This is a genomic window from Natronomonas sp. CBA1123 (assembly GCF_009741925.1).
Lineage (GTDB): Archaea > Halobacteriota > Halobacteria > Halobacteriales > Haloarculaceae > Natronomonas.
Genome location: NZ_WPCC01000017.1, coordinates 1 through 56,542, shown reverse-complemented (window position 1 = coordinate 56,542; position 56,542 = coordinate 1). Strand labels below are relative to the sequence as shown.

The following is a 56,542-nucleotide window of genomic DNA, read 5'->3' as shown; positions in this document are numbered from 1 at the left end:
ACTCGTTGCCGGCCGTCACGACGAAGGTGTCGCCGAAGGCGGAGGACCGCTCGTCGAGGCTGTCGTCGTTGAAGCCGTCGTACTCGACGCTCGTCGGGCCGGCGTCGAGCTCGCCGCCCTTATCGCAGTCGTGGTCGGTCACCGCACCGGTACAGACGACGCTCCCGTCGCCGCCCTCGCCGTCTGCGTCAACGCCGATGTTCACGTCAATCGTCGTTTCCTCGGTCGGGTCCTCCGCGGCGGCGCCGACGCCGACGAAGGCGACGGCTGCGAGACACAACACCGCGGTCAAAAGCAGTACTCGTGTCCGGTTCGGTCGCATGGGATGCCATGGCTTTTCCCCACAGATTTGCGTTCTGCCGCCGATGTACGGTTGTATAAATATTCAACCGAGTTCTCGTTGAACGATGACCGAACACGTATGCCGCTCCCGCCGGTTCGACCAGTATGTCGAACTGGACGCGCGAGGATATGCCGGAGTTGTCCGGTCGAACCGTCGTCGTAACGGGAGCCAACAGCGGCCTCGGCCTCGAAGCCACCCGCGCCTTCGCCCGAAAAGGTGCTCACGTCGTGATGGCCTGTCGGAACGTCGAATCGGCTGAGGACGCACGCGAGGAGATTCGCGAGGAGGTCCCTGGTGCGTCGCTGACCGTCGAGGCACTCGACCTCGCGGACCTCGATTCGGTTCGGGCATTCGCCGAGACGGCCATCGACCTCGGGCGCATCGACGTCCTCTGCAACAACGCGGGCGTGATGGCGATTCCGCGTAGCGAGACGGCCGACGGTTTCGAGACACAGTTCGGCGTCAACCACCTCGGCCACTTCGCGCTGACCGGCCTGTTGCTCGATTCCCTCCGGGCGGCGCCCGACCCACGGGTCGTCACCCAGTCCAGCGGCATCCACACCAACGGCCGCATCGACTTCGAGGACCTCCACGGCACCGACGACTACGATAAGTGGGGCGCCTACGCCCAGAGCAAACTCGCGAACCTGCTCTTCGCCTACGAACTCGACCGCCGCTACGACGAACTGACGAGCGTCGGTTGTCACCCCGGCTACGCGGCGACGAACCTCCAGCGCCGCGGCCCCGAACAGGAGGGGTCCCGTCTCAAGCTCGCGGCGATGGCAGTCGCAAACCGCATCTTCGCCCAATCCGCCGAAGCGGGCGCCCTGCCCATGCTGTATGCCGCGACCGCCGAGGATGTCGAGGGCGGCGACTACGTCGGTCCCGGTGGCCTCATGAACATGCGCGGTGCCCCCGAGACCCAACGCTCCAGCAAGCGTTCCTACGACGAGGACACCGCCGAACGGCTGTGGTCGGTCTCCGAGGAACTGACTGGTGTCAGTTACGACTGACTCGGGGCGTTTCGCTCCTGAAGCGCCTCGATGACGCCGCCCAGCGAATCCGCGTCGAACTCGAGCCCCTCCGGCGGCCAGGCCTCCAGCGCCGCCAGGTAGAACAGGCTCTGCTCCCAGACGTGGGGCTGTGAGACGGCGGAGACGATTTCCCGTTCGCCGTCGTCGTTCTCCTCGGCCATCCACACCTCACCGAGGACGTGTGTCCCCTCGGTGGCGTGTTCGGTCGCGACCCACCGGAGCCCATCCCGAACGTCGTCGATACTGCCCGGTCCCTCGGTCCGTCGGGCCTTCGCCAACGCGAGCAGCCCCTTCGACTCGTAGAGCCCTCCGTCGCGTTCGCCCGCTTCGGGCTCGGCGAAGGTGGTCTCCAGTTCCGCCCATTCCCGGTCGAGGGTGTTCTCGATACGCGGATGGTCGAGCGTTCCGTCTCCCGACCCGACCTCCGGACGGTAGCCGACGGGCCACACCGTCTCGGCGAAGGTGAATCCGGCTTTCGCGCCGTAGCCGGTGGCCTCGTCGTAACACTCCGCCTCGATGCCCTCGGCGAGTTCGTTCCGGCGGACCGTCCACCGGGTCCGGTCTTCGCCTCGACCGAGCGCATCGGCGGCCTTCCGCGCGCTGTCGAGGCCCAGCCAGACGGTGAGGGCGCCGACGGCGGTCTGTTGTGGCATCGGCCGGTCGTCCTCCCAGGCCGGACAGTGGAGGCCGGTTTCGGGGTCCGCACAGTCGACGAGGTAGTCGGCGGCCCGCTTGATGGCCGGGTACACCTCCCGGAGGTATTCCTCGTCGCCGGTGGCGTCGTAGTGGTCCCACAGCGTCCAGATGCCGTAGCCGGTCTCGTCGATTTCGTACGGTATCGGCCCGCCGGGGACGCCGTCGGCGTAGTAGTTCATCGCCCAGTTCCCGGGCGGCACCAAATCGGGGAGTTCGGGGTCGGTTGCCGACTGCTGGTTTTCCACGTAGAAGCGATTGTGCTTCTCGACCCAGTCGTGGCGGCCGATGGCCTCCAAGACGTGATTGAAGTACGCGCCGTCGCGGGGCCAGTCCTCGCCGTACGGCGATTGCGTGGCGATGGAGGCGACGATGGTGCCCGACTCGGGGTCGTACGTCGTCGCCAGCGTCACGAGCGCCCGCCGACACAGCGCGAGGACGTCCTCGTCGTCGGTGTCGGGCAACGGCGCCTCCGCCAACACGGTTTCGAGCCACTCCCGTTTGCGCTCTCGAATCGCCGCCGGGTCGCGCTCTCTGGCCGACCCGAGGCGTTCGCCGACGGCCGCGGCGTCGTCGCCGGCGGCGAAGTACAGCGTCGCCGTCGCTTCCCCGTCCTCGAACGAGAGGAGGCGGGAGAGCGCGCCCGTCGTCTGTCCGAAATAGCTGTCGTTGCCGGCCAACTCGACGGATTCGTTCGCGTCGAGGTAGGCGTCTCGCGCGACGACGTTGCCGTACGTCGCTTCCCGGAGGCTACCGACGGCGCCGGTCAGCGGGCCGCTTTCGGGCACCTCCTCTAGCCCCTCGAACACCGCGCTCCCGGCATCGAGGGCGACCTCGTCGGGCGTCGAGGCGGATTCGAAGGCATCGCCGCCGACCTGGTGGTCGGTGCTCGGTTCCCGAAAGCCCATGCCGATGGCGACGCTTGCTTGCTCGCCCGTCGAGACGTCGACGCCCGATTTGGCGTGGACGATGGCGTCGATAGCGCGGTCGTAGGCCGCGAAGTCGGCGTTGCCCTCCTCCAGACACGCATCGGTCACCGGGAAAAACGGGAGTTTCGAGACGTTCAACGAGAGGTTCTCGAAGGCGACGAGTCGCGCCTTCTCGACCGGTGAGTCGTCGTCACGTTCGACGGTCACGTCCCGAACCAACACGTCATCGTCGGCGTCGACGACATCCTCGACGGTGACTGTCAATCCGAGACGGTCCGAGCGGTGTTCGGTCACGACGACGTCGGTCAGGCTCTCGGGGTGGCGTTGGGTGGTCTCCCACTCACGGAGCCACGTCGTCTCGGTTTCGTCGTCGGTCTCGACCGCGAGGCCGAGAAACGCACCTTCGTTCGGTGCGACCCCGTAGTGGTCGGCGCTTCGGTCCTTGGCGAAGTACTTCGCGTGGTCGTAGTAGGAGGGGTTCGGCCACTTACAGACCGTCATCGTCCCGCGGTCGTTGAACGCGACGGCCAATCCGCCGTTTGCGGTCTGGGCGTTCACGTCCGTCGGGCCGTAGATTTCGCGGTCGGCGTTCGGGTAGACGCACTGCTCGATTCCGGGGAACGTCTCGACGTTCCGTCGGAGGTCCTCGCTGAACTCGTCCTGATAATCGAGGACGTACCGCGGCCCCCGTGCTGCTTGTGTGTCCGCTCGCCGTAGCGCGTCGCTCGTCGACCCGCTCGTCCCTACCACGGTTCCGGCGCCAGTCAGACCCACACCGGCCCCCGCTGCCGCCGCCCGTAGAAGCGCCCGTCGGTGGATGCTCGTTCGTTCGTCGTCTCCCATACCGTCTCACGCGTACTGTTCGACCAATGTGTTACGCCGTCTATGTGTGGAGAGTTATATGGGAGAAGTCGAACTGGGTTCATAGTTTCTTTCTTGGCGGGACGAGATGCCGCGTCCGCGACCCGAACGCGTTTACCGACGGCCCTCGAACGGCCGCTATGCTCGACCCCGGCGATTCGGCACCGGCAGTCAGCGCACCGAACCAACGCGGCGAGTCGGTCTCTCCCGACTTCGAGGAGCCGACGGTGGTGTACTTCTACCCGAAGGACTTCACCGGCGGCTGTACCATCGAAGCCAACGACTTTCAGGACGCCCTCCCGGAGTTCCGCGACTCCGGCATCGCCGTCTACGGCGTCTCGATGGACGACGTCGATACCCACGCCGACTTCGCCGACGAGGAGGGCATCGACTTCGAGTTGCTCGCCGACACCGACGGCGCGGTCGCCGAGGCGTTCGGCCTCGACACTTCCGAGGGCTATACGGACCGACTGACGTTCGTCCTCGCCGGCGGCGAGGTCGTCGCCGTCTACGACCCCGAGATGGCCGACCCCTCCGGGCACGCCCGCGAAGTGCTGACCGAGACGCGCGAGAAATACGTCAGTTAGGCGCCTTCGACGAGTCGCTTCAGTTGCTCCGGCGGCACTGCACCGCGGGCCGCGTGGCCGCCTGCGACGAACGTCGGCACGCCCGTGATGCCGCGCTGTTGGGCGGCCTCGAAGGCGGATTCCAGTTCTTCGGCGCTGGCCTCGTCGTCGAGGACCGATTCGACGTAGTCGGCCGGCAGTCCCGCTTCGGTGGCGATGTCTTCGAGCACATTGTCATCGCCGATGTCACGGCCCTCTTCCCACAGTGCATCGAAGACGCCGCGGTGGAACGCCTCGAAGGCCTCGGGGTGGGCCTCGCGGGCGCGGAGGGCGACCCGCTGGGCGTCGTAGGAGTCGACGTCCTTGACGAGCTCCTGTGTCATCTCGGCGCCGTAGCGGTCGGCGAGTCGACGGACGTTCTTTTTGGCCTCCTCGAAGTACGAATCGTCCTTTCCGTCGTCGACGGAGTGGTCGATGGTGCCGTCGGGGCGGCGCTTGCTGGCGCGCAAATCGAAGGGGTGCCAGTCGGTTTCGAGTGGTTCCTCGCGTTCCTCAAGGTACTGGTCGAAGGAGGTGTAGCCGAGATAGCAGAACGGACAGACGTAGTCGGCGTACACTGTGACGGCTTCCGTGGGCTGGGTTTCGCTCATGGGAGGACTGGGCGTTCCACGGACAAAAGCCCGGGCCTCGCGGCGGGAGCGGCCGCGGCTACAGCACTGCCTGCCCGACGAGAACGAACAGCGCGGTTGCGATGACGGCGAAGATGAACGCGACGAAGCGCTTCAGCGTGTCCGTATCGAGGGCGGCGGCGACGTAGGGCGCGATTTGGCCGCCGAGCACCGTCGCCGGAACAGTGAAGACGACCATGTTCCACGGCGTCAACGCGAGGTTCATGTTGTGGCCGCCGACCAACCCACCGCCGAAGACGTGGGTCAGCGACGCGATGATTGCCGTCGTCGCGACAACGATGTGGTTGGTGCCGATGGCGACGCGGACCGGAATCGACGACCGAAGCATCGAGACGATACCGATTTCGCCGATACCGAAGCCGGCCAACCCCTGAAAGACGCCACCGAAGCCGTAGACCCCGAACCGTTCGAGGTAGCCGCCGCGGTCGTAGCGGTAGTCGTTGCCGTCGCGGTCGACGCGGGTGACGTGGCCCTCGTCGCTGGTGGTGACGCCCGCGGGGCCGAGTTTCGCCGCGTCGTTCGGGAGCGTGCCGGTTGTGCCGCCGTCGGCGGCCGTCTCGTGGCCGGCGTCAGCGCCCGGCTCCTCGTGGCCGACGTCGGCCTTGAACAGGATGTACGACGACAGTATCAGAAGCACTGCCAGAAGGAACTGGAACAGCGCTTCGGGGATGAAAAACGACAGGAAGGCACCGCCGACGACGAGCGGCAGCGCGCCGGCGACGAGTGAGGCGGCGAGTCGTCGGTCGACCAATCCGTACGAAATGAACGCTAGGGCGGAACTGGAGAGCCCGAACGACTCGCTGATGAGGCCGACCTTGACGATGGTTTCGGCGTCCAACGGGTAGGCGAACACCGGGAAGATGAAGATGAGAAACGGCACGAACAGCGCCGCACCGCTGATGCCGACGGTGTTGACGATGGTAGCACCCAGAAGGAAAAACGGGAACAGCCACCAGTACTCGAGCCAGTAGTCGGCCCCCGGATTCGCGGTTTCTGTCGGCGCCATCGTGAAGACGAACGCGACGAACACGACCGGCGCGAGGAACACGAGGACGTGTTGATACTTCAGAAATCGCTTGACAACTGAATCTTGGGACAACGAGCGGGTCACTGGAGTTGGCGACGGTGGGGGACATGAGTATAAAAAAGCGGCGTTATAATTCGACTCCCGTGTTGCGGTTTGACGTACGAACTCTCCTGAAAAATTAGGAGGAATACGCTCGCCGCGAACTCAGACGTAGCCGCGCTCGCGGAACGCCCACACCATCACGAGGCCGACCAGCGCCATGCCGAGCATCACCGCGGGATAGCCGAACGTCCAGCCCAACTCCGGCATGTTGTAGGGGCCGCCACTGAAGTTCATCCCGTAGACACCGGCGATGAACGTCAGCGGGAGGAAGACCGTCGCGATGACCGTCAGCACCTTCATCACCTCGTTGCTGGACTGTGAGAGAGTGTTAAGGTAGATATCGCGGGCGCCGGAGACGAGGTCGCGGTAGGTCTCGACGAGGTCGACGACGTGGACGAGGTGGTCGTAGACGTCCCGAAAGTACTTCTCAGTCGCCTCGTCGACGTAGTCGGGGTCGCCGCGGGCCAGCACCGACAGCGCCTCCCGGGTCGGCCACGCCAGTTTCCGAAACGACAGCAGGTCCCGTCGGACCGTGTTGATTGCCTCCAGTACCTCGATATCCGTCGTCGTAAGCACCTCCTCCTCGATGGCCTCGATGCCGTCGCCGATGCGGTCCAAGAGCGTGAAGTACTCGTCGATGACGACGTCGATGATTCGGTAGGCGGTGAAGTCGGGGCCGCGCTGGAGGAGGCGTTCGTCGCCTCGGACGACGGCGTTCCACACCCGACCGATGGGGTCGTCGTCACGGGGCGCCAGCGTGAGTACCCAGTCGGTGCCGAAGAACACCCCGACGGGGTCCTCGCGAATCTCCTCTTCGAACGTCGTCTCCCCGCGGGTCAACTCCGCGGTTTTGACGAGGACGAACGTGTACGCCGCGAACTCCTCGGTTTTCGGCCGCACCTCGTTGACCACGTCGCCGATGGCGAGGCGATGGATGTCGAAGGCGTCGGCGACGGCCGAAATTTCGTCGTCGTCGGCCTCGTGGACTCGCACCCACGTCGTCCCCTCGGCGGCTTTCGCCGCCGCGAGGTCGTCGTACTCCTCGATGCCCGCCTCGCTGTAGACGACGGCGCTGACGGTCACTGCGTCCCTCCCGCTGCCGAGGGGGGTCGGACTACCAGCAGCGTAACTCCAACCATCAGCGCCGTCAGCGCGAACGACCGACCCGGATAGGGGGTGGCGATACCGACGACGTACCCCGCCACCCCGACGACCACGAGCAGCGGTCCGAGGGTCGCGAGTGAATCCATATCACGCCCCTCTCGGCGGCCGACCAAAAGCGTTCCTCAGCCTCTCACAGGAAGGGAATCGCGGTCGTCACGGCCCACTGCGCGCCGTTGGAACTCTTCTTGGCGGCGGTTTTGGCTCCCCACGCGGTTTTTCGCCCGGCCGCCTTGGCGTAGTGGCCGGTAGAACGTTTCAGCGACGCTCGTTGCCCTTGGATGGCGGTGTCGCCCGACCGGATGGCCGCGACCACGTCGTCGCTCTCGATGTCGGGGATGGGCTGGTCGACGCGGATTTCGGTGTAGGCGCGCCCGACGGTCAGCAGCGAGTGGGCGTCGCTGCCGCCGACCGACGGGTAGCCGTAGCGGCGGGCGTACCGCCGGGCACGGCGGTTCCGGTAGCCGGTGAACAGCCACGCGTTGAACGTCTCGATAGCGTCGGGGTCGAGCCGTTTCAGTCGGCGCTTGCGGATGCCGTGGCGGGTGCGCTGGAAGGGGTGTGGAACGACGGCGACGCCGCCCAACTCGCGGACCTCCTCGATGGTTTCGCCCATCGGCCGGCCACGTTCGGGGAGTTCCTCGATGCCGATGCCCAGCAGGTGGCCGTGGGCCGTCGAGATTTCGGCGCCGGGAATGCCGACGAGGCCGTACTCGCGGGCGCGCTCGGCCGCTTCGAGCGAGGCACCGATGACGTCGTGGTCGGTGATGACCACGGCGTCGAGGTCGATGTCGGCGGCGTGTTCCAGTATCAGCTCCACCGGCTCGTGGCCGTCGTATGAGGCCTCGCTGTGGACGTGCAGGTCCACCTCGAGGTTCGTTGGCCCACTCATCACTGTCCGTTCGTGCTCGACGGGTAAAAACGCGCTGACGGCGCAACAACCCTTTTGTCGCCCCGTCCGTATTGCGCCGTATGGCAGGTTTCGAGGGGTCGTCGCCGAAGACCGTCGCGTACGAGCCGGTCAGCGTCAAGGAGCTGTTGGTCGAGATGAAAGACACCTCGGAACTCCTCATCGACCTCGCGTACTCGGCAGTGTTACACGGCAGCGAGGACATCGCTCGCGAGGTGTTGGCCCTCGAAGAGAAGATGGACGTACTGCAGTTGCGTGCCCGGATGAGCCTCATGATGGCGGCCCGCAACCCCGACGAAGTGGAGGCACTCGCGCCGGTTCTGGGCCTCGCCGCGGGCGCCGACCGAATCAGCGACGCCGCCGGCGATATCGCCAAAATCGTCCTCGAAGACATCGGCCTGCCGGAGGCGATGCGGGCGGCGCTGCCGGAGGCCATCGAGACGCTCGTTCGCGGCACCCTCGTCGCGGACTCGCCGTACGCCGACCGGACACTTCTGGACATCAACCTCGAAAGCGAGACGGGCGTCCGCGTCATCGCCATCCACCGCGGCGACGACTGGATACTCAACCCCGGCCCGGAGACGACCATCACCGCCGAGGACCGCCTCATCCTGCGCGGGCCGGAACGAACCGTCGGCGAGGTGTACGAGGCGGTGACCGGCGAGGAGTACGACGCCCCCGAACCGCCCGACTCGGAGGTCGACGACCTCGAACGCGCCGTCGACTCCATCGTCCTGATGAAGAACCTCTCGGAGTTGGCAGTCGACCTCGCCTACGGCAGCATCCTCTTCGACAACGAGGACCTCGCCACCGAAGTCCGCAACCTCGAAGTCGAGGTCGACGCCCTCCGCTCGCGGTTCGAGGCGTGGCTGTTGCGCGCGGCGGCCGACGCCGACGACCCCGTCGCCTTGCGCGGCCTCATCCACCTCGGCGTCTCGACGGAAGTCATCAGCGACGCCGCCCTCGACATCAGCGAGGGCGTCCTCCGGGGGCTGTCGGTCCACCCCGTCGTCGAACTCGCAGTCCAGGAATCCGACGAGATACTCACCCGCGTCGTCGTCGGAGAGGACAGCGCTCTCGACGGCGAACGGGTCGCCGACGGTGTCCCGGCGGCGGAACTCGGGATGAACGTCCTCGCCATCCGGCGCGGGGAGGACTGGATGCTCGCTCCCGACGCGGACGCGACGCTCCGAGCCGGCGACGTCATCATCGCCAAAGGGACCCGGACGTCGTCGGGTGAGTTCGAGGAACTGGCGGCCTGAGGGCGGTCAGGAGCGAACTCCCGTCACTTCGAACCGAGCGCCGCCCTCGGCGGACTCCTCGACCGTTATCTCCCAGCCGTGGCCCTCGACGATGGTTTCGACGATGGCGAGTCCGAGGCCGGACCCACCCTCCCCGGAGACACCCCACTCGAAGATTTGCTCGCGGAGTTCCGGTGGGATTCCGGGCCCGTCGTCTTCGACGTAGAAGCCCTGTCCGTCGTCGAGACCCCCAACCGTGATTACCACGTCCGCACCGCCGTGGTCCGTACTGTTCCGAAAGATGTTCTCCAGTGCTTGCCGGAGTCGCTCGGGGTCGGCTTCGACCGTCACGTCGTTCTCGATTCGGAGGTCGCCGCCATCGGCGTCGACAGTTTCCCACGCTCGCTCGGCCATCGACGACAGCGACACTGGTTGGCGTTCGTCGATGTCGTCGCCGGCCCGTGCCAGCGCCAACACGTCCTCGATGAGCCGCTCCATTCGGTCTAAGGCGTCGGCGGCCGCAGTGAGGTTCTCGCTTCTGTTGGCCCGCGCTTCGCGCTCCAACTCGATGCGGCCACGGGCGACCGACAGGGGGTTCCGGAGGTCGTGGGAGACGACGCTCGCAAACCGCCCGAGGCGTTCGTTCTGCCGTTCGACTTCCCGACGGTACCGCTCGGTCTGGGTCACGTCGGTGAACAACAACACCCGACCGACGCGGGTGTTGCCGAACGTGAACGGGTTCGTCGCCACCATGAAGTATCGCAACTCGCCGTCACCTGCCAACTCGAGGACGCTCTCGTCGGAGACCAACAGGTCGCCGACGGCCGGAAGCGTCGACTTGAGTGACTCCCCCTTCGCGTCTTCGAGTTCCGGGAACAGCCGCCGGGCGGGGGCGTTGCTGTCGCGTATCTCGTCGTCCTCATCGAGGAAGATTACCGGGTCGTCGATGTTGCCGGCCAACCGGATGGTCTGGAATCGCTCGAAGAAGAGAAACAGCGTCCCAACCGCAAACAGAGCGACGCCAATCGGTTCGTACGTCATGTCGATGAACTGCGGGCTGGCCGTACCGGCGATATCGAGGACCAACGGCACTCCCGTGAGGCCGACAAGCGCCGTCAGCGGTCGCGTGTCCTGGCCGACCTGCGTGAACAGCTCGAACAGCATGAAGAAGCCGACCGCGCTGAGCGCGTAGGCCAACCCCATCGCTAGCCAGTGCAGAAGCGAGTGTTCGACGGCCAGATGGGGAAACGGCGACGCCGTCGGCGTGGCGGTGAAGTAGAGACCGTGTATCGGGTTGGTGACTTTCAGGCCGACGACGAGGAGGAAGACGACGATGGCGGCCCGTCTGTACGTCGCGTCCTGATGGAGGCTCCGGCCAGTGTAGGCCGAACAGAAGTACAGCCACGCGCCGACGGCAGCGAAGCCGACCACGAGGCCGACGAGATACGCCGCGAGACTGAGGTTCGGTGACGGTGCAAGCAGGTAGGCGACGTGTGCGGCTGCCCACCCACCGCTCAACAGGAGGAACCCCTCCAGCCCTCGCCGGGTGTCGGGGTCGTCGATGCGTCTCGCCCGGCGGAGGCTGGCGAAACACGCCACCGCGGCGAGTCCGAAAACGACGACGTAAGCCGTCATCGATGGGGTGACCGGAACGAACGGCTCGCTCATCTGTCGGCTGTCTCTCCGTCCGGCATTGGTTCCACAGCCAGCATTCGTCTTCCCTTTGGGCCGATTACCTACGCCGTTTTCGGTTCACTCGCTTATCCGAACGCGACGAAGTTTTAGATAGGTGGAAAAACGGCCTTACAGCACCGCGATGGCGACCGCCGAGAGGACGACCACGCCGAGGATGTCACAGACGTTCGTGACGACCGGAATCGTCGTGTCGTCGGGGTCCAGTCCCTGCTGGTAGGACACGTACGTCGCGGCGACCGAGAGGACGACCGCGAAGATGGCCAACAGCATCCCGCTCCCGACCGAGATGACGAGCAGGTCGGCCAGCGCCATCGGCTCGGCGACGAGTCGGCCGAGTCCCCACGCCGCGACGCCGAGGGCGCTGAACACCGTCACCGCCAACAGCATGATGGCGGCGATGCTCGTCCACAACTGCTCGTCTCGCGGGGAGAACTCCAGGGTCCCGAGGTGGAGTCGGGTCGAGAGCCGCGAGGAGAGAATCGCGCCGAGGTTGCCGCCCATCCCTATCATCACGGGGACGAGAATCAGCAGCGTCGGGTTGTCGAGATACGTCGACTCCAGCGATTCCAGTACGTATCCCGACCCCATCTCCAGTACCGACAGCGTGATTAAAATCGGAAACATCGTGGCGACGATGGTTCGGAACCGCCACGTTCCGAGGTCGTCGCTCACAGCACCACCCCAACGACGACGATGGCGACGTAGAGGAACACGACGCCGAAGACGTCACCGAGCATCGTCACGATGGGGCCGATGAGGTTGTCGGGGTCGTAGCCGGATTCGTAACTCCCGAAGACCAAAACAAGCAGACCGAAGACGAGAACGATTGAGGTGAGCACGCCGGCGATGAAGGTGATGCCGACCAACTCCACGAGGCGGGCGGATTCCCGTTCGAGCGCCCGGAGAATCCCCCACGAGAGGAAGCCGATGAGCACCGAGACGCCGATGCCGTTGACGAAGGATGCGACGACGGCGTTCACCAGGCGTTCGTCGAACTCGAATTCGGGGTCGATGAGCCCCTGGTGGAGCCCCGAGGAGATGCGGGCGCCGAAGGCGCCGTAGACGTTGCCACGGGTGGCGAGAAACGCGGGCAACAGCAACAGCAACCCCGGAAAGTCGGCGAATCCGGCCCGCATCGCGTCGCTACCCAGCACTAATCCGGCGAAGAGGCCGCCGAGGAGGCTGACGCCGAGAATGCCGATGGACTCTCGGTAGATGCGCCAAACCTCTCGGCGGGCGTCCATACCGTGGCAGTGTGGCGGTTCGGGGATAAAAGCTACTTTCGGGGCGCCTGCGAGTTACCGCCCGAGCAGTCGGAGGAGGAGGTCGACGACCAACACGACACCGAGGGCGCCGGCCACCTGCACCGTCGGACCGACCGCCGTCTGCGTGCCGAGACCGACGACCAGGACGGCGAAGGCGACGACGCCCAACTCGATGCGTCGGACCGGGAGGTCGAGGTCGATGTCGTGTTCGACGTCGATGGTGGTGTTGCCCGTCACGTCGACGTTGTGGTCCATGTCCTCTCCGATGAACTCGCTGGGGGCGAACAGTTTAGGGTCGATGAGCGGTCGCTGGTCGTCGTCGTCGGCCATGCGTGGTCGTTCCGTGGCGGCGATAAATAACTCGTGGCTGTCGGGTCTCCGTGGACGCCCCGCTCCGACCTCCCTTGAGGTGTAGGGCCAGCGAATAAGCCCGTGGGGCGTCGTCGTCTACTGGACGGTCGCGGCGATGGTGACACCCCATGGTACAATTGAACGACTCCAACGAAGACGCCGACGAACTCCGCGAAGCGGTGACGTACGACTCCGATACGGGAACGTACAACAGTCGCTCGAACTGGACGGACGGTGAGACGCCGTCTCTCAGCGTCGCCGTGACCGTCGCGGCAGCGACGGAGACGCCAGTAGAACAACTCCGACCGCTCGCCGAGGTAATCGACACCGATGCGCTCGACCGAATCTTCGACCCGAGTTCCGGAGCGGCCAGCCGATACCCCTCGACCAGCGTCTCGTTTCGGTACGAGGAGTGTCACGTGACCGTCTACGCCGACGGACGGACCGTCGTCTCCCGGCGGTGAGACGGCCATCGGTACCCCACCCCTGGCCCCTCTGAAACCCGCTTCGGCGGTCAGCGCGCCCCATCCAGCAGGACGGTGAGGAGGTGGCGCTCGGCGGCGTGGATGTGCTCCGAGAACGTCGCCGACGTGATTCCGAGGGCCTCGGCGACCTCTTTGCCCGTACTCTCCCGCGGCCACTCGTAGTAGCCCGCCTCGAAGGCGGCCCGAAGCACTTCGCGCTGTCTGTCCGTGAGGTGTGTCTCGAGCAGTTGCGGGGCCGCCGAGCGGGTGAACATCGGCGTGACGCCGTCGACCTCCCGCTTGGCGGCGAGTTCCGCGTCGGGGTTCTCCTCGAGAAATGCGCCGACGACCGCCGCCGGGTCGCGCTGGGGCGGGATTTCGGCGACGATTCGGCCCGCCCCGTCGACGCCGACGACCTCCCGGGGAAGTGCGCCGCGTTCGGCGAGGCTGAAGGCCGGACAGTCGCCGGAGACGAGGAACTCCAGCAGGCCGCCGCGCTCCGACTCCCGGAGGACGGACACCTCGACGGTGTCGTAGTCGGCGCCGAGAGCGGCTATCCGGTCGGGAGCGACCCCAACGACGTTGAAGAACTCCGCGTACCGCCCGTCGGGTCGAGGGACCATATCGGCGAGTTCGACCCTACAGGCCTCGCTCTCGGAGGCGCCGACGAACGGGTACTTCGAATCGTGTAGCGTGAACTCGACCTCGACGACGCTCTCCGCCTGTCCGGGGCTGCCGTCCTCCCGTGTCGGTTTCGGCCCTTTGCTACTCTTTGTCATGGTTCGTGATGTCTATTTACACATACCGTTCGTATTGCTTTTTTGCCCGCCCTTCGGCCCGCCTCGGGGCCGTCGGTCGCCCCGGAGGTCGGTGAGTATTTGACCGACGAGGCGCTTGCCCGCTACATGGACGAGGCGCTGGGGCCGCCGCCCGCGATGGCCGAGAAGGCCGAGGAGTTGACGCCGATGCTGTCGCAGTACTTCGAGCTGTGTGAGCGCTACGACGACGCGCTCGTGCTCTTTCAGGTCGGGGACTTCTACGAGACGTTCTGTGAGGCCGCCGAGGCGACCGCCCGCATCCTCGAAATCACGCTCACCCAACGCGAGGACTCGACGGGTACCTACCCGATGGCCGGCATCCCCATCGATTCGGCGGAGTCCTACATCGAGACGCTGCTGGAGGCCGGCTACCGCGTCGCCGTCGCCGACCAGGTCCAGGAACCCGAGGAGACCTCGGGGCTGGTCGACCGCGCCGTGACCCGGGTGGTGACGCCGGGAACGCTGACGGAAACCGAACTGCTCGCCGACGCCGACAACAACTTCGTCGCCTGCCTGACCGAGGGGTACGGTCTCGCCCTACTCGACGTGTCGACGGGCGATTTCTTCGCGACACAGCTCGACCGTCTTGAGGCCGTCGAGGACGAACTCGAGCGGTTCGACCCCGCCGAAGCTGTCGTCGGCCCCGAGGCGCCGACCGACCCCTTCGACTCGGGGTGTATGGTGACGCCCTACGAGCGCTCGGCGTTCGACCCCGCCACCGCCCGCGAGAAAGTCGAGTCGTACTTCGGGTCGACGTCGCTGGCCTCCGAGGCGGAAGTTCGGGCCTGCGGGGCGCTGTTGGCCTACGCCGAGTACGCCCGCGGCGTGAGTACCGACGGCGACCTCGAGGAACTCGACTACATCAACCACCTCACGCGCTACGACCCACGGGAGTACATGCTGTTGGACGCGGTGGCGCTGCGCTCGCTGGAGGTGTTCGAACCGAGGCACGTCCACGGACTGGAGGGGTCGGCGCTCGTGGAGACCCTCGACGAGACCGCGAGCGCGCTGGGCGGCCGGAAACTCCGCGATTGGCTCCGTCGGCCGCTGTTGGACGAAGACCGCATCGACGACCGCCTCGACGGCGTCGAGGCGCTCCTCTCCCGCGTCGGCGAGCGAGAGCGCGCAAGCGAGTTGCTCGCCGAGACCTACGACCTCGAACGACTGGTCGCCCGTGTCTCTCGCGGTCGGGCGGACGCCCGAGATTTGCGGGCCCTGGAGGCGACGCTGTCGGTCGTGCCCGACCTCCGGGAGTGTATCGCCGAGGCGACCGCCGACAGCGCGAAACTCGCCGATATCGAGGCGCGTCTCGACGACTGCCCCGACGTTCGGGACCTCGTCGACCGCGCCATCGCGGAGTCGCCGCCCATCGAAATCACCGAGGGCGGCGTCATCCGCGAGGGGTACGACGAGACGTTGGACGACCTCCGGGCGACCGAACGCGAGGGGAAGGCGTGGATAGACGACCTCGAGGCCGACGAGCGCGAGCGGACGGGCATCGACTCGCTCAGCGTCGGGCACAACTCCGTTCACGGCTACTACATCGAGGTGACGAACCCGAACCTCGATAGCGTGCCCGACGACTACCAGCGCCGACAGACGCTGAAGAACTCCGAGCGGTTCGTCACGCCCGAGTTGAAACAGCGGGAGGACGAAATCGTCCACGCCGAGGCCCGCGCCGACGAACGCGAGTACGACCTCTTTCGGGAGGTTCGCAGCGAGGTGGCCGAGGCGACCGAACGGATACAGGAGACCGCCAGCGCCGTCGCGGAACTCGACGCGCTGTGTTCGCTGTCGACGGTCGCCGCCCAGTACGACTACTCGCGGCCGACGGTCGGCGCCGACGGCGTCTTCGTCGACGGCGGCCGCCACCCCGTCGTCGAGCGCACCGAGGAGGCGTTCGTCCCCAATCCGACCGAACTGCCCCGAGAGCGGCCGATGGCCGTCATCACCGGGCCGAACATGTCGGGCAAATCGACGTACATGCGGCAGGTGGCGCTCCTCTGTGTGTTGGCACAGGTCGGCAGTTTCGTCCCCGCTCGCAGCGCCGAGGTGCCCATCGTCGACCGGGTGTTCACCCGCGTCGGGGCCTCCGACGACATCGCCGGTGGCCGCTCGACGTTCATGGTCGAGATGACGGAGTTGGCCGCCATCCTCGAGGAGGCCAGCGAGGATTCGCTGGTCGTCCTCGATGAGGTGGGCCGCGGCACCTCGACGACCGACGGCTACGCTATCGCCCAGGCAGCCACAGAGTACCTCCACGACGAGGTGGGTGCCTACACCCTGTTTGCGACGCATCACCACGAACTGACCGAGGTTGCCGCCGAGTTGTCGCGGGCGCGCAACTACCACTTCTCGGCCGACCGGACGCCCGACGGCGTCGCCTTCGAACACGACCTCCGTGCGGGTGCGGCGACGGCCTCCTACGGCGTCGAGGTCGCCGAAACCGCGGGCGTCCCCGACCCCGTCGTCGAGCGAGCCGCGGCGCTGTTGGCCGAGGAAACGGGGGCCGTCGCCGAGCCGGAAGACACCCCCGTTTCGGGTCGAACGCCCCCCACCGCAGACGCCTCGACCGACGGCGGCGAACTCCCCGAAGAGCTCCTGGCGGAACTCCGGGCGGTCGACCTCGCGGATACGACGCCGCTGGAGGCGCTCAACCTGCTGTCGCGGTTGCAGAAGCGGGTGGAGTGAAGGTAATACTTATTTAGTATTACTCTAAAAATCGTACTATGCCCCGGGTCACGACGAAGGGACAGGTGACGATACCGAAGCCGATACGCGAGGAACTCGGCATCGAGCCGGGCGATGAGGTGTCGTTCGTCGATACCGGGTCCGGCTACGAGATTCGAAAGGAGGCCCCGACGACGGCGGAGGGTGATGACCCCTTCGAGAAACACCGCGGGAGCGCCGAAGGTGGAACGATGCCCGAGCGAATGCGTCGACTTCGTGGTGAGTTCCCGCGGGGTAGCGACGACGAGGGGGCGGCCGAGCCGTGACGACGGGGGTCGATACGAACGCGCTGTTGGCGCTGCTGTACGACGACGACTACGCCGACGATAGCGAGGCGGCGCTCCGGGATTCCTACCGCGAAGGACCGCTCGTCATTACGCCGGTCGTCTACGCCGAACTCGCGGCCGACGGTCACTTCGACACCGAGACGGCACTCGACGAGTTCCTCTCGGATTTCAGTATTCGGTTCGAAGCGCCGTCCCACGAGGCGACGTTCCGTGCCGGTGAGGCGTTCCGTGAGTACCTCGACCGTCGACCGGACGGCCTCTCCTGTCCGTCGTGTGGCGAAGAGCGAACCGTGACCTGTGCGTCCTGTGGAGAACCGCTCACCCCGCGACAGCACATCGCTGCGGATTTCATTATCGGTGCCCACGCCTTGGCCGATGCGGATGCCCTGATATCCTTCGATTCGGGGTTCTACGGGACGTACTTCCCGTCGTTGCCGGTTCGGCCGTGACTCCACGCTTTGGCTCACCGTTCCCGGCAGTCAGTCGTGACAGCTATCGCCGCACTACTTGCCCTGCGGCGTCAGCGAGACGAACTCTAACCCCTTCTCGGCGAGCAGTGCCTCGGCGCGTTCGGTGACGGAGGGGGCGACGAGGATACCCCGAACGTCGGCGTCGGCGTGGAGGTCCCGCTGCAGCGCCTCGACGTAGCGGGAGAGTTGTCCCACCGCGTCGGGGCCGACACGCCGCCGTTTCAACTCCAAGACGACGGTTCGACCGTCGCGGTCCTCGCCGTAGATGTCGACGGCGCCGGCCGGCGTCTCGCGTTCGGTCGCCAGCGGTCTGAACCCTGACTCGACCAGTTCCGGCGAGGACAGAATTCGCTCTTTGAGGTCGGCCTCGGTACCGACCACGTCGAGCGATTCGGGGTCGTCGGCGGCGAAGGCGGCGGCGTGGGCGACCGACGAAAAGCGGATGACGAGGGATTCCTCGGGCGAACTGCGGTGGCTCTCGACGACGAGGTGTTGGTCGTCGATTCGACAGTCGTGCTCACACCCCGGGGGTTGCCAGTTGACTGGCTGTTGCCCCTCGTCGGTGTGGACCAAGGCGGCGCCGTCGGGCTTCAGCATGACGTGACGGTCGCCCAACCCCAACTCCGAGGCGGCACGGCCCTCGTAGTCGACGGTACAGCGCCCGAACAGCGTGACGAGGGCGCCGCGGTCGACGCCGTCGCTGGCGAGTTCGGCGGCCTCCGAAGCCGTCGGGTTCACGCGGGTTCGAACGCCGTCGGTCGGGTGGGTCGCTTCGACGGCCTCGTCGTCTCTCACGCCACGGGGTAGCGCCCTCTCGCGCTTAAACGCCGCGCTCGTCGTCGAGATACACCACCGTCCCGCGCTCGGGGTCGAGCCACCGGAGCGCGCCCACGACCGTGTCGACATCCCGGAGCGCGCGGGCGCCGGCGAGCCACCCGCGGAGGTAGGTGGCGTCGCTCTCGCCGTCGTAGCCGACGAGGGCGGCGCTCGTCCGACACCCCTCGTCGTCCGGCCGTCGGAGCGCGAAGACGAGGTAGGTTCGAACCGAGAAATCGCTCGATACGACGTACAGCGCCTCGTGTTCGACCGGGTCGATGCGGTCACACACGTTCGCAAAGGACAGGCCCGTCGCGATTGGGTCGGAGTCGATTGCGGTCCGACGGCGTTCGGTCAACTCCCCGCCTTCGATTCGGCCGGGGTCGATGAGGTCCGTCGCGGCGGCCTGCGCCCAGTCGTCGTCTGGCGGCCCGCCGAAGGGTGTCTCCGGGGTGATTCGCTCGGGGTCGGCACCCCAGTGTGCCTCGTGGAGGTCGTAGCCGTCGCGGTCGTAGGCGACGAGCGTTCGGTGGCCCATGGGCGCCGTGGCCGCGGCATCCGATTTGAACCGTCGGGTCCGGTCGCGTCAGGCCGGCCGGAGGCCGAAGACGACCGCGATGGCAGCGGCGGTGACGACCGACAACAACAACTGCAGCGGCGCGCCCACCCGAAGGAAGTCGGTGAAGCGGTAGCCGCCGGGGCCGTACACCATCAGGTTCGTCTGGTAGCCGACGGGCGTCATGAAGGCCGTCGAGGCGGCGAACATCGTCGCGAGCAGGAAGGCGTAGCGACTCGCACCGATGCGGGCGGCGGCGTCGACGGCGACGGGCAACAACAGGACGATGCTCGCCACCGGCGTGATGAGGTTCGCCAACAGCCCCGTCAGCAGGTAGACGACGACCACGACGGCGAAGAGCGGCAGTAGCGTCGCGCTCTCGACGATGGCGCTGGCGACGAGTGCATCGCCGCCGGTGTTCCGCAGCGCCGCCCCCAGCGGGATGACGCCCGCCAACAGGAACACGACGTTCCAGGAGACGGCGTCGTAGGCCTCCGAGGGCCGGAGACACCCCGTCGCGACCAACGCGACGATGCCCGCCAGTGCCGTGATGACGATTGGGTAGTAGCCGAGCGCGGCGACGGCGACGACGGCGGCCAGCGTCGCCACGACGATGGGTGTCTTCGGGGACAGCGGCGGGGTTTTCAGCGGTTTCGTCCCCGGTTCGGCGTCGTCGACGTCGGTCGCGAGCAATCCCTCGGCGTCTTCGAGGTGTTCGAGTCCCGCCTCGGTCGTCCGGACGAAGAGGGTGTCGCCGGCCGACAGCGTCACCTCGTCGAGTCCCGACCGGAACGTCTCGCTTCCGCGACGGACTGCCAGCACCGTCGCGGCGTAGCGGTCGCCCAACTGGAGTTCCGCGACGGATTTCCCGCGAGCGCGGGCCTCGGCAGGGACGACCAGTTCGGCGATAATCGCTTCCGTCGACGCCGAGAGGTCCGCGCTGGTCACTGTCTCGCGGTGGAGTTGCCGGAGGTCGAGGCGCTCGGCGACGGCGTTGGTCGCCTGCAGCGTCCCCCGGACGACGAGTTCGTCGTCGGCTTCGATGGTCCGGTTGTCGCTCGCGGTTTCGTCGTCCCGAATCAGCTGGACGGCGGTCACGTCTGCCTCGGCGTCGGCGAACGCCTCGGTGACCGGTTGGCCGACCAGCGGCGACGCCGCCCGCACTCGGAGCCGCGAGAGGTGGTCTTCGAGGTCGTACGTTTCCGTGAGGTCGCCGCTGACGGGTATCCGTGCGGGCGTCAGGCGGTAGCCGACGGTCAGCAGGTATGCCGCGCCGACGAGGAAGACGATGATGCCGACGGGCGTGAACTCGAACATCGAAAGCGGCTCACCGAGGCGCCGTCTGGCCACGTCGCTGGCCAGCAGGTTCGTCGCGGTCCCGACGAGCGTCAACGTCCCGCCCAACATCGCGGCGTACGACAGCGGCAACAGCAACTTCGACGGCGAGACGCCCGCGCGCTCGGCCAGTCCCGATATCATCGGGATGAACACCGCGACCACGGGCGTGTTGTTGATGAACCCGGCGGTGAGGCCGGTCGTGCCGATGGTCGCACCGAGCAACTGTCGTTCGTCGCCGCCGGTGAGCCGTCCCAACGCGAGACCGAGGCGGTCGACGAGCCCCGTCTTCTCGACGCCGGCACTGAGGACGTACATCGCGACGATGGTTATCGTCGCGGGACTGGCGAATCCCTGCAGTGCGGCGACCGTGTCGACGCCCGTGTACGGTTCGAGAACGACCAACGAGACGAGGACGCCGATGGCGGTGATGTCGGTCGGAAGCGTCTCGGTGACGAAGAAGGCGAGTGCGACCGCTATCAGCCCGAAGACGACGAGGGCGTCGACGCTGACCATTCGGGATTACTGTGGCTTCTCGGCAGTCTCGTCGAGTTCGGATGGTGCCTTGCTCATCGGTTCACTTCCGTTCGATGTCCGCGTCCGGTGCGTTCCGTTTGACGCTCTCGATGCCCTGTTTGGCTTTCTGTGGGCTGGCGTAACCCTCGCCGGAGTCGGCGATGATATTCCCGTTGTCGTGAACGAGCCGCCAGCGGTACTGGCCCGCTTCATCCTCGTATAGCTCGAACGTCGCGCCGCTCACTGTTTTTCGACCTCCGTGTTGTCCGTCAGTTGCTTCCGTGCCATGAATTGTCATCGACCGGCTGGAATGATAAAACCTCACCAGCCGTGTCTCGCCCTCGGAAGAATACTGTGGGTTGAGGTGTGTGACGGCTATCGCAGAGTGGCGCCGAGAGAGTGTACTCGAAGGCGTCACTCGACGGGTGAGAACGGTCGAAAGAACGGGTCGAAACCGGTGTCGTTACTTGCCGCGCTTGTCGTTGGCGCGGATGCTCGGGCGCACCTTCTCGGCACCGGTGCCGCGGTTCTGCTGGCCGCGGCCGCGCTGGCCGGCGGAGGTGCGGCCTCGGTAGGCCCGACCTTTGTGGCTGTCGTCGCAAATCCAGTTCAGGTCGTCGTCGTTCTGAATCGCACCGTGTTCGGGGTCCAGCAGGATGACTTCGAACCACTTCTGGGAGCCGTCCTCACCGACCCAGTAGGAGTTCAGCACACGGAGGTTCCGGTAGCGTCGACTCGAGCGCTCCTCGGCGATGCGTTGGAGGTTCTTCCGGCGGGTAATCTTGTTGACACCCTGTCGCTTCGAGCGACGGCCGGCCTTGAAGCGCTGTTTGCGGGCGCTGCCCTTCCGGACCGACACCCGGGCGACGACGACGCCCTGTTTGGCCTTGTAGCCGAGCGAGCGAGCTCGGTCGAGGCGGGTCGGTCGTTCGACACGTTCGATTGCGCCCTGGTCGCGCCAGTCCTGTTGGCGCTGCCACTGTAGTTCCGCGAGCTTTCCTTCCTTCGGCGTTTTCCACGCCTCTCGGATATGCGAGTAGAAGCTTCGTGCCATATGTGTTCACCACGGGCGTTGCGTGGTTCAATTCCCGCCGCGGCCACCCGCGAGGGGAATCACATCCCGACCTGCGTAGACAGGTGCCCGCTGGTGCCCGTCGTCCAGCGAGTTATCCGAATTTCCACAGCGTCGTGGTTAAGGGCTTCGAAACGCCTTCCACAGCAGTCGGCCGATACAGCCCCCAGACGGCTCGAAGATGTCGCTTCGGACGTTCGCACCTGTTTCAGGCCGCCTCTGCACTCGGGATGGTGGTCGCAACCTCCGTGAAATATCGGATTTGATATCGTCAATAGTGGTTTATCACTGCACCGGCGGGCTGGACGCTACTGAACACACAACACCGCGTAAAACGCCCCGTACCTTCGAATTCAGGCGAATTCGCGCACAGTCTCGAAACTATCTTCGGCGAGCGCCGCCGCCAGCGCCGAGCGGTCGACCTCGGGTGTCTCGTTCGGGTATTTCTGCTCGAAGTAGCCCAGCAGATTCTCTACGTCCCGTTTCAACAGTTCCTCGCTGTTTTCGTGTTCGGTCGGCACCGCTTGGGGCCAATCGAAAATCGTCACACCCTCGCTGGAGACGAAGACGTTGTACTCGCTCATGTCGGCGTGGACGTAGCCGGCGTCGTAGGCCGCCGCCATTTCCTCGCAAATCAAATCGATGACGCCGACGACCTGCCCGGAATCGAGTTTCGCACGCGAAAGCTCGACGCCGCCGAGTTTCTCCATGACGATGGCGTGGCGGTTCTGGTCGACCGGCCGCGGCACGCGAACGTCGGGGTACAGCGTCTCCAACGCTTCGTACTCTCGCTCGGCGGCCTTGCGTGCGGTGTAGAGCCACGAGCGGTGTTCGTTGTCGGCGGTGTACTCCCGTTCCTTCTGGACTTCTCGGAAGTTCGTGTACCCCTCGCGGTGGTACTTCAGCGCCAGCGGCTGGAACGACCGTGCCTCGTACACGTCGCTTTCCTTGCCGACGCCGAGGGGGGCGCCGACGCCGTCGATGGTGTCCCGCTCGGAGAAGGTTCGCAGTGCCAGCGCGTCGTACCCCTCGAACGTGAGCCTGTAGCCGGTGTACTGGATGGTCTTTCGCTCGACCAGCCCCCGGTCCATACAGCGGTCGACGCGATAGGTAACTTCCTCCTCGTCGAGCCGTGAGAACTCGGGGAGCTTCTCGACTGCGACCCACCGCGAAAAGCGCATCCCGTGTTCGAGCCCCGACAGCAGGTGGAAGTCCTCGGGCTCCAACTCGGCCATCTGCGCGGCGACGTTCTGGACCATCTCGCTTCCTGTAGCGGCCGGACACTCAAAAGCGCCTCGCGTGCGACTCAGGAGGTAATAAACTACATATCACGATACAAAATGTGGTTGGGTCGCCACAAAGCGAGGCGTGAAAATCGGCCGCGACAGCGTCTATGGGCGACCGAAACGGGCAGTAGCCGGTCAGGCCCCGGGCAGAACCCACTGCGCGCGACGGTCGACGGGCACTCTCAGTACTCGGCGGGTTCCAGGGTTCTCGGGTTGTAGTGACCGACTACCGCCGGAAGGTCCGCGATGCTGTTCGAGGAGTCGACTTCGCCGACCGAGGCAGTTGGTATGGCCACGCCCTCGCAGGCCAGGGGTCGCCGTGAGGTAACTAGATGTCGCGGTGACAATCGGTATCCCAACGTCTGTATCGTATTTCGGGATTCCGTCCTGTTGGTTCCCCCCTGCGAGTTGTCCCGTCTCTTCCCGAAGCTCCGACCGCGGGCACCCACGTTGCTATCCAGACACGAAATTGCGACCGGTGCGTGGTCGTCGATTATCGGTTTCGAAACCCGTTCGAACTCATGTCCACCTCGTGCGTCCGGGAGTGTCTTCCGAACAGTCCGTGGAATTCTCGACGATGGCGTTCCGAGAACACCGAGATGGTGAATTCCTCCAATTCCGGAGGACTCGGGCTCTTTTCGTCGGCCTCACGTGCTCGACTTCTGTCGCAACGTATCGGATTTGATATCGTACTATACACTTTATCGACGTTTTGACGGCCGCCCATACTCTCATGCTTGTTCCGGCCGAATCGTGGGGCATGAACGTCGCTATCGTTCTCTTCGAGGGGTTCGATGAACTCGACGCGGTCGGTCCGTACGAGGTGTTCCAGCTCGCGGGGCGGTACGGTGGGGACCTCTCGGCGGAGTTGGTCACGCTGGAGCCGACCGAGCGAATCGTCGCCCGAAGCGGCATGCGAGTCGAACCGGACGGGACGCTCGACGGCACCGACGTGGACCTCCTTCTCGTCCCTGGTGGCGGGTGGAACGACGACGGCCCCGGCGTTCGCGTCGAGTACGACCGCGGCGAGATTCCCGACCGCCTCGCCCAGTATCACACCGAGGGAACGGCCGTCGCGTCGGTGTGTACCGGCGCGTTGCTGCTCGCGAAGGCCGGACTGCTGGATGGTCGTCCGGCGACGACACACCACACCGCACTCGAAGACCTCCGAGAACTGGGCGCCGATGTCGTCGAGGACCGCGTCGTCGACGACGGCGACGTGCTCACGGCCGGCGGCATCACCTCGGGGTTCGACCTCGCCCTCCACATCGTCGCCCGAGAGTGCGGGGAGTCGGTCGCCGACTCGGTCGCCCGCGAGCTGGAGTACGAGCGAGTGATTTAGGAGCCCTGACGACGGAGGAACTGGCGTGCGACTGGAGAACACCTACATCGCCGTCGACGGGGTGGGAGAGACGACCGAGCGAAACCTCTGGGAGCGCGGCGCCCGGACGTGGTCGGAGTTCGACCCCTCGCTGTGCGGGTCGACGACCGCCGACCGCATCGAATCGTTCATCGACACCGCCCGTCCGCGCCTCGATTCGGGCGATTCGGACTTTTTCGCTCAGCAGTTGCCCTCCAGCGAGCGGTGGCGACTGTACGAGAACTTCCGCGATGAAGCGTGTTTCTTCGACATCGAGACGACGGGACTGGACCACTCCCGAAACGAGGTGACCTGTGTCAGTTTCCATCAGGGCGGCGACACCGAGACGCTCGTCTCCGGCGACGACCTCACTCGGGAGAACCTTCAGGCGCTACTCGACTCGCCGCTGCTCGTCACGTTCAACGGCGCGCGCTTCGACGTGCCGTTCCTCGAGGAGTCCTTCGACCTCTCTATCGACATTCCGCATCTCGACTTGATGTACCCCTGCAAGCGCGTGGGACTGTCGGGCGGGCTGAAGGCCATCGAACCCGAGGTCGGCGTCGAGCGGGACCGACCCGACATCTCCGGAAAGGACGCGGTTCGGCTGTGGCGGGAACACGAACGCGGTGTCGACGGCTCGCTGGAGACGCTCGTCTCGTATAACCGCGAGGACGCGGTCAACCTCAAGACGGTCGCAGACCGGACCGTCGAACGGCTCGACCGGCGGACCTTGCCTTAACTCGACGTCGAGCGGCCGAACAGCCCCTGCGGACGAACGAGCAGGACGACAACGAGCATCACTAATCCGGCCAGTCCGGTCAGCGACGGCGCGATGAGCGTCGTCATCGCGGTGTCGAGGAAGCCGATAATGTAGGCACCGACGATGCTCCCGCGGAGCGACCCCAGGCCGCCCAACACGACGATGGAGAACGACAGCACCATCGGGTCCAGTCCCATCGAAGGACTACCGGTTTGGAACGCCAACAGCAAGACGCCGGCGACGCCGGCGAGGGCGGCGGCGACAGCCCAAACGTACGTATTGACGTTGTCGGCATCGATGCCGACGAGCGAGGCCCCCCGCTTGCTCATGTTCGTCGCTTGGACGGCTTTGCCGGTTGGTGTGTGGTTGATGTAGGAGACCAACAACACGACGACGGTCCACGAGAGGACGAAGACGAACACGAAGTGTGTCTGCACCTCGCGTCCGAGCACCTCGACCCCGCCGGGGACCGGGGAACTGAGCGTGATAGTTCCCCCGCCGAAGACAGCCCCGAGGACCGCCTCTATTGCGAATCCGAGGATTATCGTGACGATAATCGTGACGACCGGTTGGTCGCGAATGTACTGGACGACGCCGCGATAGAGGACTGCACCGAGGACGCCGGAGACGACGGCCGACAACGCGAGTGCGGCCCACAGGCCCATCCCCCACGCGTTGACAGCGTGATAGGAGGTGTAGGCGCCGACAGTCAACAACGCGCCGTGTGCGAAGTTCAGCACTTCGCCGACGCCGAAGATGAGCGTAAAGCCAATGGCGACCAGCAGGTACAGCGAACTGATGGCTGCGGCGTTGATGACGAACTTCACGAGGTCAACGGGCATAACCCACCTCCTCGCCGTTGTTCATCGCATCCATGGTGGTTTGACGTACTCCGCGGTCTTGTTTCGCTCCGGCGCGAACGCTTCCATGACGCCGCCGTCTTCGCCGCTTTGCCACTGCTGGAAGATGGGGACGCCGGATTCCTCGATGCTGCTCCACTCCGGGTCGTGTGCGAACTCGGTGTCGGGGCCCCGGAAGCCGAGTTCGGGCATGAACGATCCGCCGGTGAAGGCACAATCCTCTTCGAGAAACGGTATCAATTTCTCCGGGTCGGTGCTACCGACTTCGCCGACGGCGTGTGCGTACACCTTCACGGCGTCGTATGACAGCGGCCCCGGATAGGCGGGGCTTCCTCCGAAGCGGTTCCGGTACTCCTTGAGGTATGGTTGAGTCTGTGGTGTGTTCTCAGTCTGTGGCGTCGCGGCATTCATCGTCCACAGCGACTCGGCGGCGCCATTGACATCCTCCCAGTAGCCCAACTGCATCGCGGGGAGGTGGATACCACCCATCTCGAAGTTCCGCTGTTGGTCGGCCCACTGTTCGTTGGCGACGGTGGCCGAGATGACGAGGAAGACGGCGGCGAGGTCGACGCCCGCAGATTCCATCCGGTCGTAAATCGGGGTCCAATCGTTGACGGACCCCGAGACAACCTCGGCGACTGGTACTTCGACGAACTCCGACATGGCGTCTTCCAGTGCCCGCAGGCGTTCCTCGGCGCCGATGTTGAGGTTCTCGACGATGATGCCGACGCGGTCCCACCCCAACTGGTCATTGTATTTCTCGATGAGTTGGACTTGCGCCCGCTGAAGGTCAATGAGGTTCAAAGGCCCGACCCGGAAGAAGTACTTGTACTTCTCGTACTCTTGTTGGGGGTCACCACCGATGGGACTGGTCTCCCGACTGATGAGTCTGGCCGGGAGTGGCCACGGCGACACTGAGGTGAGATGTAGTTTCTCGTTTTCCGAAACCGCCGGCAGGAACCCTCGTGGGTAGAGTCCGCCGATGGTCACGTCAGCCCCCTGGCTCATGAGCCGCCGATAGGCCGTCTCCTCGCCACTGGGACTGGCCGACCCACCGGCCGTCGTCAGTTCGACAGTGCCGTCCACTGCACCGCTTCCGTTCAACTCATCGATGGCTATCCGTGCGGACTTCGCCACGTCGGCCCCGAAGTCGGTCCGCATTACGCCGACGGTAAACGACGGTGCCGCCGGATTCCCGGTTACCGTCCCTTGGGACCCACGCGGGGCCGTGTTCTCACCGAGACTCTGGCAGCCAGCGAGTGCCGACACCGTCCCCGCGCCCGCGTATTGCAGGAACCGACGCCGCCCGGTGTGGGTGTCCATGTTTCCAGCTGTCATCTGGCTGCCTGTGCTTTCTAACAACCCATATTAAAAGATTACCAATAGGAAATATTTGTCTGTTAATACGATGTCGGCGCAGAAGCTCTAAGATAGCTACTGAATCGATATCCGGAGATATACGGGGGTTTTTATCTTATAAAAGACTAGCCCTTGTTTTGAACTCTTTTATAAACGAACTCGGATATTTTATATAAAAAATATGCTTAGTTGACAACGACATATCTGGGCCTCTGAAACCGATATTACAGCGGATAGGTGTTTAAATATTCAAAAGAATTATGTGTTGGGGGTCGCACTGCCACTCAACGATGTCCAAAGCGAGCGAGCGAACTTCGACGGACTCCGAGGGGTCTGCTGGAGTGCTCCCGACACCCGTTCGGGAGTCGCTTGACGAACTCCATCTCGCGGTTCTGGGGGGGTTCTCGGTCCTCGGGGCAGCGGTCGAAACGGTCGAACGACGAATCGGGTTGGCGCTGTTGGCGATTCAACGCGCTGTCGGGAGTTTGTTCACACCGGTTCGAAATCAGTCGGAATCGCTGCCGGTCGGTGATGCCGACCGTCGCCTTCGAGAGGGGATTCGCTCCGGCTCCGACGCCACGAACGCCGCGGCCCGCCGAACCGAACGCCTGCTGGCGCATCACATTCCCCGTATTCCGGCGCCGACTTTCACCACCGTACGTTTCGGCGAGATACCGACCCGGTATCTGGTCGGGGCACTCGGCGCTGTGGCGTTGTTGGCGGTTCCGGTCGGCCTGACTGCCTTTCAGTTGTCCGCGCTCATCCTCCCGGTGTACCTGATGGTGTTCGCGATGTCGTGGGACATCGTCTCCGGCTACACGGGTCAGATAAGCCTCGGGCACACGGTGTTTTTCGGCCTCGGCGGCTACACGTCCACGGTGTTAAATCTCCAACACGGCGTCTCGCCGATACTCTCGATTCCGTCCGGCGTCGTGGTCGCCGCTCTCGGGGGCCTGCTCATCGGCTATCCTGCCCTCAGAATTCGGGGCCCGTATCTCTCGCTTGTCACTCTTATTTCGCCGATTATTCTCCTGCAACTCGTTATTCTCTTCAACAACAACCTTCCTTACATCGCCCCGAGCGGTCTTGGCGGTATCAACGGCTTCGTCGCACAGAACGACCCGCTGGTCGGGACGACGACCGCCGCCGTCCTTACCGTTCCGTCGTTCCCGTGGCAGGTCATCATCGATTACTACCTCGCCGTCGTCTTGTTCTTCGTCGTCTTCGCGGTCCTGTTTCTCGTTACGCGGGCCAACACCGGCGAAATTCTCACGGCCATCCGTGAAAACGAAGACGCAGTTGAGGCCGTCGGCATCGACACGGCGAAATTCAAACTGTTCGCGTTCGTCCTCAGCGGTGCCGTCGGCGGCCTCGCGGGTGCGATGTTCGTCCATACTTCGATCGGGAACCCTCTGAACCCACAACAGATACTCGACGTGGCTCTCGCTATCAACATCGTGATGATGTCCATCCTTGGCGGGATGGGGACCATCGTCGGCGCCGCTGTCGGCGCCGTTTTCTTCGTCGTGATGAGTTTCCTTATCGACAGTTTCGGTGGTGTCGTCGCTATCCCGTTGGTCGGCGAAACCCTCGCGTCGCTGATGCCTGCTCCCCTTCTCGCCATCGCACTCCTCGTCATCGTCTTCCGGCCGACGGGTTTGGTACCGGCGGCCGTCCGCGCTGGGCGGTGGCTCGCGACCGACCCCGAAGCGCGACTTGACGGCGGCCAGTAACTGTCCCCGGTATCGACTCACCGCTAGCTTCTCGGCGAACCGACTGCCAACTTCCCGTTGAACCGGCGAAAAAGAAACGACTGTCTACTTCAGTTTCGTCTGGTCCGGAGCGCCGCACCAATAAGCAGTGCGACGACTGCGAGGCCGACGCCGAATCCGGGGCCCCCTCCGGATGTCGGAGTCGGACCGACTCCGGCCGTAGACTTTGATGTCGCCGTGCCGGCCGGTTCTGGCGTCGCTGTTGTCTGGGATGTTGCGGTGGGGTCCGGCGTCGCGGCGTCAGTCGGTTCAGGTGTGGCGGTCGTTTGGGGTGTTGTGGGGTCCGGCGTCGCTGTTGTGGTCTGTGGCGTTGTGGTGGATTCCGGTGTCGCAGTCGTCTCGGGCGTCGCCGTGGAACCGGGGCCGTCACCGCCCGGTGGGCCGAACTTCTCTCGGGCATCGGCTCGACTCTCACAGTCGCTGCAGATGTACACCCAATTGGTGAACGCGAAGAATTCGACTTCCTCGCCCGATTCGACGCCCGTCCCGTTGACGAAAATCCAGGCCCGGTACCAGCCTTCAACGTTAGGGAAGTCGTTGCAGTCTTTCAACCCGAGGATGACTTCGTCGTCTGGGTTGATGCGGACCGGGTCGGAGGCCAAGGCGCCGTCCGACTCCTGTGCGAACTCGAAAGTCAACTTCTCGCGGTGGTCCCAGCCGTCTGGTGCAACCCGTTCTCCGCGGGGTTGCATTGGCGGCTCTTCGTCGGCGGACTCGTTGTTTGTAGTGAACCGCTGGTTCTGGAAAGCGTTGACCAGCGAGATGTCTGTGGTCGTTCCGGTCCGATTGTTGCCACGGTCGATGCCCGCACCGACGATGTCGCCGGTCCCGCAGTTGGCCGTCGGGAGCGTGGTCCGGTAACTGTAGTAGTGGACGTTGAACGGTTCGTCTATCTTCTCGCCCGGTACGGTGTAACTGTGGAACGTCGCCTCAGTGTTACCGGGCTCGTGGCTGTCGTTCGGAATGCCGTAAAATGCGCTCTGAATCGTTTCGGTATACTCGTTGGAGTCGTAGTAGTCGTTGTTCGCGTAGTAGCCGTCCTCGTAGGTCCCATCCGCAGCGACGGGGAACGCGATGGCGGCACCGATTGCGGACGTTGCGAGCAGGAGCGCAAGAATCGTGGGGAGTATGGTGTCTCTCATCGTTCTCTAAGTGCGGAAAGTCGGCGGCGCACACTGGCCGCGTTGTTCAGGTAGTAGCCGATAGCCGCGGGCACCGCGGCGACGACGAGGAACCCAAGGAGTATCTTCAGGTCCGTCACCGTGAGGATACGGGCCCACGGGTCCGTAATGCCGGTCATGTCCGCAGTCGCGAGGACGGTCGCGTTCAGCGCTATCGGAGTTGCGGCGAGCAGTATCGCTACGGCATAGAGTCCGCTGGCTGCGACCGCCCGCCTATCTGGGCGACGGTACAACAGGAACCCCACTGTGAGCGCTACGACGCCGAACACGACTGTCCGGGGGAGGAGGTCCGCTGTCAACCACGCGGCGTAGAACGCCGTCACGGCGGCAGCAGCAACTGCCAGCGCCGTCGTTGCGGTGTCGTGGGTGTGGTCGAACAGTGGCAGGGATGAATCGCTCGTCGCCATGGTTACCTCGGGACCGCCCTCCTTGGCGGTCGTTGTGGGTCGGGCATCGATTCGAGCTCGTCGAACGGCGGTTCCGGAGCAGTCTTCCAGTCCCCCTGTGGGTTCTCGTCGGCCTGCATCTGCATGAACAACTTCAGCGACACCATAGACACCCACGGGTCGCCGCCGTCGAGTATTCTGTTCCCGCCGTCGAGACCTGCCGGACGCGCGGTGTCGTACTCGTTGTTCCGGAAGACGTTTCCGCCTCCGGAGGGCGCACCTTCCGCGAGATCGGCCCGACCGGAGTTCTTGACGACGTTGTCTTCGATGCGGTTGCCCGCCGGTTCATAGATATTCTCGTCTTTCGAGATGCCGGCGACGATGCCGAAGTTGGCGTGGTCTCGAACCGTGTTGTTGAGGACTTCGTTGTTGATTCCACCGGCGATGTTGATGCCGGTGCCGAAGGCGCCGTAGGTGTAGCCGAACGACGGCGCGTTGTCGTTGTTGTTGGCCTCAATGAGGTTGTTCTCGATGCGGGCAGAATCCTGCGGCGGGTCGAGTTCACTGTCCAAGGAGTTCGGAACGATGCCTCCCATGTTGTGGCGGAACTCCGAATCCGCGATGGTGAGGTAACCGCCGGCGTTCGTCCCCGAGTATCCGAGGCCGTTGTTCTCCGAACGGCAGTTCTCCAGCCGGGCGTAACACGGCTTACACTGTCCGAGGTAGAAGCCGCCGTCGGTGTGACCGGAGGCATAACAGTGGTCGTAGCGGCCGTGCTGGGAGTCGATGTTGTAGATCCCGTACACCTTGTTGTTGTGGGCGGTGAGGTAGGACCCTCGCCACCCGGTCACGCCCGACCAAAAGAACCCGTTTCGCTGGTAGTGGCGTGCGGTCATGTTCTCGACGACGACATCGTCGACTGTCGCAAGGATGCCGTCCTGCCGTTCGAACTCCCCGTCGAGGATGACCTCGTTCCGGTCCGTACCGCGGATGGTCAACTTTGGGGTGTCGGGTATCGTCACCGCCTCGTTGTACACACCCGGGCCGACGAGGACGAGGTCCTCTGGTTCAGCGGCGTTTACCGCCGCCTGAATCGATTCGTACTCCTCGGGGACACGATGGGTGGTGTATCCCTCGTAGGGGTCGGGGTCATCCCGCGGTGGTTGCGGCGCGGGGAACTTCGAGGATGAACCCTCTTGGCCGGTCGCGGTCGTCGCGGCGAGTCCGAAACCCCCGCCACCGACCGCTCCGACCGTTTTGAGCAGTTTTCGCCGGTTGAGCGTCATTACACCCCCACAACCCCCGGTGCCCCGGTATAATACTACTGCCTTCGATGTACGGACCAGAATAAAATACCGTGAATCGACGGCTCTGTCGACCGATGTCTTACTCCTCGACCACGCGAACGCCGCCCTTCATGCCCAATTCCTCGTGGGGTTCACAGTAATACTGGTACACGCCGGGAGTGTCAAAATCGTACTCGAAGGTCGTGCCACCTTCGTCGTGGAACTCGCTTTTGAAGGTCTCATCGGCCGCCACGACGTTGTGTCGGCCGCCACGCCCCGTCCACTCCCAGACGACGGTCGTCCCCGGCGTGACGCGTATCGCCGCCGGTTCGAAGGCCAATCCGTCGTCGCTACCGCCGACTGCGACTGTGACCGTCGATGTGTCTGTTCGGTCGACCTCGCCGTCGTAGTTGTCGACGTTCTCGAACCACCCTTCGTTGTAGGTAGTCGCTTGTCCGGAGTCGCCACTACCGATACAGCCACCGAACACGACCGAAATCGACGCTCCGAGGAACGCTCGCCGATGCATACGAATCGCTATTCCAGACCGTAGAAGTATATTATGCCTTACAATGACGGCAAAGGAAGTATGCGGACCGGTCAGTACCCTCGGGTATGCTGCGACGAGGGTTCCTTGCGGCGGCCACAACGGCCGTCACCGCTTCCGGGTCGGGATGCCTCGGTGGGCTTTCGAGTGGGTCTATCCAGGTACCCGAACCGCTCTCGGACCGTCCCGATGCTGTCTATCGACCAACCCACGCCAGCGGAGCGCGGACCGTCAAGACGGCGACAGTCGGCGACTACGGCGTCGGGCTTCTCTACAGCTATCCGAGTCGGTTCTGGGACCTCAATGGCCGGACGACCTACCGCCGGTCGGTCGAAACTGATGACTCGGTACACCTGATGGCCGTGGTGTGGGATGCAGAGACAAAAACCGTCCTACCGGAGGCCGGTGTCACCGCGGAGATTCGTCGCGACGGCGATATCGTCACCGAAGGTGTCGTCTACTCGATGATATCCCAGCGGATGGGGTTCCACTACGGCGACAACGTGGCGTTGCCGGGTGAGGATACCTACACCGTCGAGATTACTGTCGGCGGCATGCCGCTTCGGAAAACCGGGGCCTTCGAGGGTCGCTTCGACGAGGGTGAAACCGTCGATTTCGAGTTCGACTACCGACCCGAAGACCGGGAGACCCTGCCCTTCAAAACGTACGACGACGCTGGCCGACACGGAGCGCTGTCGCCGTCGCCGACCGACGAGGTGCCCGCCTCGACGGTGCCACCGGCGTCGGCCCTTCCAGGTGAGACGCTCGGAACGGTCCAAACCAGCGACGCGGTGTTGACGGTGCTTCGACTCACGGGCGAGGCCGCCGCTAGATTCGATACCGACCGCTATCTCACCGTCCTCGCACATACGCCGTACAACCGGATTCCGCTGCCGATGATGGGGCTCCGAATGCGACAGCGGCGGGGAGGTTCACGTTTCGACGAACGGATACTCACGCGAACGATGGACCCCGAACTTGGCTACCACTACGGCGCCGCCGTGGACGCCGTGGGGGAGGAAATCGCCTTCGAGACGATGACGCCGCCACAACTCGCCCGCCACGAGGGATACGAGACGGCTTTCGTTCGGATGCCGACGAAGACGCTCCGTCCGTAGTCTGAATACCGACTCCCACAACTCTTTGCTGGTGGGCGATAACCGCCCTACTATGTCCGAGCAGTTCGGTAATCGGAAAGTCAACCGCGTGTACCGCGAGGGAATGCATGAGGGGAAATCGCCCGATTTCCCGGTCAGTTACGAGGATCTGCGGGACGCCGCACACGACGCGATGGACGACACTGCGCGTGCGTACATCCACGGCGGCGCCGGCGCCGAGGAGACGTTCCGCAAGGAACAGGACTTCTCGGAGTGGCGCATCGTCCCGCGGATGCTGCAGGGCGTCGCCGACCGAGATTTGACGATCGAGGTTCTCGGTCAGGAAATCGACTACCCCGCGATGGTGACGCCGCTCGGCGTCCAGTCGCTCGTCCACGACGACGCCGAACTCGCGACGGCGGCGGCCTGCGACGAACTGAACGTCCCCTTCATCCTCTCGTCGTTGTCCTCGACGTCGATGGAGGAGGTCGCCGATGAGTTGGGTGACACGCCGAAGTGGTTCCAGTTCTACTGGTCGTCGGACGAAGACATCGCCCGCTCGTTCCTCAACCGCGCCGAGGACGCGGGCTACGACGCCATCGTCGTCACCGTCGACGCACCGACGCTGGGGTGGCGAGAACGCCTCATCGAGCGCGGCTACTACCCCTTCCTCGACGGCGAGGGCGTCGCGAACTACTTCTCGGACCCCGAGTTCCGCAGCCAACTCGACGACCCGCCGGAGGAGGACCCACAGGCCGCCGTCGACCACTTCCTCGACATCTTCGGCGACTCCTCGCTGACGTGGGACGACCTCGAGTTCGTCTTCGAGAACACCGACCTGCCGGTGCTCATCAAGGGCGTCCTCCACCCCGAGGACGCCCGACTGGCGGTCGAACACGGCGCCGACGGCGTCGGCGTCTCCACCCACGGCGGCCGACAGGTCGACGGCTCCATCACTGCCATCGAGGCGCTGCCGGACATCGTCGACGAGGTCGGCGACGAAGCCACCATCACCTTCGACTCGGGCATCCGCCGCGGGTCGGACATGTACAAGGCGCTGGCGCTCGGCGCCGACGCCTGCCTCATCGGCCGACCGTTCATCTACGGACTGGCGCTCGGCGGCCAGGCGGGCGTCCACCACGTCTTAGAGAACCTCATCGCGGACTTCGACCTCACGATGGGGTTGGCCGGCCGTGATTCGGTGTCGGAAGTCAACCGCAACTCCCTGCGCCACGAAGACGACCTCTGAGGCGTCGGGAGCCGATGCCGCTTCGATACATCTGTTACGACTGTGGCTCTCGGGGTAGCGACGGCAGCGGCCGGTGTGGTTGTGGCGAACCGTTGTGGCTCGACACATCGCCCGATGCGTTCGACTGGGACGACATCGTCGACGCGCCCGGGTTGTGGCGCTACGAACCGTTGTTGCCGGCCTCGCTTCCCAGTCCACCGAGTCTCGCGGCTGCTGCGGGCGGGACGCCGCTGCTCCGCGACGACGCTCTCGATTCGTTCGTCGGCGCGTCGGTCCACCTGAAACTCGAGGGCCAACAGCCGACGGGGAGTTTCAAGGACCGGGGCAGTGCCCTCGCGTTGGCGGCGATGGAGGCGGGCCTACTGGGCGAAAGCGAGGCTATCGGAACGGTTTCTCACGGCAACATGGCGATGAGTACCGCTGCCTTCGCTGCCGCCTTCGACCGGCCGTGTGTCGTTCTCGTGCCCGACGATATCCCACCCGAACGGCTCGGTGTCATCGGGCAGTTCGACCCGACGATACTCCGGGTTCGCGGCGACTACGGCCGACTGTACGAGCGGTCGCTGGAACTCGGCTCGGAGTACGGAATCCGATTCGTCAACTCCGATTCGCCGCTCCGCGTCGAGGGACAGAAGACGACGGCGCTGGAGCTGTGTGAGGCCTTTGCGCCGTCGACGCCCGACGGAATCGTACTGCCGGTCAGCAGCGGCGGCCACGCCAGCGGCGTCTGGAAAGCCCTCGGAGAACTCCGGGCCGCGGGCGTAATCGATGACCTGCCGGCGCTGCATCTCGTCCAAGCGGCGGCCTGTGCGCCAATCGCCGAGGCCTTCGCCGCCGACGAAGAGACGGTGTCGGCCGTCGAGGGCGGCGAGACGATTGCCTACTCCATCGCCAACGCCGACCCGCCCAGCGGGACACGGGCGTTGCGTGCGGTTCGGGACACCGGCGGGGCCGCTCTTTCGGTCGACGACGACGCCATCCGGAGCGCCCAGCGGCAACTGGCGACCGGGGCCGGCGTGAGCGTCGAGACATCGGGCGCGGTTGCTCTCGCGGGCGCGAAGCAGTTGGTCGCCGACGGCGTCTTCACGGAAGACGACGACGTGGCCGTCGTCGCCACCGGAACCGGCCTCACCGAAGCATCGGCAGACGTATCGGCTCCGGCCGTCGACCTCGCTGCCCTCGACGGTCTCCTCGCCGAGTTCGCCGGCCGCTGACCCGATATCAGACCGACCCGACGACGACGTAGAAGGGGACGGTTTCACGGCGTCGGTACTCCCCCGCCTGAACTTGCCGGACGGCCTCTCGACCCATCTCGCGCCACTCGGCTCTGAGCGCGTCGAGTTCGGCGTCGGTGCCGGCCATCGTCTCCCGACGCTCTCGGAGACCGGCGCCGCTTGCCTTCCGGCCGACTTCGCGCACGTCGCGGTCGCTGTACGGCGGTTCGACCACGAGCGTCTGGTCGTATCGCCTCGTCGTAATCCCCGAAAGGCCGACCGACTCGAAGAGGTCGGCGGTGTCGGCGCCCAGGGCTACATCGGTATCGACACCGCTGAGGTACCGCCGTCGCGCCCGCCGGGCCAACTCGCCTTCTGCGTCGACCGTCGAGGCGACCGAGACGGCGCTGTTGTCGGGTTCGATGGCTGCTACCCGCTGGTCAGCGACGCGGGCGAACTCCCGAAGCGCCCGCTCGGGGTCGGGGAGGTTGATGAGCAGCGCCTGACAGACGACGAGGTCGAAGGTGTCGTCGGGGAACGGCAGGCGGTAGGCGTCGCCCCGAACAGCGGGGCCGTCGAGTTCGGCCAGCAGGTCGGCGTCGCGGTCACAGCCGACCACCTCGCGTCGGATTCCTCGCGGAGGACGCGGGTCAGCGCACCCTCGCCACAGCCAACGTCGAGGATTCGCTCACAGGAACCGAGTTCCAGCGGTTCGAGTGCCCCCCGGCTCTCCGCCCACATCCCTCGCCGCGTCTCGCGGAGGTACTCCGCGGAGAACTGCCGCATTGGTGGCTCCAAGTGGATGGTCGATTAAAACGTGGTCGGTCCGCGCTATGCCTCGTACAGCTCTCGGACGCGCTGGATGTTCCACGCGAATGACTTGCCGTTCTCGGTCGGGGTCTCTAGAACGAACGGCACGTCTTCGACGGCGTCGTGGTTGACGAACGCGCGCATGCCTTCCTCGCCGATGAGTCCCTCGCCGATGTGGGCGTGTTCGTCCTTGTTCGTCCCGCACTCGTGTTTCGAATCGTTGAGGTGGACGTACTCGAGGTGTTCGAGGCCGACCTGTGCGTCGAACTCGTCGAAGGTTTCGGCGACGCCTTCGGGCGTCGAGAGGTCGTAGCCGGCCGCGAACATGTGGGCGGTGTCCAGACAGATATCGAGGTCCTGTTCGCTGCGGTCTAAGACGCCGGCGAGTTCCTCGAAGGTGCCGCCGAGTTTCGTCCCGCTGCCGGCGTCGGATTCGATGAGAATCGTCACGCCGTTGGGCACGTCGAGTTCGTCGAGCACGGAGGCGGCGTTGTCCAGTCCCCCGTCGACCCCGGCGCCGGTGTGGGCGCCCAGATGGACGTTGACGTAGGGAACGTCGAGTTTCGCGGCGGCGTCACACTCCTTCTGCATCGAGTCCAGCGATTTCTCGCGGAGGTCGTCTTTCGGCGTACAGAGGTTGACGAGATAGGATGTGTGAATCATCCACGGCGCGACGCCGTTGTCTTGGGTGAGGTCGCGGAACCGCTCGGCCTCCTCGTCGCCGATGTTCGGGTCTTGCCACACCTGCGGGGAGTGGGTGAAAATCTGCCCGCAGTTCCCCTCGTATTCGAGTTGTTCCTCGACCGCGTTGTAGACGCCCCCCGCGATGGAGGTGTGTGCGCCGACTCTGAGCATACCGCTACTCCGAGAAGCGGGAAAATAGGGGCTTCGGAATCGGCGGTCGGGGTCGGCGAGTGTCCGCTCGTGTCGGGCTACTCCAGGGGGTCGGTCCGGTCGCGGACCCACGCGTCGGCGGCGTACTTCTCGTTTGCAACCGTCGCAGCTCGTTCCCGTTCGGTGTCGGTCCAGCCGCCCTCCTCGGCGTCGGCCCACTCGGCGAGGGACTCCTCGACGGCGGCGACGAACTGCGAGCGATGGAGGTCGTAGCCACCGAAGGCACCGAGGCCGGTTTCGACCGTCTCGTCGTAGCCGATGAACTCCTCGATGCCGCAGACCCGCTCTTCGAACTCCTCGGCCGTCACCGGCGGGTCGGCGAAGCATTCGAGGTGGCGTTCGGCGTTCACGTCGAAGGTCAACGAGCCGTGTTGAACGACCGCATCGCGGGTGCGGTACTGGGCGTTGCCGGCGATTTTCCGGCCGTCCGGACCGACGAGGTCGTGGGCGGGGTCAAGCGCCCGGAGGTAGCAGGCGGGGTCGTACAGCGCCTCGCGCTCCTCGTCGGCGAAGGACACGTCGACGCCGACCTCCTGGAAGGCGTCGACGACGGGTTCGAGCAACTCCCGATAGCACTCCGTCACGTCGCTGGGGAACTCCTCGGCGGGGGCGATAATCGAGTAGGCCACGTCGCCGGCGGTGTCGTGGTAGATGGCGCCGCCGCCGGTCGGTCGGCGCGTCACGTCGATGTTCCACTCCTCGCAGAACTCCCAGTCGATTGCGCCGGGGTCGGTCGCATACCCGAGCGACAGCGTACTCGGGAGCCACCGGTACAGTCGGACGGTCGCGGGGCCGCCCGAGGCGACGGTCTCGGCGGCGACCTCGTCGTAGGCCATCGCCTTCGCCCCGGGGAGCATCTCCTCTTTGATGAGCCGCCAGTCCATATCGGGTCGTGTTCGTCGCCGGTGAAAGCGATTGCGCCGTCGCTGTCGCAATCCTCAGCAGTTACCTCCCGACCGGTTGCGGTCGATACAGGCCCCTAAAATGTGCGTTCACTGAACACGCCGAACAGCGCCGCGATAATCGCGATGATAGCAAGGACGATACCAGTCATCGTCTCGCCGTACGCACCGGCTAGCACCGCAAGGCCGACCAGTATTGCCGCGCCACCGTAGCCGACCTGCGTAACGAATGTCGTGAGCGGCATACGTGTCGGTGAGCAACTGGCGGGCAAAAAGTTGCTCACTCCGAAGAATGGCATCTCGACGGCGCTGTCGCGCCGCCCTTCGCCCTGTTTCGGACGCTACACGCCGACTACTACGCTTTTTCAGTCCGTCAGGTCGTCGGGGGACGGCGAATACCGAGTCACTCGACTCGGAGCCCGAGCGGGTCGAGCTCCAACCCGGCGACCAACGCGGCGGCGCGGTCGTACGGCGACTCCCGTTCGCCCTCCGTTTCGGGTTGAGCGCACCCCGCCGCCGCGTACACGCGGTCGAGGAACGCCTCGCGGGCGAGGCGGTTCTCGAAGAGGCCGTGGAGGTAGGTGCCGAGTACGTCGCCGCGGGCGGCGCCGTCGCCATCGAAGGGGCGGTCGGCGTCGGCGGTGAGACGGCTGTCACCCATGTGTATCTCGTAGCCGGAGACGGTGCCGGCGGCGCCGGCCAGCGGGCCACAGCCGTCGAGGCGTCGGTCGACGGCTTCGACGGTTTTCTCGCGTGAAAAGCGAGTTTCGACCGGGAGTAGACCGGCGCACTCGATTGTCGCCGTCTCACCGGTGGACTCCACGTCGGCGTCGAGGAGGCGTTCGCCGAGCAGTTGATAGCCGCCGCACAACCCGACGACCGGGCCATCGAAGGACCGGAGTTCCTCGTAGAGGCCGGCCTCGCGGGCGGCGAGTGCGTCGTCGGCGGTGTTCTTCGTCCCGGTGAGGACGACGCTGTCGGCGTCGAGGGGAGCGTCGAGCGGCTGGAACCGAACGCGGACGCCGAGGACCCTCGCCAGCGGCTCCACGTCGGTGACGTTCGAGGCCCGCGGCAGGCGGGGGACGGCGACGGTGACCGTCCGGTCGGTGGGTGCGTCGTCGTCGCCGACGACGGCCGTCTCGCCGTCGGCTGGGAGCGCGAGACTGTCCTCCTCGGGCAGGCCGGGGTCGTCGTATGGGAGGACGCCCAACACGGGGATTTGGGTGCGCTCCTCGAAGGCGTCCAGTCCGGGGTCGAGAATCGAGCGGTCGCCGCGGAACTTCGTGATGACCGCACCCGCGACGCGGTCGCGGACATCGTCGGGCAGGAGTTCGAGCGTGCCGACGAGGGAGGCGAAGACGCCGCCGCGTTCGATGTCGGCGACGAGCAGGATGTCGGCGCCGGCGAATCGCGCGGTTTCGAGGTTCGCCAAATCGCGGTGATGGAGGTTGATTTCGGCGATAGAGCCGGCGCCTTCGGCGACGACGACCTCGTGGTCCTCGGCGAGGCGGGCGTGGGCCGATTCGGCAGCCTCCCGTGCGGTCTCCCAGTGGCGGTCGTAGTACTCGCCCGCCGGGAAGTGACCGACGGCTTCACCGTCGACGACGAGTTGGGATTCGCCGCCGCCGCGGGGTTTCAGGAGGACGGGGTTGTGGTCGGTCGTCGCCGGCGTCCGGGCGGCCCGCGCCTGGACGTACTGTGAGACGCCGACTTCGCCGAACCCCTCGCCGGTCGCTTTCGGCACCGCCCGCGCGTTGTTCGACATGTTCTGGGCCTTGAACGGAGCAACATCGACGCCGCGGTCGGCGAGCAGTCGACAGAGACCGGCGGCGACGGTCGACTTGCCGACGTGGCTGGCGGTGCCGGCGACGAGAACGGTGCGGGCGGAACTCACGACTCACGTTGGTGGTCGCGGGGGCAAACCGTTTTCGCGTCCGGCGGTCGGCGCGGCTATCGAAACCCCACAGAGGAGGAACGTTTATCAGAACGTCTCCCGGACACACGACCGATGGACGACGGGGTCGACGTGGAACTGGAAGCGTGGCTCGAAAGCCGGGAGACGTTCGAGCCGCCCGAGGCGTTCGTCGAGCAGGCGAACGTCTCCGACCCCGCGATTTACGAGGCGTTCGAGGAGAACTGGCCGGCCTGTTGGGAGCGGGCCGCCGACTTACTCGATTGGGACCGCCGCTGGGATGCGGTGTTGGACGAGAGCGATGCGCCGCGGTACCGCTGGTTCGTCGACGGGAAACTCAACGCCGCTTACAACTGCGTCGACCGCCACGTCGAAGCCGGCCGGAAGAACCGCGCCGCCATCCGGTGGGTGGGCAAACGCGGCGAGACGGAGACCTACACCTACGGCGACCTCAAACGGGAAACCGAGGCGTTCGCCGCGGCGCTGCGGGAGTTGGGCGTCGGCGAGGACGACGTGGTGACGCTGTATCTGCCGATGATACCCGAACTCCCCGTAGCGATGTTGGCGTGTGCGCGTCTCGGCGCCCCACACTCCGTCGTCTTCGCCGGGTTCTCGCCCGACGCGCTTGCCACCCGGATGGACAACGCCGAATCGGAGTATCTGGTCACCTGCGACGGCTACTACCGCCGCGGCGACGCCCTGAACCACAAGGGGAAGGCGGACCGCGCGGTCCGTCGGCTGGACCACGACGTGGAGACGGTCATCGTCGACCGCCTCGGGGGGCGGCCTGCCGCACTCGCTGGGGGGAGAGCCAACACGACTACGACGAGTTGACCGAACGGTATCTGAACGCCGAGGTCGACCCAGTCGTCCGCGACAGCGAGGACGACCTCTTCGTGATGTACACCTCGGGGACGACGGGCGAACCGAAGGCCGTCCGACACACGACAGGGGGGTATCTCTCCCACGTCGCCTGGAGTTCCCACGCCGTGTTGGACCTCGAACCCGACGACACCCACTGGTGTTCGGCGGACATCGGCTGGATTACCGGCCACTCTTACATCGTCTACGGCCCCCTCGCGTTGGGCGCGACGACGATGATGTACGAGGGCACCCCCGACTACCCCGAGAAGGACCGCATCTGGGAGGTGGTCGAACGTTACGACGTCGATACCTTCTACACCGCGCCGACGGCGGTTCGGGCGTTCATGAAGTGGGGTCCGGAACACCCCGAATCGCACGACCTCTCGTCGCTCCGCCTGCTCGGGACGGTCGGAGAGCCCATCAACCCGCGGGCCTGGAAGTGGTACTACAAACACATCGGCGGCGAGTCCTGCCCGGTCGTCGACACGTGGTGGCAGGCCGAAACCGGCGGCATGATGGTGACGACGCTGCCGGGCGTCTCGACGATGAAGCCGGGGACGGCGGGGCCGCCGCTGCCCGGCATCGACGCCGAAGTCGTCGACCCCGACGGCGAGGCGGTCGCTTCCGGCGAGGCGGGGTATCTCGTCGTCGAGAGGCCTTGGCCCGGGATGTTGCGCGGACTGGCTGGCGACGACGACCGCTTCGTCGAGGAGTACTGGCAGGAGTACTCCGACCCCGATGCCGAGGAGTGGACCTACTCCGCCGGCGACGGCGCGAAAATCGACGACGACGGCTACATTACGCTGTTGGGCCGCGTCGACGACGTCATCAGTGTCGGCGACCACCGCATCGGGACGATGGAGTTGGAGTCGGCCATCGTCGGGTGCGAGGGCGTCGCCGAGGCTGCCATCGTCGGCGCGGCCGGCGAAGTGCTCGCCTACGTCAGCACCGAACAGGGCCACACCGGCGACGCCGCCCTGCGGTCGGCCGTCGTCGCTGGCATCGAAGCCGACATCGGCGAGGTGGCTGTCCCCGACCATATCGTGTTCACGCCCGAACTCCCGAAGACGCGGTCGGGGAAAATCATGCGCCGACTGCTGGAGGACATCGCCACGGGCGCGGAGTTGGGCGACATCAGCGCCCTCCGGAACCCCGAAATCGTCGGTGAACTCCGCGCCCGTCTCGCCGGCGAAACGCGGTCGTACCTCGAACCGGAAGAGTAGCGTTTCGCCTTTCTATTCAAAATCGAAACAGCCTCATCGAGGCCGTTTTGTCCGGTTAATTTGCCGTAGAATGTCTTCTGAAGGCGCCTTTCGCGGAGGCGTACTCCGTTTCGCATTCGAGGCGCGTCCCCGAAAACACTATGATTTCGGAGTTCTTCGGTTTCGCGAAATGCCGGCGCAACTGCACCGCGAGGACTACCGGCGGCTTCGGGACGCCGCGAGGACGCCCAGGAAGCGACTGGTGGTGCGGTTGGTCGCCGAGGTGGGCGTCCGCCCCGCCGAAGTAGTCCGAATCCGACCCTCAGATATCGACCGTCGACACTTCGACGGTCGGACGCATCACTTCCTGTCGGTTCGGGACGCCGACGGCGAGCCCGACCGACGAGCGTATCTCCCCGAAGGCGTCGCCAGCGCCATCGACGAGTACGCCGCGACGACAGGCACCGACCCCGACGAACCGCTCGTCGACCTCTCGCCGCGGCGGGTCCAGATGCTCGTCGCCGAGGTGGCCGAAGCCGCCGCCGACCACACCGGTGAGGGCCGCCTGGCCGATGTCTCCAGCGGCGACCTCCGGCGGTACTTCGCCCGGCGACTGCTCGCCGAGGAAGGCGTCGACCCCCGGGTCGTCCAGTCAGTCGGTGGCTGGGACGGACTGGCGGCGCTGGATACCTACGTCGAATCGGTCGACGACGCGACGGTCGCCGCCGCGTTCACACGGGAGGTGCGGTCGCCACCGAGCGAGGCGTCGCCCTTCCGGAACGCCGTCGGCGCGGCCGCCTTCGAACTCGATGCGGACGGTCGAATCGTCGGATGCTCGGGCGCCGTCGGCGCCCTGCTGGACCGACCCGCCGACGCCCTTCTCGGCGAGTCGTTTGCGACACTGTTCACCGACCCGGCCCGCGAGCGCGGCCGCCCGAAGGAACTCCTCGCCGACGCGGGCCGGGACGACGTGGCCCTCGGCGATTGCTGGTTCCGGTGCGGCGACGGCTCACGAACACGGCTGCCGGCGCTCGTCTGTGCGCGCCGCGACGACGGGGGGCTCTCGGGGTTCACCACCGTCGTCCGGTCGGCCGAGGCCGACGGCGGGCTCGCCGCCGCCGCGTTCCAGCGGGCAATCGAAACCGCCGGCCAGCCGATGTGTCTCGCCTCGGTGGCCGGTGAAATCGAGTACGCCAACGCCGCCTTCGAGGAACTGACCGGATACACCCAGGGGGAGGCCGTCGGTCGTACCGCCGACGAACTGCTCAGCTCCGGCGAGAACGCCGACGCCTTCTACGAGGAGTTACGCGAGACCGTACTCGACGGCGAGACGTGGCGGGGACAGTTGACGACCCGCCGAAAGAGCGGCGAACGGGTCCACGTCCGACAGACCGTCGCCCCCGTCACCGACGGCGACGGCGAGGTGTCGTTCGTCGTCGGCGTCTCGACGGACATCACCGAGCGCGTCCGCCGTGAGCGCGCGCTCGCGCGACGGTGTGAGACGCTGGAGGGCCTCGAAGCCCTCGTCGCCGACATCAACGCCGCCGGTCGGGAACTCATCGACGCCTCGACGCGGGAGGAAATCGAGGCCGCGGTCTGTGAATCACTGGCCGACAGCGATGCCTACGTCGGCGCGTGGGTGGGCGCGACCGACCCCGGTGACCCGCGGATTCGCCCAAACGAGTGGGCCGGCCTTTCGGGGGAGGGCGGAGCCGTCACCGTCGAAACCGCCGCCATCGAGGCGGCGATGGACGGCGAGACGCCCCGCGTCGTCGGCGGGGAGTTTTCCGACGACGTACTCGGGCCGTTCGACCGGAGCGCCCTCGCCGACGTTCGGTCGGCGGGTATCGTTCCGCTGGCCTACGGCGAGACGACTTACGGGGTGTTGGTCGTCTTCACCGACCGGACGACCGCCTTCGGCGACCGCGAGCGGACGCTCCTCTCGGACCTCGGCGCCCGCATCGGCCACGCGGTGACGGCAATCGAGCGCCGGACGCTGCTGTTGGCCGACACCGTCGTCGAGTTGGAGTTCGGCTGCACCGACGACGGCGCCTTCCTCGTCTCGGCGACCCGCGAACACGACTGTGCGTGTACGCTGGAGGCCGTCGTCCCCGTCTCCGAGACGGCGCTTCTGTTCTACGTCACGCTGACCGACGCGCCGCCGGACCCGTTCCTCGACGCCGCGATGACCGCCGACGGCGTCGTCGACGCCCGCTACATCCGCGAGTACGACGACCGCTCGCTTCTGGAGTTCACCGTCGAGGGGAACTCTCCCGCACTCACGCTCACCGAACGTGGCGCGACGATTCGCTCGGCGGTCGTCGAGTCGGGCGAGGCGACGCTCAGTGCCGAAATCGCCCGCGAGACCGACGTTCGAAGCGTCGTCGAGGGGTTACAGGCCGAGTTTCCCGCCACCGACCTCCGGGCAAAACAGGCCGTCGACCAGCCGGTCGAGACCGTCGCGGAGTTTCAGGACTCGCTGGCCGAGAAACTCACCGACAAACAGCGGGCGGCCTTGCGAGCGGCGTACTTCGCAGGCTATTTCGACTGGCCGCGAGGGTCGACTGCCGAGGAAGTCGCCGACTCGATGGGCGTCTCCTCGCCGACGCTACACAACCACCTCCGGAAAGCCGAGCGCAAACTGCTGTCGTCGTTCTTCGAGCACACCCGCGACCACATCGGCGCCGAAGCCCCCCACCCGGGCTAAACAGTTCGACTCGGGGTCGAATCCCGCGGTACTCCTCCTCCGCAGAATGACAACTGAACGACTTCTTTCTACGATTATTGATAATTCGGGTCGGTCTGACGGGGGTTCTCGGCGCGTCTGTGGCCCGAATCCGATTCGAGTCGGTGTCGCAGTTTAGCATGCTTAGAATCCCCGCTTATTAGTACCGGAGATATTTCATCGAACGGAATGTCCGACCCCGAGGATACACAACTGGAGTCACGGCTTGCCGAACAGGAGGCCTTCGAGCCACCGGAGTCCTTCGTCGAGCAGGCGAACGTCTCGGACCCCGCCATCTACGAGGAGTTCGAGGAGAACTGGCCGGAGTGTTGGGAGCGCGCCGCCGACTTGCTGGATTGGGAGACGGAGTACGACGAGGTACTGGTCGACGACAACGAGCCGTTCTACGAGTGGTTCACCGGCGGCGAACTCAACGCGTCGGCGAACTGTCTGGACCGCCACCTGGACGACCGGGGCGACGAACTCGCCATCCAGTGGGAGGGCGAGTTGGGCGAGACACGCGAGTACACCTACGAGGAACTCCACCGCGAGGTAAACGAGTTCGCGGCCGCACTGCGCGAACTCGGCGTCGAGGAGGACGACGTGGTGACGATGTACATGCCGATGATTCCGGAGCTGCCGGTGGCGATGTTGGCGTGTGCCCGCATCGGCGCGCCCCACTCGGTGGTGTTCGCCGGCTTCTCGGCGGACGCCCTCGCCACCCGGATGAACTCCGCCGAGTCGGAGTATCTGGTCACCTGCGACGGCTACTATCGCCGCGGTGACGGACTCGACCACCTCTCGAAAGCCAACGAAGGGCTAGGTGGCGTCGACCACGAGACGACGACCGTCGTCGTCGACCGCCTCGGCGACGAACAGGAACACGACCTCGACGACGACCAGGTCGATTACGACGACCTCGTTGCCGACCACGAAGGCGCCGCAGTCGACCCGGTCACCCGCGACGCCGAGGACATGCTGTTCCTCATGTACACGTCGGGGACGACCGGCCAGCCGAAGGGCGTCAAACACACCACGGGTGGATATCTCTCCTACGTGTCGTGGACCTCGCATGCGGTCCTCGACGTGAAACCGGAGGACACCTACTGGTGTTCGGCGGACATCGGCTGGATTACGGGCCACTCCTACATCGTCTACGGGCCGCTCGCGCTGGGGACGACCAGCGTCATGTACGAGGGGACGCCGGATTACCCCGACAAAGACCGGATGTGGGACATCGTCGAATCCTACGGCGTCAACCAACTGTACACCGCGCCCACGGCCATCCGCGCGTTCATGAAGTGGGGCAGTCAGTACCCCGAACAGCACGACCTCTCCAGCCTGCGCCTGCTGGGGACGGTCGGGGAACCCATCAACCCGAAGGCCTGGAAGTGGTACTACAAACACATCGGTGACGAATCCTGCCCGGTCGTCGACACGTGGTGGCAGACCGAAACCGGCGGGATGATGATTACGACCCTGCCCGCTATCGGGACGATGAAGCCGGGGACGGCGGGGCCGCCGCTGCCCGGCATCGACGCACAGGTCGTCGACACCGAAGGCAACGAAATCAGCCCCGGCGAGGCCGGCTACGTGACGGTCAACAAGCCGTGGCCCGGCATGCTCCGGACGCTGTACAAAAACGACGAGCGGTTCCTCAACGAGTACTGGCAGGAGTACTCCGACGAAGACGAAGACGAGTGGGTGTACTTCCCCGAGGACGGCGCGAAAATCGACGAGGACGGCTATATCACCATCCTCGGCCGCGTCGACGACGTCATCAACGTCTCCGGCCACCGACTGGGGACGATGGAGGTCGAATCCGCCATCGTCGGCGTCGAGGGCGTCGCGGAAGCCGCCGTCGTCGGCGGTGACCACGACCTGAAAGGCGAGGCCGTCTACGCCTACGTCATCCTCGAGGACGGCTACGAGGAGAGCGAGGAGATGTCCGACCGCATCGTCGAGGGCGTCGAGGACGCCATCGGACCCATCGCCCGGCCCGAGAAGGTCATCTTCACACCCGAGTTGCCGAAGACTCGGTCCGGGAAAATCATGCGGCGGCTGCTAGAGGACATCGCCAACGGTGACGAGCTGGGGAACACGAGCACGCTTCGGAACCCCGAGATCGTCGAGGACATCGAACGCAAAGTCAGCGGCGACTAACCAACCATCCGTTTTCGGCACGAACGAAACACGACACAACAGACAGGAGACTATGACAGAAAACGACACGCACACTGACGGCTCGGCGGTAGAGACCGACGGTGGTACGGTAACGAACGCACAGAAGCATCGGGAGACGGACTACCTCGACAGGGAAGTGAACCTGCTGAAGCCGAGTACGCCGTTCATGCGGGACCATCTGAAACTCGTCTGGGGGACGTTCATCGCCTGGACGCTCATCGTGTGGGGGCCGGTGACGGCGACCCGACTCGCCCCCGAGACGATGACCTCCCTCACCGTGTTGGGGTTCCCCCTGCACTACTTCCTCGTCGCCCTCGGCGGGCCGACCGGCGCCCTCGTGTTGGCGGCGGTGTACGCCCGCTCGCGGGACCAACTCGACGACAAGTACGGCATCGAACACGGAACCACTGAAACCGAACCCAGCGGCGAAGCGACCGCCGCCGACGGAGGTGTTGAGGAGTAATGTTCCCACTTCAGGCGGAGGCGCTCGACATCTCGTTCAAACTGCTGCCCGCCATCATCGTCTTCCTGATGATGGCGTCGTTCCTCGTCATCGGCTACGTGTTCAAGGTCGCCGACACCGAGGGCATGTGGGTCGCAGGCCGTGGTATCGGTAACATCGAAAACGGAATGGCAATCGGTGCCAACTGGATGTCGGCCGCGTCGTATCTCGGACTGGCCGGTCTGGTCGCCCTCGCGGGCTTCTACGGACTGGCGTTCATCGTCGGCTGGACGACGGGATACTTCATCCTGCTCATCTTCCTCGCGGCGCAGATGCGCCGCTTCGGGAAGTACACCGCACCCGACTTCGTCGGTGACCGGTTCAACTCCTCGACGGCACGCGCGTTGGGCGCGTTCACGACGCTGCTCATCGCTTACGTCTACTCGGTCGGACAGGCCCGCGGGATGGGACTGGTCGGCCAGTACGTCTTCGGACTCGACATCATCCCGATGATTGTCGTGATGATGACGATTACCGTCGGCTACCTCGCGCTCTCCGGCATGTTGGGCGCGACGAAGAACATGGCTGTCCAGTACGTCATCCTCATCGTGGCGTTCCTCGCGGGCGTCTACGTCGTCGGCTTCACGCAGGGGTACTCGACGATTCTGCCGCAGGTCGAGTACGGCGCGCTGTTCAGCGAACTGAGCCGACAGTTCTCCGAGCCGTTCATCGGCGGCAACACCTACTATCTGTGGGTGGCGACGGCCTTCTCGCTCATCGTCGGTACCTGCGGACTCCCGCACGTGCTGGTGCGGTTCTACACGGTCGAAAGCGAGCGGACCGCCCGCTGGTCGACCGTCTGGGGGCTGTTCTTCATCTGTCTGCTGTACTGGGCCGCTCCCGCGATGGCGGCCTTCGGGGTCGACCTCTTCGCGCAGGTCAACGACATCGGCCCTGACGCGGTGTTCAGCGGCGAGGCCGCCATGACCGGTGCGGAAGGTGACGTCATCGTCGTCCTCGCCGCACAGTTCGCGGACCTGCCGGCGTGGTTCGTCGGATTGGTCGCCGCCGGAGCGATGGCGGCCGCCATCGCGACGACCGCCGGCCTGTTCATCACGGCGTCGTCGGCCGTCGCCCACGACATCTACACGGAACTCATCAACCCCGATGCGACCCAGCGCCAGCAGGTCCTCATCGGTCGTGCGACCATCGTCGGTATCGGCGCGTTGGTCACCGTCACGGCGTTCAACCCGCCGGCGCTCATCGGCGAGTTGGTCGCCTACGCGTTCTCGCTTGCGGGCATCGTGCTGTTCCCGATGTTCTTCCTCGGTCTGTGGTGGGAGAACACCAACCGACAGGGTGCGCTGGCCGGCATGACCGTCGGGCTGCTCATCTGGATTACGTCGATTATCAACAGCGTGCTGCCGAGCTACATCGACTCGCTGGCGGCCATCGCTGGTGAAGGCGGCGCCATCGTGCCGATTTACGCACAGTACGTCCCGCCAATCGGGGCGGCGCTCATCGGCACGCCGGTGGTGTTCATCGTGACCATCGCCGTCTCGCTTGCGACGCCGGAACCGCCGCTGGAGACCAAGCGGTTGGTCCGGCAGTGTCACAGTCCCGAACCGATGCGACAGCAACAGACCGCAGAAGACGTCGTCAGCACCGACGGGGGCGAAACCCCCGCGGACGACTGAACAATGTACGAGAAAATACTCGTTCCGACGGACGGTAGCGAAACGGCCGAAAACGCTGTCGAGCACGCCCTCGACCTCGCCGAGAAGTACGGCGCCGAAGTGCACGCGCTGTACGTCGTCGACGTGGACTCGATGAGCCTGAGTCTCGGCGCCGAACAGGTCGACCGACTCCAGCAGGGGCAGTTCGACGAGATGGAGGAGGTGAAGGCCAAAGCCGAGGAGGCGACCGGCTACGTCGCCGACCGCGCCCGCGCACACGGCCTCAAAACGGTCGAACACATCGCTGGTGGCCAACCCCACGGCGTGGTCGCCGAGTACGCCGAAGACCACGACATCGACCTCGTGGTGATGGGTTCGCATGGCCGTTCGGGCGTCAAGCGCGCGCTGCTCGGGAGCGTCACCGAGCGCACGCTGCGCTCGACGCACGTCCCCGTGCTGGTCGTCGACGTGCGAGACGAGGAGGAGTGACGCTCGGTCCGAACGCGACCGACTGACCTCGGGGTCGGCTCTTTTCCCCATCGCGGGGGCATTTTTATTGCTCGCGTCACGGAGTGACGAGTATGGCCGAAGGAGACACCCTCATCAACGCGATAATCGGCGGCGTCGCCTCGATAGTCCTCTCGTTCATCCCGCTGTCGCCGGTGTTGGGCGGGGCGATAGCGGGCTATCTGCAGGGTGGCTCCCGAAACGATGGGCTCCGGGTCGGCGCGTACTCGGGGGTCGTCGCGGCGATTCCGCTGGCGTTCGTCTTCGTGTTCGCCCTCGCCCTGTTCGGGGTCGTCGGAGTCTTCTCCGCCGGGCCGGGCGGCGGCGGGGCCGGTGCGGCCGGCGGCATCGTGTTGTTCCTGTTCGCGTTCGTCTTCGCGCTCGTCGTCGCGGCCGTCTACACCATCGGATTGGGCGCCGTCGGCGGCTGGCTCGGCAACTACGTCAAGTACGACACCGACCTGCTGGAGTGACACGGCGGTCGCTGGGGGCGTGACGAAAGGGGAGAGCGCAAAGGGGAAGGAGCGTGCGCCCACCCATCCTCCAGGCGTCGATGGGGGTGGCCCCCTAATGGGCTTTGTGTTCCTGTCGGTCGCCTGTCTGACGGCTGTCTGTCGCGCCCTCTTGCGGTTTTGGTGCTTCGCTGGGGTCAGTATTCGGTGCCCTTTCGGGCCCGCTGACCGGCGTCGATGGGGTGTTTCTCCTTGCGGACGTTCGTCACGAGGTCCACGGAATCGAGGAGGTACTCGGGCCGTTCGTGGCTTCCCGACAGCACCAACTCCAGTCGGTCGGGTTTGTTTTCGACGAACTCGACGACGGCTTCGGGGTCGACGAGGCCGCGGTCGGCGGCGTACAGCAGTTCGTCGAGGACGAGCATGTGGACCCCCTCGTCGGGGTCCGAGTCGGGCGAAAACGGCGTCGTGAGGTCGGCGGCCGCGGCGCCGTCGAGGAGTTCCTGAGCGCGCTCGAATCCCGCCTGCGCTTCGGCGGCGTGGTCGCGTTCCTCGGTGCCGTCGTTCATCGCGTGCCAGCCGTAGTGGCCCAGATTCTCGTAGGTGAGGCCGGGCATGGCGGCCATCGCGTTGTACTCCCCGCGAACGTCCTCGACGCTGTCGGCGCCGCCCTTCATGAACTGGAGGACGTGGACGCGGAAGCCGTGGCCGGCAGCGCGGAACGCCATCCCCAGCGTCGCGGTCGTCTTTCCCTTGCCGTCGCCCCACCACACCTGCGTGAGGCCAAACTCCTCGGGTGCGGCAGGTTCGATGTCGCGGGCCTCCGGAGGCCGTCCCTTGCCGGGCGTGTTCCGGTCGGTCATGGTCGAGTGTTGTCGCGGCCGCACAAGGTCCTGTCGTCGTCGGGTGGTTCGGAGACGCTCCGGAGTCACTCGGTCAGCGCCATCTCGAAGTCGTCGACGGGGATGACGGAGTAGTCGACCGACAGCACGTCGTTGGTCGCGCGAATCTTCCCGACGAACGTCGATATCTCCTCGAGTTCGCCTTCGAGGACGAACAGTTCCATGCAGTAGTGGTCGCCGACGTGGTTGTGGACGTTCGAGACCACGGTGTGTTCGTGTTCGTGGCGAATCTCCATCATTCGCTGTTCGGCGCTGGACGTCTCGTGGTCGAAGACGACGGTGACGACGCCCATCAGGTCCCGCCCCTCCAGTTTCTGGTCTTCGAACTCGCCCAGCAGGTTTCGCGACGCTTCACGAACGACTTCGCTGCGGCCGGTGTAGCCGTGCTCGTCGGCGAACTCGTCGAGGCGGTCCAGCAACGACTCCGGCATCGAGACGCTTACGACGGTCATATATTAAAACAGTGGGTGTGTTCTGTTAAACATTGCGTAACATCTGGGTCGAGTGGTCGCTCACTCGCTTCGTTTCTCGACGCCGGCGTGGCCGGTCGTCGTTAGTACCCGGTGCCGCGGCCGCCGTCGCCTCGGTTCCGGTGTCACTCCTCGGGTTCGACGCGGCCGAGTCGGAGAGCGTTGCCCGTCACCGCGAGGCTCATCCCCATGTCGCCGACGACGACGGCGACGATGACGGTGACGTAGCCGAGCGGTGCGCCGGCAGCGAGGACGGCTTTCACCGCGAGGCTGGCGAGGATGTTCTGCTTGATGACGCCGTTGGCCTGCCGGGCCAATCGGAGACAGTAGGGGACGCCGTCGAGGTCGTCGGCCATCAGCGCGATGTCGGCGGTTTCGAGGGCGGTGTCGGTGCCGGCGGCGCCCATCGCGATGCCCACGTCGGCACGAGCGAGCGCGGGAGCGTCGTTGACGCCGTCGCCGACCATCGCGACGGTGTCCGTCTCGGTCAACCGCTCGATGCGGTCGAGTTTCTCCTCCGGCAGTAGGTCCGCGTGGACCTCGTCGATGCCGACCGACTCGCCGACGGCGCGGGCGGTCCGCTCGTTGTCGCCGGTGAGCATGACCGTCCGGACGCCGGCGGTCTCCAGGGTCGCGACGACGCCCTCGGCTTCCGGTCGAACCGTGTCCGCGACGGCGACGACGCCGAGCAGTTCCTCGTCGGTTCCGACGATGACGACCGTCTTGCCCGCCGACTGGAGGTCGGCGATGGTGTCCGCACGGAGGTCGACACAGCCCGGGCGGTCGCAGTCGGGGTCGGCCCGTTCGGCGACCGAAGCGCCGCCGTCGGTCCGGACGTGGGCGTGGCCGAGGTCGTGGCCCAACTCCTCGAACAGCGCGGGCTTGCCGACGTAGTAGGTGGTCTCGATGTCGCCGCGGACCCCGCGGCCGGTGAGGTTCTCGAAGCCGGTGGCGTCCGGCACCTCGACGCCGTCGTCCTCGGCGCGGTCGACGATGGCTTCGCCGATGGGGTGTTCGCTGTACCGTTCGAGGGCGGCGGCGATTCGGAGCACCTCGTCGGCGTCCCTGTCGGCCGCCGGCACCACGTCTGTCACCGAGAGTTCGCCGGTCGTCAGCGTTCCCGTCTTGTCGAAGGCGACGGTGTCGACCTCGCCCATCCGTTCGAGGTGGTCGCCGCCCTTCACGAGGACGCCGTTGCGCGCGGCGCTCGTCAGCCCCGAGACGACGGTCACCGGCGTCGAGATGACGAACGCACAGGGGCAGGCGACGACCAGCAGCGTCAGTCCGCGGACGAACCACGTCCCCCACTCGCCGGCGAAGAACAGCGGCGGGATGAACACGGTCGCGAGCGCGCCGGCGACGATGACCGGCGTGTAGTACCCCGAGAAGCGGTCGACGAACTGCTCGGCGTCGGTCTGTCTGGATTCGGCCTCCTCGACGAGGTCGATGACGCGTGCGAGGGTCGTCTCGTCGCCGGCGGCGGCCGCGAGGACTTCGAGGTAGCCCCCCTCGACGACCGCCCCTGCGTACACCTCGTCGCCGTCTCGCTTGTCGACCGGGACGGACTCGCCGGTAATCGGTGATTCGTCGACAGCCGACTCCCCGTCGACGACTTCGCCGTCGACCGGGATGCGCTCGCCGGGGCGGACGACGACCACGTCGCCCGCCTCGACGTTGGCGGCGGGAATCGTCTCCTCGCGGTCGTCGCGTTTCACCGTCGCCGTGTCGGGCGACAGCGCCAGCAACTCCCGCATCGACTCCCGGGTGCGGTCCATCGCGTGGGCTTCCAGCAGTTCCGCGAGGCTGAAAAGCACCGCCAGCGTCGCCGCCTCGACGTAGTAGCCGACGCCGAGCGCCGCGAGGATGGCGACGCCCATCAGCAGGTCGATGTCGAGTTCCCTGAGTTTCGCGGAGCGATAGCCCGCCCGGACGACCGGCACCCCGGCGACGGCCGCGGCGGCGATGTACAGCACGTCCGACAGCGTCGTCTCCCGGAGGACGTCGACGACGAGCGGGTCCGGAACCGGGCCGACGCTGACGATTGCGCCGACGAGGAGCGCCACGGCGCCGGCGTAGGTCGCGTAGGCGCGGTCGCTCCGCCAGACGGCCGTGCCCTCGGTCAGTCGTCCCTCGGTGTCGACCACCTCGTAGCCCGCCGCTTCCATGCTCGAGACGAGTGCCCCGACGTCGACGGCGTCGCCGTCGTACTCGACGACGACCACGCCGGCGGTCGGTCGGGTCTCTACGTTGACGACGCCGTCGATACCCTCCAGTGCCGAGTGTACCTTCCCGGCACAGGACGAGCAGTCCATCTCGGGGGCCGACAGCTCGACGCGTTCCGTACTCATTGCGTCGTTCTACGCGTCCACCCCGGATAGCGTCTCGGTTGGTGTGTACCAACTCTCCGGGCTACTCGACGTACCGTTTCGCCAGCCACGCCTCCGCCCGCCGGAGGCGATACGACAGCGTCGACCCCGGTATCCCCAACTGCTCGGCGAGTTCGTACGTCTCAATCTCTCGGGGCGTCTCGTAGTAGCCGGCCTCGACGGCGGCGGCCAGCGCGTCCGCCTGCTTCGGGGGGCAACTCGGCGTCGGGCTCCGGGTCTGGGTCGGAGACGCGTTCGAACTCGATGTCGGCGTCGGCGACCGCTCGGACGTCCTCGACGAAGGCGCCGACGGGGCCGTCGGGTGCCAGCGCCCGCCAGCGCTGGCGGCGGCCGCGCCACGTCTCGTCCAAGACGACGCCGTCGCCGAAGTGCTCGCGAGCGAGATGCGGTACGGAGTCACAGCTCGGCGTCCGCTCCCAGTAGGAGTACAGCACGAGCGAACTCTCCGAGCGGTCCAGAACCGTGGTCTCCCAGTCGCCGTCACAGCCGTCCCGGACGAGACAGTCGGTGAAGTACCGCGCCCCGGCGAGGTCTTCGAGTTCGTCCAGTGCCGCTCCGGGGCCGGTGGCGCGGTCGACCCGCCACAGCGCCGATTCGGTGACGTGACACGCCAGCGAGCGAATGCGAGCGCTCGGGTACTCGGCGAGCAGGTCCGCGACCGGGTTCATGCCGGGTTCGTGGACCACGGTGAAGACGATTTCGCGCATTGGCCGGGATTGTGGTTCGTCGGCCAAGACGGCGTCGATGACCCGAACCCCCCGGCGTCCGCCGACGACTCAACCGAGGTCGAACACGTTCGCCCGCTCGTCGGTCGAGACGCCGTAGCGGGCTTCCGCGGCGGTGGGTGGGTCCTCGTCGTCGTATCGGGACGCGAGACTCGCGCGGACGGCCTCGCGGACGCAGGCGCGGGCGGCCGCCCCGACTTCGGTCGCGCTGCCGGCGAACGCCGAGGGGTCGCCCGTCGGGTCCGACCCGACGACGACGGCGTCGCTCGTGGTCCCCGGAACGTCGACGGCATCCAGGAGCGTCGCGGCCTTCGCCTCGACGGCGGTGGCGAGCAACCCAGCGAGGGCGCCGTCGTCGAGCGCTCGCGTCGTCCCGACGAAGACGTTGACGGTGCCGGGACGCCACGCCCCGGCGGAATCGCCCCCCCGTTTCGGGTCGAACGCCCTCCGGCCCCATCGGGAGTTCGGCGGGATTGGAGACGCCGGCAGTGACGACGGCTTCGACGGGGCCGCGGCGGGCGCCGCGGGCATGAGCCTGTGAGACGCCGGTCAACAGCGTGGGGCCGTCGGGTCGGCCGCCGAGGCGTTCGGCGGCGTAGGCCGCGAGGTCGGTGCGATCGAACCCCTCCTCGACGGTGAGGTTGTGGGCGGCGTCGGCGTCGTGATACCCGCCGTCGAAGCCGTTCGAGAGCCAGCGGGTTTCCGGTCGACGGAGCGTGAGTCGGTCGTCGGTGCGGTCGAACTCGAACACGCTATCGCACCTCGTCGAGAACCGAAAGCAGGCGGTCGCTCGCTTCCCGGTTCCGGACGGCGATGCGGACGTGGGAGGTGAGGCCGCGGAACGTCGTCGCGTCGCGCAGGACGACGCCGCGCTCTCGGCAGGCGTCCAGTAGGGCGGTCGGGTCCGCTCCCACGTCGACGAGGACGAACGGCGCCTCGGAGTGCCGAACGTCGAAGCCGCGGTCGGTCAGTTCCGCCCGGAGGTACGCGCGTTCGCGCTCGACGCGGCGGCGGGTTTCGGCGACGAACGCCTCATCGCGCATGGCGTGGGCACCGACGGCGGCGGCGGGACCGCCCAGCGACCACGCCGGCCGGGCCGTTTCGAGTCGATCGCGCAGGTCGCCGTCGGCGACCGCGAACCCGGCGCGAAGACCGGGCAGGCCGAACAGTTTGGTGAGCGAGCGAGCGACCACGCACCCC

The 56,542-nt window shown here is 65.9% G+C and carries 51 protein-coding genes and 4 pseudogenes (1 of these 55 cut by a window edge); 20 read left to right on the top strand and 35 right to left on the bottom strand.

Translation table 11 applies throughout. The features are described from left to right. On the bottom strand, nt 1–322 hold the 5' portion of the coding sequence (locus GJ631_RS09650; RefSeq protein ID WP_156708946.1) for a hypothetical protein. Its footprint begins 185 nt before the window's first position; only the first 322 of its 507 coding nucleotides appear in the window; the start codon lies at nt 320–322; its stop codon lies beyond the left edge, outside the window. 125 nt (nt 323–447) lie between these two features. Here GJ631_RS09650 and GJ631_RS09645 point away from each other — a divergent pair, with 125 nt between their 5' ends. Then, nucleotides 448–1,356 (top strand): oxidoreductase, encoded by a 909-nt coding sequence (locus tag GJ631_RS09645; RefSeq protein WP_156708945.1) that lies wholly within the window; start codon nt 448–450, stop codon nt 1,354–1,356. Here GJ631_RS09645 and GJ631_RS09640 read toward each other — a convergent pair. Beyond that, nucleotides 1,347–3,842 carry a hypothetical protein gene (locus GJ631_RS09640; protein WP_156708944.1) on the bottom strand — a complete coding sequence of 832 codons (2,496 nt, stop codon included), beginning with the start codon at nt 3,840–3,842 and terminating at the stop codon, nt 1,347–1,349. The genes GJ631_RS09645 and GJ631_RS09640 overlap by 10 nt on opposite strands. Before the next feature lie 158 nt (nt 3,843–4,000). On the opposite strand from GJ631_RS09640, the gene GJ631_RS09635 reads away from it, so the two are divergent. Continuing rightward, nucleotides 4,001–4,447 carry a peroxiredoxin gene (locus GJ631_RS09635; protein WP_156708943.1) on the top strand — a complete coding sequence of 149 codons (447 nt, stop codon included), beginning with the start codon at nt 4,001–4,003 and terminating at the stop codon, nt 4,445–4,447. Here the strand turns inward: GJ631_RS09635 and GJ631_RS09630 are convergent. The 5 genes from GJ631_RS09630 to GJ631_RS09615 all read right to left on the bottom strand — a co-directional run bounded on the left by GJ631_RS09630 (nt 4,444) and on the right by GJ631_RS09615 (nt 8,297). Beyond that, complete coding sequence (locus GJ631_RS09630; protein WP_156708942.1) at nt 4,444–5,076, bottom strand: DsbA family protein; 633 nt, start codon at nt 5,074–5,076, stop codon at nt 4,444–4,446. The genes GJ631_RS09635 and GJ631_RS09630 overlap by 4 nt on opposite strands. Before the next feature lie 58 nt (nt 5,077–5,134). Next, nucleotides 5,135–6,226, bottom strand: a complete 1,092-nt coding sequence (locus GJ631_RS09625) for a sulfite exporter TauE/SafE family protein (protein ID WP_370518625.1) — start codon at nt 6,224–6,226, stop codon at nt 5,135–5,137. A gap of 120 nt (nt 6,227–6,346) precedes the next feature. Next, on the bottom strand, nt 6,347–7,327 hold the full coding sequence (gene corA, locus GJ631_RS09620; protein ID WP_370518624.1) for a magnesium/cobalt transporter CorA: 981 nt from the start codon (nt 7,325–7,327) through the stop codon (nt 6,347–6,349). Further along, nucleotides 7,324–7,494: a hypothetical protein gene (locus GJ631_RS18560; RefSeq protein WP_197424962.1), complete on the bottom strand. Its 171-nt coding sequence runs from the start codon at nt 7,492–7,494 to the stop codon at nt 7,324–7,326. The genes corA and GJ631_RS18560 overlap by 4 nt, the downstream gene beginning before the upstream one ends. 44 nt (nt 7,495–7,538) lie before the next feature. Further along, complete coding sequence (locus tag GJ631_RS09615) at nt 7,539–8,297, bottom strand: PHP domain-containing protein (protein WP_156708941.1); 759 nt, start codon at nt 8,295–8,297, stop codon at nt 7,539–7,541. Between the two features lie 80 nt (nt 8,298–8,377). On the opposite strand from GJ631_RS09615, the gene GJ631_RS09610 reads away from it, so the two are divergent. Further along, the gene (locus GJ631_RS09610; protein WP_156708940.1) at nt 8,378–9,577 is read left to right on the top strand and encodes a potassium channel family protein; all 1,200 of its coding nucleotides are present in this window, start codon (nt 8,378–8,380) and stop codon (nt 9,575–9,577) included. A gap of 6 nt (nt 9,578–9,583) precedes the next feature. Here GJ631_RS09610 and GJ631_RS09605 read toward each other — a convergent pair whose 3' ends face one another. The 4 genes from GJ631_RS09605 to GJ631_RS09590 form a co-directional block, all read right to left on the bottom strand. Next, the gene (locus GJ631_RS09605) at nt 9,584–11,224 is read right to left on the bottom strand and encodes an ATP-binding protein (protein WP_197424960.1); all 1,641 of its coding nucleotides are present in this window, start codon (nt 11,222–11,224) and stop codon (nt 9,584–9,586) included. A 135-nt stretch (nt 11,225–11,359) separates the two neighbouring features. After that, nucleotides 11,360–11,875 (bottom strand): magnesium transporter, encoded by a 516-nt coding sequence (locus GJ631_RS09600; RefSeq protein WP_156708958.1) that lies wholly within the window; start codon nt 11,873–11,875, stop codon nt 11,360–11,362. Nucleotides 11,876–11,919: 44 nt separating this feature from the next. Next, nucleotides 11,920–12,495, bottom strand: coding sequence for a magnesium transporter (locus GJ631_RS09595; RefSeq protein ID WP_156708939.1), 576 nt, complete (start codon nt 12,493–12,495; stop codon nt 11,920–11,922). Between the two features lie 54 nt (nt 12,496–12,549). Beyond that, nucleotides 12,550–12,846, bottom strand: coding sequence for a hypothetical protein (locus GJ631_RS09590; protein ID WP_156708938.1), 297 nt, complete (start codon nt 12,844–12,846; stop codon nt 12,550–12,552). A gap of 149 nt (nt 12,847–12,995) precedes the next feature. Here GJ631_RS09590 and GJ631_RS09585 point away from each other — a divergent pair, with 149 nt between their 5' ends. Further along, nucleotides 12,996–13,331, top strand: a complete 336-nt coding sequence (locus GJ631_RS09585; RefSeq protein WP_156708937.1) for a HalOD1 output domain-containing protein — start codon at nt 12,996–12,998, stop codon at nt 13,329–13,331. A gap of 50 nt (nt 13,332–13,381) precedes the next feature. Here the strand turns inward: GJ631_RS09585 and GJ631_RS09580 are convergent, their stop codons facing one another. Beyond that, nucleotides 13,382–14,110, bottom strand: coding sequence for a helix-turn-helix domain-containing protein (locus tag GJ631_RS09580; RefSeq protein WP_156708936.1), 729 nt, complete (start codon nt 14,108–14,110; stop codon nt 13,382–13,384). A gap of 126 nt (nt 14,111–14,236) precedes the next feature. Between GJ631_RS09580 and mutS the strand changes: the two genes are divergently transcribed. Genes mutS through GJ631_RS09565 form a run of 3 tightly spaced genes read left to right on the top strand, consistent with a single transcriptional unit; the run spans nt 14,237 to nt 17,615 of the window. After that, nucleotides 14,237–16,840 carry a DNA mismatch repair protein MutS gene (gene mutS, locus GJ631_RS09575; protein WP_156708957.1) on the top strand — a complete coding sequence of 868 codons (2,604 nt, stop codon included), beginning with the start codon at nt 14,237–14,239 and terminating at the stop codon, nt 16,838–16,840. Nucleotides 16,841–16,878: 38 nt separating this feature from the next. Continuing rightward, the gene (locus tag GJ631_RS09570; protein ID WP_156708935.1) at nt 16,879–17,145 is read left to right on the top strand and encodes an AbrB/MazE/SpoVT family DNA-binding domain-containing protein; all 267 of its coding nucleotides are present in this window, start codon (nt 16,879–16,881) and stop codon (nt 17,143–17,145) included. Then, nucleotides 17,142–17,615, top strand: a complete 474-nt coding sequence (locus tag GJ631_RS09565; protein WP_370518623.1) for a PIN domain-containing protein — start codon at nt 17,142–17,144, stop codon at nt 17,613–17,615. Before GJ631_RS09570 ends, GJ631_RS09565 begins: the two co-directional genes overlap by 4 nt. Before the next feature lie 54 nt (nt 17,616–17,669). Here the strand turns inward: GJ631_RS09565 and nucS are convergent, their stop codons facing one another. The 6 genes from nucS to GJ631_RS09535 all read right to left on the bottom strand — a co-directional run bounded on the left by nucS (nt 17,670) and on the right by GJ631_RS09535 (nt 23,190). After that, nucleotides 17,670–18,374, bottom strand: a complete 705-nt coding sequence (gene nucS, locus GJ631_RS09560; protein WP_370518626.1) for an endonuclease NucS — start codon at nt 18,372–18,374, stop codon at nt 17,670–17,672. Between the two features lie 82 nt (nt 18,375–18,456). Continuing rightward, complete coding sequence (locus GJ631_RS09555) at nt 18,457–18,990, bottom strand: DUF6735 family protein (RefSeq protein WP_156708933.1); 534 nt, start codon at nt 18,988–18,990, stop codon at nt 18,457–18,459. A gap of 48 nt (nt 18,991–19,038) precedes the next feature. After that, nucleotides 19,039–20,859: an SLC13 family permease gene (locus GJ631_RS09550; protein ID WP_156708932.1), complete on the bottom strand. Its 1,821-nt coding sequence runs from the start codon at nt 20,857–20,859 to the stop codon at nt 19,039–19,041. Nucleotides 20,860–20,920: 61 nt separating this feature from the next. Next, the gene (locus GJ631_RS09545) at nt 20,921–21,103 is read right to left on the bottom strand and encodes an HVO_2922 family protein (RefSeq protein WP_370518622.1); all 183 of its coding nucleotides are present in this window, start codon (nt 21,101–21,103) and stop codon (nt 20,921–20,923) included. 219 nt (nt 21,104–21,322) lie between these two features. After that, entirely contained in the window at nt 21,323–21,913 is a 591-nt protein-coding gene (locus tag GJ631_RS09540) for a 50S ribosomal protein L15e (protein WP_156708930.1), read from the bottom strand. Nucleotides 21,914–22,284: 371 nt separating this feature from the next. Beyond that, on the bottom strand, nt 22,285–23,190 hold the full coding sequence (locus GJ631_RS09535) for a serine/threonine-protein kinase RIO2 (protein ID WP_156708929.1): 906 nt from the start codon (nt 23,188–23,190) through the stop codon (nt 22,285–22,287). A gap of 787 nt (nt 23,191–23,977) precedes the next feature. Here GJ631_RS09535 and GJ631_RS09530 point away from each other — a divergent pair. Beyond that, nucleotides 23,978–24,559 (top strand): DJ-1/PfpI family protein, encoded by a 582-nt coding sequence (locus GJ631_RS09530; RefSeq protein ID WP_156708928.1) that lies wholly within the window; start codon nt 23,978–23,980, stop codon nt 24,557–24,559. A 25-nt stretch (nt 24,560–24,584) separates the two neighbouring features. Next, nucleotides 24,585–25,316, top strand: a complete 732-nt coding sequence (locus GJ631_RS09525) for a ribonuclease H-like domain-containing protein (RefSeq protein WP_370518621.1) — start codon at nt 24,585–24,587, stop codon at nt 25,314–25,316. Here the strand turns inward: GJ631_RS09525 and GJ631_RS09520 are convergent. Further along, entirely contained in the window at nt 25,313–26,179 is an 867-nt protein-coding gene (locus GJ631_RS09520) for a branched-chain amino acid ABC transporter permease (protein ID WP_156708927.1), read from the bottom strand. The genes GJ631_RS09525 and GJ631_RS09520 overlap by 4 nt on opposite strands. A 21-nt stretch (nt 26,180–26,200) precedes the next feature. Next, nucleotides 26,201–27,535: an ABC transporter substrate-binding protein gene (locus GJ631_RS09515; protein ID WP_156708926.1), complete on the bottom strand. Its 1,335-nt coding sequence runs from the start codon at nt 27,533–27,535 to the stop codon at nt 26,201–26,203. Nucleotides 27,536–27,846: 311 nt separating this feature from the next. Here GJ631_RS09515 and GJ631_RS09510 point away from each other — a divergent pair, with 311 nt between their 5' ends. Continuing rightward, on the top strand, nt 27,847–29,289 hold the full coding sequence (locus GJ631_RS09510) for a branched-chain amino acid ABC transporter permease (protein WP_197424958.1): 1,443 nt from the start codon (nt 27,847–27,849) through the stop codon (nt 29,287–29,289). Between the two features lie 89 nt (nt 29,290–29,378). Here the strand turns inward: GJ631_RS09510 and GJ631_RS18555 are convergent, their stop codons facing one another. The 4 genes from GJ631_RS18555 to GJ631_RS09490 form a co-directional block, all read right to left on the bottom strand. Beyond that, a complete protein-coding gene (locus GJ631_RS18555; protein WP_197424956.1) occupies nt 29,379–30,470 on the bottom strand; it encodes a PGF-CTERM sorting domain-containing protein in 1,092 nt (363 codons plus the stop codon). Continuing rightward, entirely contained in the window at nt 30,467–30,916 is a 450-nt protein-coding gene (locus GJ631_RS09500; protein ID WP_156708924.1) for a hypothetical protein, read from the bottom strand. The genes GJ631_RS18555 and GJ631_RS09500 overlap by 4 nt, the downstream gene beginning before the upstream one ends. Before the next feature lie 2 nt (nt 30,917–30,918). After that, complete coding sequence (locus GJ631_RS09495; protein WP_156708923.1) at nt 30,919–32,181, bottom strand: right-handed parallel beta-helix repeat-containing protein; 1,263 nt, start codon at nt 32,179–32,181, stop codon at nt 30,919–30,921. Between the two features lie 100 nt (nt 32,182–32,281). Further along, entirely contained in the window at nt 32,282–32,710 is a 429-nt protein-coding gene (locus tag GJ631_RS09490) for a halocyanin domain-containing protein (protein ID WP_156708922.1), read from the bottom strand. Between the two features lie 86 nt (nt 32,711–32,796). On the opposite strand from GJ631_RS09490, the gene GJ631_RS09485 reads away from it, so the two are divergent. Genes GJ631_RS09485 through GJ631_RS09475 form a run of 3 tightly spaced genes read left to right on the top strand, consistent with a single transcriptional unit; the run spans nt 32,797 to nt 36,288 of the window. Beyond that, complete coding sequence (locus GJ631_RS09485; protein ID WP_156708921.1) at nt 32,797–33,846, top strand: iron transporter; 1,050 nt, start codon at nt 32,797–32,799, stop codon at nt 33,844–33,846. A 52-nt stretch (nt 33,847–33,898) separates the two neighbouring features. Next, on the top strand, nt 33,899–35,074 hold the full coding sequence (locus GJ631_RS09480) for a lactate 2-monooxygenase (protein ID WP_156708920.1): 1,176 nt from the start codon (nt 33,899–33,901) through the stop codon (nt 35,072–35,074). 14 nt (nt 35,075–35,088) lie between these two features. Continuing rightward, on the top strand, nt 35,089–36,288 hold the full coding sequence (locus tag GJ631_RS09475; protein ID WP_156708919.1) for a pyridoxal-phosphate dependent enzyme: 1,200 nt from the start codon (nt 35,089–35,091) through the stop codon (nt 36,286–36,288). Between the two features lie 7 nt (nt 36,289–36,295). Here the strand turns inward: GJ631_RS09475 and GJ631_RS09470 are convergent. From GJ631_RS09470 to GJ631_RS09450, 5 genes and pseudogenes are all read right to left on the bottom strand, one after another. Beyond that, nucleotides 36,296–37,074 (bottom strand): annotated as a pseudogene (locus GJ631_RS09470) (class I SAM-dependent methyltransferase). A 45-nt stretch (nt 37,075–37,119) separates the two neighbouring features. Beyond that, complete coding sequence (locus GJ631_RS09465; RefSeq protein WP_156708918.1) at nt 37,120–37,953, bottom strand: deoxyribonuclease IV; 834 nt, start codon at nt 37,951–37,953, stop codon at nt 37,120–37,122. 77 nt (nt 37,954–38,030) lie between these two features. Continuing rightward, the gene (locus GJ631_RS09460; protein WP_156708917.1) at nt 38,031–38,876 is read right to left on the bottom strand and encodes a biotin/lipoate A/B protein ligase family protein; all 846 of its coding nucleotides are present in this window, start codon (nt 38,874–38,876) and stop codon (nt 38,031–38,033) included. A 95-nt stretch (nt 38,877–38,971) separates the two neighbouring features. Further along, nucleotides 38,972–39,139: a hypothetical protein gene (locus tag GJ631_RS09455; protein ID WP_156708916.1), complete on the bottom strand. Its 168-nt coding sequence runs from the start codon at nt 39,137–39,139 to the stop codon at nt 38,972–38,974. A gap of 158 nt (nt 39,140–39,297) precedes the next feature. Further along, nucleotides 39,298–40,788: a cobyric acid synthase gene (locus GJ631_RS09450; RefSeq protein WP_370518620.1), complete on the bottom strand. Its 1,491-nt coding sequence runs from the start codon at nt 40,786–40,788 to the stop codon at nt 39,298–39,300. A gap of 114 nt (nt 40,789–40,902) precedes the next feature. On the opposite strand from GJ631_RS09450, the pseudogene acs (GJ631_RS09445) reads away from it, so the two are divergent. The 7 genes and pseudogenes from acs (GJ631_RS09445) (at nt 40,903) to GJ631_RS09415 (ending at nt 50,879) form a co-directional block, all read left to right on the top strand. Further along, a pseudogene (gene acs / locus GJ631_RS09445) lies at nt 40,903–42,893 on the top strand (acetate--CoA ligase). Nucleotides 42,894–43,062: 169 nt separating this feature from the next. Continuing rightward, a complete protein-coding gene (locus GJ631_RS09440) occupies nt 43,063–45,579 on the top strand; it encodes a bacterio-opsin activator domain-containing protein (RefSeq protein WP_197424954.1) in 2,517 nt (838 codons plus the stop codon). A gap of 207 nt (nt 45,580–45,786) precedes the next feature. Then, the gene (acs, locus tag GJ631_RS09435; protein ID WP_156708914.1) at nt 45,787–47,760 is read left to right on the top strand and encodes an acetate--CoA ligase; all 1,974 of its coding nucleotides are present in this window, start codon (nt 45,787–45,789) and stop codon (nt 47,758–47,760) included. Between the two features lie 52 nt (nt 47,761–47,812). Then, entirely contained in the window at nt 47,813–48,244 is a 432-nt protein-coding gene (locus GJ631_RS09430; protein ID WP_156708913.1) for a DUF4212 domain-containing protein, read from the top strand. Beyond that, nucleotides 48,244–49,920, top strand: a complete 1,677-nt coding sequence (locus tag GJ631_RS09425; protein WP_156708912.1) for a VC_2705 family sodium/solute symporter — start codon at nt 48,244–48,246, stop codon at nt 49,918–49,920. The genes GJ631_RS09430 and GJ631_RS09425 overlap by 1 nt, the downstream gene beginning before the upstream one ends. A 3-nt stretch (nt 49,921–49,923) precedes the next feature. Further along, complete coding sequence (locus tag GJ631_RS09420; protein WP_156708911.1) at nt 49,924–50,388, top strand: universal stress protein; 465 nt, start codon at nt 49,924–49,926, stop codon at nt 50,386–50,388. Nucleotides 50,389–50,480: 92 nt separating this feature from the next. After that, nucleotides 50,481–50,879: a DUF5518 domain-containing protein gene (locus GJ631_RS09415; protein ID WP_156708910.1), complete on the top strand. Its 399-nt coding sequence runs from the start codon at nt 50,481–50,483 to the stop codon at nt 50,877–50,879. A 176-nt stretch (nt 50,880–51,055) separates the two neighbouring features. Here the strand turns inward: GJ631_RS09415 and GJ631_RS09410 are convergent, their stop codons facing one another. The 6 genes and pseudogenes from GJ631_RS09410 to GJ631_RS09385 all read right to left on the bottom strand — a co-directional run. Further along, complete coding sequence (locus GJ631_RS09410; RefSeq protein ID WP_156708909.1) at nt 51,056–51,721, bottom strand: cob(I)yrinic acid a,c-diamide adenosyltransferase; 666 nt, start codon at nt 51,719–51,721, stop codon at nt 51,056–51,058. A gap of 65 nt (nt 51,722–51,786) precedes the next feature. Further along, nucleotides 51,787–52,212, bottom strand: a complete 426-nt coding sequence (gene nikR, locus GJ631_RS09405; RefSeq protein WP_156708908.1) for a nickel-responsive transcriptional regulator NikR — start codon at nt 52,210–52,212, stop codon at nt 51,787–51,789. A gap of 143 nt (nt 52,213–52,355) precedes the next feature. Then, the gene (locus tag GJ631_RS09400) at nt 52,356–54,578 is read right to left on the bottom strand and encodes a cation-translocating P-type ATPase (RefSeq protein WP_231753939.1); all 2,223 of its coding nucleotides are present in this window, start codon (nt 54,576–54,578) and stop codon (nt 52,356–52,358) included. Nucleotides 54,579–54,639: 61 nt separating this feature from the next. Then, nucleotides 54,640–55,324, bottom strand: a pseudogene (locus GJ631_RS09395) (helix-turn-helix domain-containing protein). Between the two features lie 69 nt (nt 55,325–55,393). Beyond that, nucleotides 55,394–56,093: pseudogene (locus GJ631_RS09390) on the bottom strand (adenosylcobinamide amidohydrolase). Between the two features lies 1 nt (nt 56,094). Continuing rightward, nucleotides 56,095–56,542, bottom strand: a 448-nt coding sequence (locus GJ631_RS09385; protein WP_156708907.1) for an aminotransferase class I/II-fold pyridoxal phosphate-dependent enzyme, incomplete at its 5' end; no start/stop codon positions are given.

Excerpts from the sequence above, each read along its gene's own strand:
- GJ631_RS09645 (WP_156708945.1), top strand. The coding sequence starts at position 448 with ATGTCGAACTGGACGCGCGAGGATATGCCGGAGTTGTCCGGTCGAACC.
- GJ631_RS09640 (WP_156708944.1), bottom strand. The coding sequence starts at position 3,842 with ATGGGAGACGACGAACGAACGAGCATCCACCGACGGGCGCTTCTACGG.
- GJ631_RS09635 (WP_156708943.1), top strand. The coding sequence starts at position 4,001 with ATGCTCGACCCCGGCGATTCGGCACCGGCAGTCAGCGCACCGAACCAA.
- GJ631_RS09630 (WP_156708942.1), bottom strand. The coding sequence starts at position 5,076 with ATGAGCGAAACCCAGCCCACGGAAGCCGTCACAGTGTACGCCGACTAC.
- GJ631_RS18560 (WP_197424962.1), bottom strand. The coding sequence starts at position 7,494 with ATGGATTCACTCGCGACCCTCGGACCGCTGCTCGTGGTCGTCGGGGTG.
- GJ631_RS09615 (WP_156708941.1), bottom strand. The coding sequence starts at position 8,297 with ATGAGTGGGCCAACGAACCTCGAGGTGGACCTGCACGTCCACAGCGAG.
- GJ631_RS09610 (WP_156708940.1), top strand. The coding sequence starts at position 8,378 with ATGGCAGGTTTCGAGGGGTCGTCGCCGAAGACCGTCGCGTACGAGCCG.
- GJ631_RS09605 (WP_197424960.1), bottom strand. The coding sequence starts at position 11,224 with ATGAGCGAGCCGTTCGTTCCGGTCACCCCATCGATGACGGCTTACGTC.
- GJ631_RS09600 (WP_156708958.1), bottom strand. The coding sequence starts at position 11,875 with ATGTTTCCGATTTTAATCACGCTGTCGGTACTGGAGATGGGGTCGGGA.
- GJ631_RS09595 (WP_156708939.1), bottom strand. The coding sequence starts at position 12,495 with ATGGACGCCCGCCGAGAGGTTTGGCGCATCTACCGAGAGTCCATCGGC.
- GJ631_RS09590 (WP_156708938.1), bottom strand. The coding sequence starts at position 12,846 with ATGGCCGACGACGACGACCAGCGACCGCTCATCGACCCTAAACTGTTC.
- GJ631_RS09585 (WP_156708937.1), top strand. The coding sequence starts at position 12,996 with ATGGTACAATTGAACGACTCCAACGAAGACGCCGACGAACTCCGCGAA.
- GJ631_RS09580 (WP_156708936.1), bottom strand. The coding sequence starts at position 14,110 with ATGACAAAGAGTAGCAAAGGGCCGAAACCGACACGGGAGGACGGCAGC.
- mutS (WP_156708957.1), top strand. The coding sequence starts at position 14,237 with ATGGACGAGGCGCTGGGGCCGCCGCCCGCGATGGCCGAGAAGGCCGAG.
- GJ631_RS09570 (WP_156708935.1), top strand. The coding sequence starts at position 16,879 with ATGCCCCGGGTCACGACGAAGGGACAGGTGACGATACCGAAGCCGATA.
- GJ631_RS09555 (WP_156708933.1), bottom strand. The coding sequence starts at position 18,990 with ATGGGCCACCGAACGCTCGTCGCCTACGACCGCGACGGCTACGACCTC.
- GJ631_RS09550 (WP_156708932.1), bottom strand. The coding sequence starts at position 20,859 with ATGGTCAGCGTCGACGCCCTCGTCGTCTTCGGGCTGATAGCGGTCGCA.
- GJ631_RS09540 (WP_156708930.1), bottom strand. The coding sequence starts at position 21,913 with ATGGCACGAAGCTTCTACTCGCATATCCGAGAGGCGTGGAAAACGCCG.
- GJ631_RS09535 (WP_156708929.1), bottom strand. The coding sequence starts at position 23,190 with ATGGTCCAGAACGTCGCCGCGCAGATGGCCGAGTTGGAGCCCGAGGAC.
- GJ631_RS09530 (WP_156708928.1), top strand. The coding sequence starts at position 23,978 with ATGAACGTCGCTATCGTTCTCTTCGAGGGGTTCGATGAACTCGACGCG.
- GJ631_RS09520 (WP_156708927.1), bottom strand. The coding sequence starts at position 26,179 with ATGCCCGTTGACCTCGTGAAGTTCGTCATCAACGCCGCAGCCATCAGT.
- GJ631_RS09515 (WP_156708926.1), bottom strand. The coding sequence starts at position 27,535 with ATGACAGCTGGAAACATGGACACCCACACCGGGCGGCGTCGGTTCCTG.
- GJ631_RS09510 (WP_197424958.1), top strand. The coding sequence starts at position 27,847 with ATGTCCAAAGCGAGCGAGCGAACTTCGACGGACTCCGAGGGGTCTGCT.
- GJ631_RS18555 (WP_197424956.1), bottom strand. The coding sequence starts at position 30,470 with ATGAGAGACACCATACTCCCCACGATTCTTGCGCTCCTGCTCGCAACG.
- GJ631_RS09500 (WP_156708924.1), bottom strand. The coding sequence starts at position 30,916 with ATGGCGACGAGCGATTCATCCCTGCCACTGTTCGACCACACCCACGAC.
- GJ631_RS09495 (WP_156708923.1), bottom strand. The coding sequence starts at position 32,181 with ATGACGCTCAACCGGCGAAAACTGCTCAAAACGGTCGGAGCGGTCGGT.
- GJ631_RS09490 (WP_156708922.1), bottom strand. The coding sequence starts at position 32,710 with ATGCATCGGCGAGCGTTCCTCGGAGCGTCGATTTCGGTCGTGTTCGGT.
- GJ631_RS09485 (WP_156708921.1), top strand. The coding sequence starts at position 32,797 with ATGCTGCGACGAGGGTTCCTTGCGGCGGCCACAACGGCCGTCACCGCT.
- GJ631_RS09480 (WP_156708920.1), top strand. The coding sequence starts at position 33,899 with ATGTCCGAGCAGTTCGGTAATCGGAAAGTCAACCGCGTGTACCGCGAG.
- GJ631_RS09475 (WP_156708919.1), top strand. The coding sequence starts at position 35,089 with ATGCCGCTTCGATACATCTGTTACGACTGTGGCTCTCGGGGTAGCGAC.
- GJ631_RS09465 (WP_156708918.1), bottom strand. The coding sequence starts at position 37,953 with ATGCTCAGAGTCGGCGCACACACCTCCATCGCGGGGGGCGTCTACAAC.
- GJ631_RS09460 (WP_156708917.1), bottom strand. The coding sequence starts at position 38,876 with ATGGACTGGCGGCTCATCAAAGAGGAGATGCTCCCCGGGGCGAAGGCG.
- GJ631_RS09455 (WP_156708916.1), bottom strand. The coding sequence starts at position 39,139 with ATGCCGCTCACGACATTCGTTACGCAGGTCGGCTACGGTGGCGCGGCA.
- GJ631_RS09440 (WP_197424954.1), top strand. The coding sequence starts at position 43,063 with ATGCCGGCGCAACTGCACCGCGAGGACTACCGGCGGCTTCGGGACGCC.
- acs (WP_156708914.1), top strand. The coding sequence starts at position 45,787 with ATGTCCGACCCCGAGGATACACAACTGGAGTCACGGCTTGCCGAACAG.
- GJ631_RS09430 (WP_156708913.1), top strand. The coding sequence starts at position 47,813 with ATGACAGAAAACGACACGCACACTGACGGCTCGGCGGTAGAGACCGAC.
- GJ631_RS09425 (WP_156708912.1), top strand. The coding sequence starts at position 48,244 with ATGTTCCCACTTCAGGCGGAGGCGCTCGACATCTCGTTCAAACTGCTG.
- GJ631_RS09420 (WP_156708911.1), top strand. The coding sequence starts at position 49,924 with ATGTACGAGAAAATACTCGTTCCGACGGACGGTAGCGAAACGGCCGAA.
- GJ631_RS09415 (WP_156708910.1), top strand. The coding sequence starts at position 50,481 with ATGGCCGAAGGAGACACCCTCATCAACGCGATAATCGGCGGCGTCGCC.
- GJ631_RS09410 (WP_156708909.1), bottom strand. The coding sequence starts at position 51,721 with ATGACCGACCGGAACACGCCCGGCAAGGGACGGCCTCCGGAGGCCCGC.
- nikR (WP_156708908.1), bottom strand. The coding sequence starts at position 52,212 with ATGACCGTCGTAAGCGTCTCGATGCCGGAGTCGTTGCTGGACCGCCTC.
- GJ631_RS09400 (WP_231753939.1), bottom strand. The coding sequence starts at position 54,578 with ATGAGTACGGAACGCGTCGAGCTGTCGGCCCCCGAGATGGACTGCTCG.